We start from the raw sequence: 42,310 nt of genomic DNA, 5'->3' as shown, positions 1-42,310 counted from the left end.
CCCGCCCGGTCGTAGGCGGAACCCGGGAGCTTGTCGCCGTATTTCGCGTGTACCAGGCGCTGGTAGGCGGCCAGGGTCACACCGCCGTTCCCCACGGCGCGCCGCGCGTCGGGGTCGAGCGGCAGCACACGGCCGTCGCGCACCACATACCAGGCATCGATCTGCGGCTCCCGGAAGACGGTCCCGAGGCCGTGCGCCTGGCTGACGTAGTCGGTCTCGTCGCCGCCGGTCGCGATGTTCACGACCTTCCACCCCTTCGCCGTCCGCACGGTCCACACCGACGCGACCTGGCCGTCCGCGGAGACCGCCTTGCTCGCGACGAACTGCGGGTCGGCGACAGGGGCGCCCGGGCGTCCGGCGACGAACCCCGGGTCGAGGAAGGACACGGTTACCGACGGCCCGACCAGGTGCGGTCGGGCCGCGCTCGGCGCGATCGCGCCATCGCGGGCGAAGAAGCGCGAGAGGGTGAGGAGGGTGGCCGGAGTCGACGCCGCCTCGCGCGCCTGAGCGGTGTCAGCGGCGGTGAAGGGCGCGGGGAAGTCGCCGGCGGCCGCCGCGTGTGCGGTGGCGGGGCCGAGCGCGCCGAGGGCCGCGGTGGCGAAGAGCACCGTGACCGCCGCACCCTTGCGGACGGGCTTGCGGCCGGCGGGCGCGTGCCGGTTCGGTGTGCGGTGCTTCGGTGACGTCGGGGTTGGTGACGTGCCGCTCGATGACTTCTGGGTCGGTGTGGCCTGGGTCGGTGTGGTCTGGGTCGGTGTGGTCTGGATCGGTGACGTGCGGATCGGGGTCATGGGGTCACGCTCCGATCCTGTAGAGCGAGTGGGTCCACGTGAACGAGTTGTTGCTCACGTAGTAGTCGTAATCCCCCCAGTTGTAGCGGTAGTTGGAGGGCCACGGGTCGCCCCAGTAGACTTGGTTGGCGGAGGTGTCGTAGCCGTACAGCACATGCATGTGCCCGCCCCCGGAGCTCCACTCGATGCGCGTCTCGATGGGGCGGTCGGCGTTGATCTCGTTCTGCACGGTGCCGTAGCGCAGATAACCGCTCACGTATGTACCGGGGTTGATGCCCATCCAGTCGAAGGCGTTCTGTACGTCGTCCAACGCCGCCTGCCAGTTGCCGCAGGTGCTGCCCTGGGGCCGGTTGAAAGCGGCATCGCAGAACTGGTTCTGGGTGTAGTTGCGCCCGAACCACGACGCGATGGTGTCGCCGCTGGCCGCCCAGCACCAGTTGCTGTTCTGCTGCGCCTGCATGGTGATGTTGAGGCGCTTGACGGCGGGAGCGGCGGGGCGAGCTGTGGCCCGAGGAGCGGCGTACGGAGCGGAATGCGGGGCGGCATTCGGGGCGGGGTTCGGGGTGGCGTGAGCGGTGGCCGTCGGCACGAGGGCGGGCGTCAGGACGGCGACGGCCGCGAGGACCGCTTTCGCCAGCCGTCTACGGCCCCGGGTGGTACTGGACATGGCGTTCCTCCCAGTCAGGGTGGGGGTGGAGGAGCGCGTCCGGACGCTGCGACAGCAGCATCGATCTCTTGTCGGGTCCCGGTCAATGAAGTTATCCACAGGGCTGGCGGCGAAGTGAACTCCACCCGTACGGTTGTGAACGCCACGGCAGGTACCAGCAGTTGGCAGCGCAAGTAACGCCCCGTTCAGGAACGGGGAAGTGAACGTTCACAGATAAACAATCGGAGGGGGGTGGGGGAGGGGAGGGGGCCCAATGGCAGCGCACAGTACCGATCGCCGTGCCACCCCGCGCCCCGGCGACCCAGCCCTCGGCTCGCCCCGCCGTCCCACCCCCGAGGCCGAACTCGCCGAAGCCCTGCGCACCGGCCCGTTCTCCGCCGCGCTCCGGGCCGCGCTCGCCGCGCGCGGGCTGGCTCTGCATCGCGTGCAGCACCGGCTCGCCCAGCGCGGCATACGTGTCGGTGTGACCAGCCTCAGCTACTGGCAGCGCGGTGTACGGCGGCCCGAGCGGCCCGAGTCGCTTCGTGCCGTCACCGCGCTCGAGGAGGTCCTGGAGCTTCCCCCGCATGCCCTCACCCGCCTGATAGGTCCACGTGCCACGAGCGACCGTCCCCCGGCCCGCCCGTATCGCACCCTCCTCGAACCCGCCGCCGCGCTCGAATCGCTGCTGGCGAGTCTGGCGGCACCGGCGGACGGCGGGCTGCACACCGTGATCCACTACGAGCACGTTCACATCGGTGCCTGTCGAGAGCTCACCGCCCGCGACTCGCATCACGTCGTACGGGCCCACCGTGATGGCGTCGACCGCTATCTCGCCATCCATCACGGCGACCCCGGCTGCGACACGGAACGGGTACGGGTACGCGGTCTCGGCAACTGCAGGGTCGGGCGGATCCGGCGCCACGGCGCTTCGGGGGTGATCGTCGTCGAGCTGCTCTTCGACGGGCGGTTGAGAGCCGGGGAGACCGCGGTCCTGGGATACCGCTTCGAGGACGGAACCGGCGCGCCCAGCCACGAGTACGTTCGCGGTTTCACCTACGGCGGTGGTCAGTACGTCCTTCAGGTCGGCTTCGACCGCGCGGCTCTGCCCGTCCACTGCCGCCGCTTCGCCCGCCCCACGGCAACCGCCCCTCGCGAGGCGGTCGCCGATCTGACGCTGAACGCCCATGGCTCGGTCCACCTCGTGGAGCAGCAGATACGGCCGGGCGTCCTCGGCATCACATGGGAGTGGGACTAGAGGCGTCGTCCGGGCGATCCCGTAGTGGAGTGTCGTGGGGGGGCCGGTGTGCTGGTCAGGAGGGACGGCTGGGAGAGTGATCGCCTGTGACGCATTCTGATCTCGCTCTCCGTATCCATGCCGCTTCTCATCTGACCGGCCAGTTCACGCTTCGGTCGGGACGTACTGCCACGGAGTACTTCGACAAGTACCGGTTCGAGGCGGATCCCGTCCTGCTCGATGAGATCGCCCGGCGGATGGCCCCTCTGGTACCGTCCGGCACGCAGGTGCTGGCCGGCCTGGAGATGGGCGGTATCCCGGTAGTGACCGCGCTCGGCCGACACACGGGCCTTCCTTGCGCGTTCGTGCGCCAGCACGCCAAGCCGTATGGCACGTGCCGTCTGGCCGAGGGCGCGGAGGTTGCGGGCCGGAAGGTGCTGGTCATCGAGGACGTGGTCACCAGCGGTGGACAGATCGTGCTGTCGACCGCGGACCTGCGCAACCTGGGCGCGCAGGTGGACGAGGCGCTGTGCGTGATCGACCGGGAGCAAGGCGGCGCCGAGGCCCTCAAGGCAGAAGACATCAGCCTGTTGTCCTTGCTGACGGCCGAAGACCTGCGGGCTGCTGCCGCGTCCTGACGCCGGGCCGTGTCCCGGCCACCGACCTGGGGCGTCGTCCGGAGCGTGACGGCGCGGGGAGATGTTTCGGACCGGAGCAGGGTGCCGTGGCGGGACTTGCCGGAAGGTTCGGCCCGTGGAAGAGCGCCGCTGGATGCGCCTGCCAGAACTGACGATCCGGGGCTTCACCGGCTACGGACGTGCGTCGTGGCGAGTGCCCAGAGGACCTCGCGGCACCCTCGGAAGGAGTCGTTGCGCAGGTGGGGGCCGGCGTAGGCGAACAGAAGTCGCCGGGTGCGTCCCCGCTTGCGCCGTAGCGCGGCTGGTGTCGCCGTAGGGTGGCCTGATGGACGCGGGGGCGGAGGACGAGGTGATCGCGGTCCCGCCAGAACGGGTGACGCTGTCGGACCGGCGGACGCAGCGGCGCTGGACGGTCGAGGTCGCACCGTTCTGGATGACAGCGGTGGTCGTTCACCGGGTGCTGCTGGGAACCGTCATCATCGGACTGGTCACCGTTGGCGCCCTCGACCCGGACACGGGCGCGGGCGCGGGAGGCTGGCACGCCGACCTCCGTCCGTGTGATCCGTGTCATACGTCAACCACCCCCTGAGGAGCCCGCGTTGGAGCTCGCTGTCAATGTGCTGGATGCCCAGTCGATGATCACCGCCTTCGGGCTGGCCGGCATCCTGGCGATCGTGTTCGCCGAGACCGGACTGCTCGTGGGCTTCTTCCTGCCTGGTGACTCCCTGCTGTTCCTGGCCGGGGTCGGTGCCGCCGGAGCGGCGGACCAGGTCTTCGACCGGCCGGGCTTCCACCTGTCCCTGCCAGGACTGCTGGTCGGTGCGCCGCTGTGCGCGATCGCCGGGGCGCAGCTCGGGCATCTGCTGGGAGCGCGGCTCGGACCGAAACTGTTCGCCCGGCCGGACTCGCGGCTGTTCAAGCAGGAGTACGTCGACAAGGCGGAGGCGTACTTCACCCGGTACGGCGCGGGCAAGGCGGTGGTGCTGGCGCGGTTCGTGCCCATCGTGCGTACGTTCCTCAACCCGGTGGCCGGGGTGCTGGGCATGCGGGCCGGGGCGTTCCTGATCTGGAACGTGGTCGGTGGCACGGCGTGGACGCTCGGGGTGATCCTGCTCGGCTACCGGCTCGGCGACTCCCTCAAGGGCAGCATCGACTCGTATCTGCTGCCGGCGATCGGGCTGATCATCGCGCTGTCGCTGCTGCCCGTGCTGATCGAGGTGGTCCGCTCCCGTCGCGCGGCCAGCCGCTGACGTCAGCTCTCCCTGGAGGGGCCGGCCGGCAGCCGATGTGCCGGCGGCCCTCCGTCTTCCCGGCTGACGCCGCGCTTGGCTCCGGTCAACTCCGGTAAGAGAACGTGCCTCCTCGGGCAAGTGCATAAGGCCCGGTGAGAGGCCAGTAAGAGCAGTCGGCGACGGCCGTCATGAGCTGCCGCGGCAGCCGTCGGCTTGGCACACTGGCGGGCGCGCCGACCGCTCCGGAGAAAGCCGTACCCAATGGACCACGCGCGACAACGGCTCGCCATCCTGCACCCCCGCCGCAGCCTGGGCACCGTGTTCGCCCTCTCGTTCGCCTGCGTCACCGCCGCCACCACCCTCCTCGGAGGCTTCCTGAGCTACAACGCGGCGGCGCGGATGGTGCGGGTCGACCAGGACGGCGTCTTCCGCGGCGTCGTCAGCGACCTGCACCAGCAGGTCGCCCAGCGACATCTGTCGCCGTCGGACTACTTCAGCGCCAGCCCCGACCACGACGGCCCCCGCGACGACCTCTCGCGCCGCATCCGTACCGATGTCCAGGTCCTCGGTCCCGCGGGCCGCGTCGAGGAACACGGCTACCCCGTGCTGCCGGTCCGCGTGGCCGACCGCGCCGCGGCCTCGCACGCCACGGCCGGCCACACCATCTACTACAAGGCCGAGATCGAGGGGGACCGTTACCGAGTCGCCACCGTCGCACTCGGCGGCGGGCGGGGCGCCGTACAAGTTGCCCAGCAGTACAGCGACACCGAGGTCCTGCTCAGGGAGCTGCAGGAACGCACCGTCGAGCTGAGCGCCACCGTCATCGTCGTGGCCGGCCTGGCGGGCTGGTGGCTGGCGCGCAGGATCGCCGGGCGGCTGGTCCGGCTGACGCGGGTCGCCGAGGACGTGGCCCGCACCGGTCGGCTGGACACGGCGGTCCCGGTCGCCGGGCCGGACGAAGTCGGCCGGCTGGGGCGGGCGTTCGACGGGATGCTGGGCCGGCTCGCCGCCTCGGAGGAGGTGCAGCGGCGGCTGGTGCAGGACGCCGGGCACGAACTGCGCACCCCGCTGACCTCGTTGCAGACCAACGTGGCCCTCCTGGACCGCATCGACCGGCTGCCGCCGCAGGCCAAGGCGGACCTGATCGCGGACATGAAGAGCGAGACCCGTGAACTGGTCAACCTCGTCAACGAGCTGGTGGAACTCGCGGCCGGCGACCGGGACGCCGAACAGCCCGCGGACACCGCGCTGAGCGGCGTGGCCGAGGAGGCGGCCGCCCTGGCCCGGCGCCGTACCGGCCGGGAGATCCTCGTCGAGGCCGACAGCACCGTCGTACGGGCCCGGCCCGCCGCGATACAGCGGGCGCTGACCAACCTGCTGGAGAACGCCGCCAAGTTCGACCAGGACGGCACCGAGCCGGTAGAAGTCGCGATCAAGGGCACGCGCGTGGAGGTGCGCGACCGCGGACCGGGCATCGCCGAGGCCGACCTGCCCCGTGTCTTCGACCGCTTCTACCGCGCCGACAGCGCCCGCAGCCTGCCCGGCTCCGGGCTGGGTCTGGCGATCGTGCACGCCGTCGCCGTCACCCACGGCGGCACCGCCTTCGCCCGCAACCGGCCCGGCGGCGGCGCGGTCATCGGCTTCACCCTCGACCCCGCCTCCCGCGTCGAACGCCCTCCTACGACGCCTACGGCCGACTCCGCCGCCACGCCTCGCTGACGGTCCGCAGCCGTCGGCCCGCCCGGCTGCGGCGACCCTCAGATCGTCCCGCGACGCACCAGACTCCCAGCGTCACTGGTCCCGGCAGATGAGGGCTACAGCCGTGATGTTCGCGTTGCGGCACCAGTTGCGCCTACTGCTGCCCCCGATCAGCCCGTGCCCTTTCGCTGGCGTTGGCCTGCCACGTGCGTCCGATCGCGCGGTGCAGCGCCGGATACACCCCGAGGTATCTGAAGGGCTTGATGGCTGCCATGTAGAGGGCGCCGAACAGCCCGTTGGGCTTCACCAGGATGGCCATCTGGCCGCGGTAGCCGCCGGAGTCGTCCGGAACCCAGCCGACGTGCAGCACCGCGTGCACGGTCTGGTTCGCCATCTCGGCCGCCCACTCGTCCCGCGTCAGATAGAGGGGCGTGAACGTGCCCCCGCGGAAGGCAGGTCCCCGGGGAGCGTCGCGGAGATCTTCCGGCAAGCGGTCGTGGAGGGTGCGCACGCGCCCGCCGACGCCGGTGCCGGGCTTGTCCCAGCCGAGCAGTGCCCCGAGTTTCCAGCGGACCGCGAAGAGCAGGCGCGCCACCTGGGAGGTGCTGTTCTCCACGAAGTCGCCGCTCGTGAACTGGCGGACCAGGTACGGGAGGTCGTCGCGGCCGCCGGGTGTCGGGAGCGCCCACACGTCCTCGAGATGGAAGTCGCCGGCGATCTCGTGGATCCGCCAGGGACGGGAGGTGTGCGCGGTTGCGGGGAGTCTCAAGGCAGGCCCCTGTCCATACGATTATCTATACGGTGCCGTATAGCCGAAGGCTAGAGGGACCTATACGGCACCGTATAGTCGATGTGAGACGTGTGAGGGGAGACACATCATGGGCGTGACACGCACGCCTCGCGCCAAGTGGATCGAGGAGGGGCTGCGGGCGTTGGCCGCCGGTGGCCCGGAAGCCGTCCGGGTCGAGTCGCTGGCGCAGGCGCTCCGCGTCAGCAAGGGCGGGTTCTACGGGTACTTCGCCAACCGGGGGGCGCTCCTCGCCGACATGCTCGACACGTGGGAGCGGGAGGTCACGGAGAAGGTGATCGAGCAGGTCGAGCGGGACGGTGGAGATGCCAGGGCCAGGCTTGAGCGGCTGTTCACGGTCGTTGCCTCGGCCGGTGACGGCCCGGCGACCGGCGTCGCCGTGGAGCTCGCGATCCGCGACTGGGCCCGGCATGACGAAGCCGTCGCACAGTGGCTCCGGCAGGTGGACAACCGGCGCATGGAGTACCTGCGTTCACTGTTCGGCGCCTTCTGTCCCGACGAGGACGAGGTCGAGGTCCGCTGCCTGCTCACCTACTCGCTGCGCATCGGCAGCCACTTCATCGCCGCCGACCACAGCGGCCGCAGCCGCGAGGAGGTGATGTGGCTGGCCAGACTGCGCCTCCTGGCGTAGCCGCCTCCCACCGGGCCGTCGCGAAGCTCGCCGACGATCACGATCTCACCGCGACCGTGGGCGCAGCACCGGCGAGCCTCGGTACGACGCCTTCCTCGCCGCCGGGAACGGCACCTCGGCTCCCCCCGGCTCTCGTGTGCTCAGGGGCACTGGCCCCTCGCCCCAACAATTGACGTGTCTTTGACCGCTTCCACCAACTCCGCTCACCCGGCGCGGGGCTACGCTCACCGGGCGACTCGTGTCCACTCCTGTCCCGGTGAATGTCCCGGTGAATGTCTCGGTGACGTGTGTCGGTGACACTGGGACCGTGTCTGCGCAAGTACAGCCCAAGCCAGCCCGTTCTTCGGAGAGTTGGGGGTTCCGTCGTGCGCACACGCACAAGAGCGTCTCTCGTGGCCACCGCGGCCGCGTTTCTGCTCGTCGCCGCTGTGGGCAGTGCCACGGCCGCGGGCGAAGCACAGCCGGTCCGTCCCGTCTCGCCCGGTGACCCCTACGCCGCCTGCGACATCAGCGGCGACGGCACCGGCACCAACTACCCCTCCGCGGAGGACGAGCCGTACGTCACTGTCTCCCCGCGCGACCCGCGCGACGCGGTCGGCATCTTCCAGCAGGACCGCTGGTCCAACGGCGGCGCCCGGGGCCTGACCGCCACGTACACCCACGACGGACGGCACTTCACCGAGACCCCGCTGCCGTTCTCGCACTGCGCGCCGGGCGGGCTCGGCTACCAGCGTGCGTCGGACGGTTGGGTGAGCACCGGCCCCGACGGCACGGTCTACGCCAGCGGCCTCGTGTTCGACGCGACCGACGCGCGCAACGGTGTGGCCGCCTCGACGTCGTACGACGGTGGACGCACCTGGATGCGGACGACTCCTCTGATCGATGACACACAGGCCCAGTTCAGCAACGACAAGAACTCCGTCACCGCCGACCCCGTCCACCCGGGCGTCGCCTACCAGGTCTGGGACCGCATCGACGAGGACGACCCCGCCAAGATCTACGACGGGCCCTCCTACATCTCCGTCACCCACGACGGCGGACGGCACTGGTCCACGGCCCGCCCGTTCGTGGACACCTCGGTCGTCCCGCACTCGCAGACCATCGGCAATGTCATCGTCGTCGACCCGCGCACCGACACCCTCTACGACGTCTTCGACTGGCAGACGTACGACATCGACTACACGACCGGCACCTTCACCCCCACCGACCTGCACTTCGCCGTCGTGAAATCGACCGACCAGGGCCGTACGTGGAGCAAGCCGGTCACCCTCGCCAAGGACACGTCCGTACCCGAAGCCGATCCCAACGCCCCCACCGATGTGACCAAGTCGCTCCGGGCGGGCGGCGACCTGCCGAACGTCGCCATCGATCCGCACACCGGTGAGCTGTATGTCGCCTACGAGGGCTCGGACTTCAGCGGTGGTGCCTACAACTCCGTCGAGCTGACCCACTCCACCGACGGTGGCCGGACCTGGTCCGCCCCGCAGCGGGTCAACCAGGTTGCCTCCGCACCCGCCTTCACACCCTCCATCAGCGTCGACGCACGTGGCACGGTCGCGATCACCTACTACGACCTGCGCTACCTCACCGCCGGGAACACCACGACCCTGCCCACCGCCGCCTGGCTGCTCACCTTCCCGCGCGGCGCGGAGAACCGGGCTACCGAGCGCCGTATCTCCCGGGTGTTCGACTGGCTCCAGGCCCCTTACGCCGGGGGGCACTTCCTCGGCGACTACGAGGGCCTCGCCGCCGACGGACGCTTCGCCGTACGGCCGCTGTTCGTCGAGACCAACGCCAACGCTCCGCAGGACTCGACGGACGCCTACAGCGGGTGGTTCGCCGTCGGCGCGGACTACGGCCCCTTCGTGATGGCCACCGCCACACCGCGCACGGCGGGACCTCAGGGAGCCCGACCGCACAGGATCGTCCGGTGATGCGCAAGGTAAACAACCCGCCATTTTTCCTGTGAGCCCTTTGTGTGGCTGTTGTGGTCACGCCAAGATCCCTCCTGCACCGGGACACCCCCATATGCCCGCTGCAGGGAGGAGAGGGCATGCTGCCCACGAGGCATCAGCGGCGGTTCATCACCTGCACCGTCGTGGCGGCCGCGTTCGGACTGGTGACCACCCAGTCGTTCGCGTCGTCGAACAACACCAGACCGCGGCCCTGGCAGGCGCGCCACCAGGCCGCCATCGGCCGTGAGCACATCAAGGCGGTGCACGCGGGCCACGGCATGTCCGCCCTCGCCGCGGCAGAGGGCGGCGATGACGGCGGCGCCGACGAGGCGGAGAACTCCGCCGAGTCGACGGCACAGTTCACCGAGGCGCGCACCGCGCCCGGTGTGGTCGCGCCCGGCGCCTACGGGGCGGCCTGGCAGCAGTTGCAGTCGATGCGGCACACGAGCGGCGGCTGGGACCACGTCACGAAGAAGGCGTACAACTCCGACGATCCCCGCTACCGCGATGTGAACTCCAACTCCAGTGGCGGCGCGGGCAAGGTGACCGGCCGGATCACCGGGATCGCCGCGGACGACCAGGGCTATGTGTACGCGGGTGGCGCCAACGGTGGTGTCTTCCGCTCGACGACCGGCGGCGGGCACTGGAAGCCGATCGCCGACAAGCTGCCGTCCCTGTCGACGGGCACCCTCGCTCTCGACGGCCGGCAGCGGCTCTGGTACGCCACCGGCGAGTCCAACACCGGGGCGACGTCTTTCGTGGGTACGGGCGTCTACGTCCTGAAGGACCCGCGCCACGGGCAGTTCCAGCCCGGTGACCGCGTGGGTGGTGCCGAGCTGGAGTCCACGGTCATCCACGCGCTGCGCTTCGCGGGCACCACGGTGTGGGCGGCGACCAGCACCGGCGTGTGGTCGCACTCCACGACCACCCTGTCCGGTCCGTGGAAGCACGAGTTCGCGCCCAACCCGGATTATCTGCCGGGCGGTTCGAAGGCGGACGACCCGAGCGCGCCGTACAAGAACATCGCCAACGACATCGCTGTGGACCCCAAGGACCCGAACAAGGTTCTCCTTGCGGTGGGCTGGCGTGGCGGTGACACCTACAACGGGTTGTACGCGAAGGCTGACGACGGCAGCTGGAAGCCGGTCAGCGGGCTTGGTGACCTGCCGACCAGCAGTGCCGACGTCGGCAACGTGACGTTCGCTTCGGCGGCCGACGGCTCGCGGCTGTACGCCATCGACCAGTCCCCGGCGCAGATGGCCGCCAACCCGGACAGCGGGCTCAAGGGCGTGTATGTGTCGAAGAACGGCTCGCCGTTCGGGCCGTGGACGCTGATCGCGGACTACACCAAGCTGAAGGCGTCCGGATCGGCACTGCAGAGCGCGGGTTACATGCCCGGCATCCAGGCCTGGTACAACCAGTTCCTCCAGGTCGACCCGGCCAACCCGGATCACCTCTACCTCGGTCTGGAGGAGGTCTTCGAGACCAAGAACGGCGGGCAGAGCTGGACGACTCCGGGCCCGTACTGGAACTTCCCCTTCCCCTGCTGGAGCATCGACCCCTCGAAGCAGACGGGTGACTGCTCGCCCACGACCCACTCCGACCAGCACGCGGTCGCGATCGGCAGCTACCAGGGCAAGACCTGGGCGTACGTCGGCAACGACGGCGGCATCTACCGCCGCCCGCTCAACGGCGCGGTCGACTCCGGCGGCCACGCCAAGGACTGGCAGTCCCTGAGCGACGGCACCCTCGACACCCTCCAGTACTACTCGGTGGGCGTCGGCAAGGACCTCACCAATGGTGGCGTCTCGGTGACCGGTGGCCTGCAGGACAACGGTCAGTCGATCCTGCGCGGCCGTGACAAGGTGATGGGTTCGAACTTCGGCGGTGACGGCGGTGACACGATCGCCGACCCGGCCAACGGCTGCAACATCGCCGCCGAGTACGTCTACCTGGACGTGTGGGTCACGCAGAACTGTGGTGTGAACGACGGCTCGTGGTCGACGGACCCGTCGAAGGCCACCGAGTACGAGGTCGCCCCGCCGGACAAGGACCAGGGCGGCGCGGGCGCCCGCTTCATCGCCCCGATCGCCGCCGACGCCAAGGACACGGGCACCTGGATCGCCGGTGGCCGGCACGTGTGGGTGAACACCAAGGGCTTCGCGATCCGCTCCGGCAAGGAGTGGGCGAACGCCTACGACCTCGGTGAGGGCCATGTGGCCACGGCCGTGGCGTCTTCGGGTGGCACGGTGTACGTCGGCTGGTGCGGGCCCTGCAACAACCAGGGCTTCACCCGGGGCATCGCGGTCGGCAACGCCGACGGCACCGGCTGGCACCAGCTCAACCTCCCGGTCGACGGCACCATCCCGAACCGGTACGTCTCCGGCTTCGAGATCGACCCGGCCGACGCCCAGCACGTGTACGTGGCGATCAACGGCTTCTCCCGCAAGTGGACCGAGGGACCGGGCGCCGGCGTGGGCCACGTCTTCGAGTCCAAGGACGGCGGCGCCAGCTGGACGGACATCTCGGCCAACCTGCCCGACGTCCCCGCCGACACCGTCAAGCTCCTCCCGAACGGCGGCCTCGCCCTCGGCACCGACCTGGCCACCTTCTACCGCCCCGCCGGCGCCACGAAGTGGCTGGTCCTGGGCCACGACCTGCCCACCACGGCCGTGATGCAGCTGCGCCTCGGCCCCGACGGCACGCTGTACGCCGCCACCCACGGACGCGGCATCTGGTCCTTCGACGTACGGCGCCTCAAGGCCCGTAAGGACTGATTACCACCCGTACGCTGCGTCGTACGACGACGGCCGGTGCGGCCCCTCTTACGGGGCGCACCGGCCGTCCGACGTTCGGGCTCACTGCACCGGATACGCCGCCACACTCAGCCGAAGCGTGAAGACCGGCGTGCTGTCCGGCCCCCAGGTGATGGTCACCGACCCGGTGCGCGCGGAACGCACCGTCACGCGGGTGGCGCCCTTGCCGTCGGTGGCGGTGGACGTCACGAGCGCCAGCATCGGGTTGCTGGTGCGCGGCCGCGGCCAGGGGCCCTGGGGGCGGGGCTGAAGGATCACGGTGACCGTCGTACCGGATCGCACGCACAGGTCGTGTACGGAGGGCTCGCCGGGGCCGTGGGTGAGGGTTGCGGAGCGGGTGACGCAGCGGGGGCGCGGTGTGCCGGGACTGCTCTGCGAGGGGCCTCGGGTGACAGGATCGGCCGAAGGGGCCGGTGGTGTCGCGTCCGGGTGCGAGCCGTGGCCGCTGCCTCCGCAGGCGGTCACGAGGCAGGAGACGGTCACCAGCACGGCTCCGAGCCGAGGCCAGGACACGCGTCCGGGTCTGCTGCTGTCCCTCATCATGACCACTCCTTCGTACGGCTGGACGCCCGTGCGACGTTCTCGACCGCGGTTCGGTTCCCCTCGGGAGCAGGGGGACTCAGCGGATACGCGAGTCGAACGGGATGACGACCGTGGCGAACCGTCCGACGGTGACGGTGACGTTCGTCGGCTGGGCGATCGGCGCGACCGCGCCGGTGAGGTTGGCGGGATGGACGGTGTAGGTGCCCGGCGGCAGTGAGACACGGAAGTGGCCGTCGGCACCGCTGGTGGTCTCGGCGACCGTCCTTTCGGCACCCCGGCCGGTGATGGTCAGCCGGGCGCGCAGGGGCCGGTCGGGGCAGGGGCTGTGTACGCGGATCACCGGGCAGCCGCCGTCGACCGTGGTGCGGCCCTCGATCCCGGAGCCGGACGCGCCCGGTGTTCCGGACCCGCGGGAGTCCGCGCATCCGGCAGCCGACAGCACGGCGGCCAGGGCCGGGACGGCGAGCGTCGTGCGCAGGGGGCGCTTCATACGGGTTGGACGCCCCACCGCGCTGGTCGGTTCCGGGCGCGGGCATGGCCCGGGGGCGGCACTCCGGCTGTCACAGAGGTGCGTTCCGGCGGACACCGGAACGCACCTCGGAACGGACAAGCGGAGAGATCAGCGCCGAGTCGGCAGGGGGCCGGATCCGGCGGACTTGGAGGGGGCGGTGACGCTCGCCGCGCCGTGGGCGGTCGAGCGGGCGCTGCCGCCGGTGACGGCGAGAGGCCCTGCGGTGTAGAGGGCTTCGTCGAAGGCCTGGCCGTTGGCCGGCGTCTTGCCCACGGCGAAGGTGGAGACGGCCTTGCCGCTGATGACCGAGGTGGAGATGTAGTCGCCGACCATGCTGCCCTGCGTGGTGTCGGCGATCTGGGACAGGGACATGGGCCCTGCGACGGTGGCCGGCCTGCTCCAGGTGCTGCCGCCGTTGGCGGAGGAGATGTAGCCGACCTCCAGCTGGCAGGTGGAGGAGGTGCAATTGGCGTCCGGGTAGAAGTAGTAGTAGAGGCCGATCTTCGCCGTGCTGCCCGAGGTGGTGGGGTCGATGCCGATGCCGGGGATGAAGTGGTCGACGCTGCTGGTGGTGGCGTCGATCGGGACGCGGGTCACGGCCGACCAGCTGGTGCCGTTGGTCGAGGTGGAGTAGACGATGTCGTTGGCGGGGCAGCCGGAGCGGAAGCGGCAGTCCTGCCAGGCGACGTAGATCTTGCCGGAGCCGTCGATCTCGGCGGACGGCAGGCCCTCACCGTCGCGGAGGTTGCCGGCCACGGCGTGGCTGCTGACGTTGGCGATCAGCGTGCTGGAGCTCCAACTGGAGCCGCCATTGGTGGAGTTGAAGGCACGAATCGAGGACCCGTTGGTGGAGTAGGGGACCACGACCGTGCCGTTCGGCTGGACGAGCGGCTGGCCGCCCAGCCCGGTCGGATTGCCGGAGGGCGACACGGGGCTGGACCAGGTGGCGCCGCCGTCGGTGGACCGGCTCATGACCACACGGTTGCCGGACGAGGTGATGTCGACCTCGACATAGCAGGTGCCGTAGTACGCGCTGGAGGTGCTGTTGTCGCAGACGATCCATTCCTTGTCGTAGCCCTGGCCGTCGTTGCCGACCGCCATGACGGGGTTCTGCCAGCTGGTGCCGTTCGCGGAGCGGCTGACGGTGACGCCTGCGCCGTTGACGTTGGAGTCGATGACCAGTCCGGTGACCATCCAGGTGCCGTGCTTGGCGTCGTAGGCAACGGACGGGTCCGAGACGCGGGCCCAGGTGCCGCCCTGGTAGGTGGTGATGCCGGGGAGCATGCCGTGCTGCCAGGTTGTGCCGCCGTCGGTGGAGGTGTTCCAGCCGATGTCGGAGGAGCCGCCGTCGGTGAACCGGCCGACCTGGGAGGAGGCGACGATCGTGTTGCCGTACGCGAAGGTGTCGGGTTCCAGCTCGGTGGCGTGCTGACTGGAGGTGTTGGTGAACGGGTCCGTGCTGACCTGGGTCAGACCGGGCGGCGGGGTGGCGGTGGTGAAGGCGACGTCGTCGTAGAGCGTGTAGGTGGCGTCGCCCGCGTAGTTGTCGTCGTGGCTGACGAGTGTGAGGGTGTAGCTGTGCCCGGCGGTAACGGCCGAGGTGACCTGCTGCCAGCCCTGGCCGTTGGTGCAGGTCTTGGCCAGCACGGTCGTCGTGGTGCCGGCCGTCGTGTCGGCGAGGGTGGCCGTGGCCCAGTCGTAGGTGAGCGTGTCTGGGCAGGTGACACTGTACCAGAAGGACAGTTGGTTGGCGCTGGTCGGCGCGGTGAAGGTCTGGGCGATCGACGAGTCGCCGTTGGTGGGCGTGGTGCCGCCGACACGGGCGGCGTATGTCCCGCTGTGGGCGCCGGAGTTGACCACTGCAGTCGTACCGGCGGTCGTCCAGCCGGTCAGACTGCCCGACTCGAAGCCGCCGTTGGAGACGTCGGCGAGGGCCGGGTGCGAGGCGAGGAGCAGCCCGCCCAGGGAGAGCAGGGCGGTGACGGTGGTCGCGACGGATCTGCGGAGAGCGGTGCGCGACATGAGGAGACCCCTTGTCGTGGATGGCGGTTCGGTGGCGGGGTGGGCGACCGATGCGCGGTGGGCGGCCCACCCCGGGGGACGACGTCGGTGGATCAGTCCGGTGGATCAGGAGAGGGTCACGTCGTCGTAGCGGGTGTAGGTGGCGTCACCCGAGTAGTTGTCGTCGTGGCTGATCAGGGTGAGCGTGTAGCTGTGCCCGGCCGTGACCGAGGCGGTCTTCTGGATCCAGCCGGAGGACGACACACAGGTCTTGGCCAGCACCGTGGTGGTCGTACCGGTGGTGTTGTCCTTCAGGGTGGCCGTCGCCCAGTCGTAGGTGAGCGTGTCCGGGCAGGTCACGTTGTAGAAGAAGCCGAGCGTGCTGGTCCCGGACGGTGCGGTGAAGGTCTGGGCGATCGAGGAGTCGCCGTTGGTCGGCGAGGTGCCGCCGACGCGGGCGGCGTATGTCCCGCTGTGGGCACCGGAGTTGACCACGGACGTGGTTCCCGTCGAGGTCCAGCCGGTCAGACTGCCCGTCTCGAAGCCGCCGTTGGTGATCCCGCCACCGCCGCCGGAGGTGACCGTCAGCGTGAAGGTGGCGGTGTGGGTGGCCGAAGCGCCCGTACCCGTGACGGTGATGTTGTACGTTCCCGCCGGCGTCGACGAGGACGTGCCCACCGTCAGCGTCGACGAGCCGCCGGCGGTCACCGTCGACGGGGTGAAGGACGCGGTCGCCCCGCTGGGCAGCCCGGACGCGGACAGGCTCACCGACTGCGCCGAGCCGGAGGTGACCGCGGTGGACACGGTGGTGGTCGCCGGGGAACCTGCCGCGACGCTCGCCGAGGCCGGGCTGACGGACACCGAGAAGTCATTGCTCGCGGTGGAGCCGCAGTTGGGCAGCGTGAACGAGGCGAGCCTGGTGTGCCAGTTGAAGTTGCCGTTGGCCGGGATGTACTCGTTCGTGTACCAGAAGGTGCAGTCGTCCGTGGGGTCGACGGCCATCGAGGTGTAGTCGCCCCAGCGGCTGTAACTCGTCTGCGAGCCGCCGCCGGTGATCGCGGTGACCTCGCCCTGTGTCATCGTGCCGAGGGTGTCCCCGGCCAGGCGTCCGGTGTACCGGCTCGACGGGTGCGCCGAGGACGAGGACTGGGAGTAGCCGAGGGCGATGTTGCCCGCCTTGTCCTCGGCGATCGAGCCCATCCACCGGTAGGTGGAGTCGGGCGCGTACGTCCCCTGCTGGTACACGGTCGGATTCCCGCCGGACATCCGCAGCTCGTACCAGCGCACGCCCACCGAACTGCCTGCCGTCACCGCATGGTTGACCACCAGCGACTCATGGTCCCCGAAGTTCCGGTACGCCAGCCGGAACATCAACCGGTCGGAGAGCGAGTCCAACTGCTGACTGGTCCCGCTCTGCGGGATGCAGGTGCCCGAGCTGCCACAGGCCGTGGTGTACGACGCCACGGTCAGCGAAGTCGGCCCGCTGAAGCTGGAGTTGGCCGGAGTGGTCCAGTCGGTGTGGAACTTCCAGTACGCCAGTGTCGTACTCGTCGTCCCCAGACCCGTCATCAGCTCCGGTTCGCCGGACGGTGGCGCGGTCGAGCCGTCCAGGTCGGCGCCGAGCAGGCCGCCGTAGGAGGACGAGGTGGTGAAGCACTGCTGGCCCGCGGCCGCACCGGTCAGCATGGCTGACCTGTTCAGCGCGCACGCCTCGGCGTCGAGGAAGCTGCCGGAGGCGGTGAACATGTTGTACGTGACGTAGTACGCGTCCGGCCACACCGACAGCTTCGGGTAGTCCGGGAAGTCGGCGTACTGGAACGAGTAGCGGTAGTAGCTGCCGGTCGCGTCCGTGCCGGTGGAGACGGCCACGCACTCGTAGTACGGCCCGGAGGCCGAGGAGACGTTGGCGAACTGTGTCACCACCCAGCGGCTCGCGAGCGTGTCCCAGCGGACCACCGCGTCACCGTCGTTGGTGGTCTGGCAGGAGCCACCGAACCCGGACCAGAGCGTGCTGGTGTCGGTCGGAGCGAGGACCGTGGCGCCGGACTTGGAGTACACCGCGTAGGCGGTGTTCACGGTCTCGACGATCTGGCCGGCGCCGACGGCCGCGTTGGGGTCCGGCGGGACGCCGGTGATCGAGTAGTTGCCGGCGCCGATGCCCTCGAAATTCGTCCCTGTGGAGGGCGCGGACGGGCCACCCGGGCTGGACTGGACGACCGGGTCGGGGAGGGGAGAGGCGGGCGGGTGCGGCAGCCGCTGCTCACCGGGATCGTCGTCCTGCACCTTCTTGCCATGGTGCCCGTGGTGTGCGTGGGCGGCCATGGAACGCAGGGTGGGGGAGGTGTCGTGGCGTACGGCGGGGCCGGTGTCGGCCGAGCGGTGGGCCGCCGGAGTGTGGGGCGCGGGGTCGGCCTGGGCCGCGGGAGCGGCGAACCAGAGAGCGGGAACAGCGGTGAGGATCGCGGTGAGCGCGGCTGTCAGGCCGCGTCTGCGTGTGCGTCTGCGTCTGGACCGGGTCACGGAACATCCTTTCGGGCAGCCGGGGTTGACCCGGCGTGTCGGGGAGAGAAGGACGTTCACGCCGAGGGAGCGCGTGTTCGCAATGCGGGATGCTTGCACCGGACATGACACGTAACAAGGGAGTTGACGGCGAAATCACGCCAAGCAATCGAGAATTTACGGGGCACAGTCAACCCACCGTAAAGACACAGGGTTTCCCCTGTGCCGACGCAGGGATTGCCCTGCATCCCCGCCATCCGGGGGCGTCTTGAGGCATCGTCGTGTCGGCGTACTCTCACCGTGGCCCCGTGACGGCGCCTCCTCCGCCTATGACTGATCGACGTGGACCTGCAGCCGCCACAGCCGCGTCCGGGGCCCGAACCGGTCCCCGCGGAACGACGAGGTCGACCGCAGCCCCGCCACACCGGCAGCGGTCGCCCTGAATGTGGCATGTACGGTTCCCTCGGTGGCGTGCGCCTCGACCACCGCCAACGGCCCCTCGGTCACCTCGACCGGTGTCCAGCCGTAGGCGGGCGATCCGTGCAGGGTGACCGCGATCTCGTCGCCCACTCGCACCCGCAGCGCCTCGCTCGGTGGATCGCCGGGCCGGTGGACGATGTCCACGCGCCGTGCACCGTCGTCGTCTGTCATGACGGATGAATCTAGGCCCGTGAGGTGCGGGCACTCACGTCGGCGGACGGTTCGCGGCCCTGTGAGCGAGGCGACCGGCCCCAGCGGCAGCCCGCGCGGCAGCCGGCCCCGGGAAGTGCCGGCTGCACACCACCCGTCGGTGTGGTTGTCGGCCTTGTGCGGCTCACGACCGGCGTGGACGCCCGCGGGCTGGTCTCAGGCGCGTCCGCGGAGCATCAAGTTCCAGTAGAGGAACGGCAGTCCGTAGCGCTTGAGGTACCACATGTCCCGGCGTTCATGTGTCGTGTCGATGAGCGGGAGCGTGGGGCGGTGCCGCAGGGTGTAGTCGAACTCGGCCAGCAGCATGCTGTGCCGTGAGGTGGTGATCGGACAGGAGGAGTATCCGTCGTACGAGGCGGGCGGCGGCTCGGTGCTCGTGAGGCTCGCGGCGAGGTTCCGGGCGACGACCGGTGCCTGCTTGCGGATCGCGGCCCCGGTCTTGGAGTTGGGCGACGAGCCGGCGTCGCCGAGCGCGAAGATGTCGGGGTGGCGCACATGACGCAGGGTGTGCTTGTCGATCTCCGCATACCCCGCCGGATCCGCCGGATCGGCCAGCGGAGTCTCCTTCAGCCAGTCGGGCGCCGACTGGGGCGGCACGAGGTGCATCATGTCGAAACGGAGGGAGTCCTTGGCCCCTGATGTGTGGTCGACGATGACCGCGGCGCGGCCGTCCGGGTCCACTTCCACCAGTTCGCTGTTCTTGCGCACCTCGATGCCGTAGCGGGCCACGACCCGTTCGAGTTCCTCGGCGAACACGGGAACACCGAACATGCCGGGCGTGGGCAGCACGAGGACCACCCGTATGTCCTTCAGGACGCCCTGCTCGCGCCAGTGGTCCGCGGCGAGATAGGCGATCTTCTGGGGCGCGCCACCGCACTTGATCGGGCCTGACGGCATGGTGAACACCGCGGTGCCCGAGCGCATGGAGCGGATCAGGTCCCAGGTCTTGGGCGCCAGTTCGTAGGTGTAGTTGCTGGAGGTGTGCGGTGCCGTGACGGCCTGCGCCATGCCGGGCACCCGGTTCCAGTCGAGTTGGATGCCGGGGCAGACGACGAGCCTGTCGTAGCCGATGGTGCGTCCGTCGGCGGTGCCGACGGTCCGTCCCCCGGGATCCACGGTCTCCACGCGGCCGCGTATCCAGGAGACGCCCTTCGGCAGGACGGACCGCTGGGGACGGGCGCTCGCCGCGGCGGTGGCCCGTCCGCCGCCGACCAGTGTCCACAGCGGTTGGTAGTAGTGCGTGGCCGAGGGCTCGACGAGCCCGATGTCATGGATGCCGTGGCGCCGCAGGCGGGCCGCGACGCTGATGCCGGCCGTTCCTCCGCCCACGATGAGGACCTTGTGGTGAGCCTCGATGGTCATGTGCGGCTTCCCCTTCGCGTCCGTCCCAGTTAATGTACGTACATTAGCTTTTTAAATGTACGTACACAAGGATGGATCATGAGCGAGGAACCGACTGCCCCAGCCGGCCGGGGCGGGACTCCGCTGTGGCGTCATGTGCGGGACGACCTCAGGTCCCGGCTGGCGCGGGGCGAGTTCGGCGACTCCTTCCCCGGTGAGAACGAGCTGGCCGCGCGGTACGGGGTGAGCCGGCACACCATTCGCGAGGCGCTGCGCGAGCTGCGGGAGGAAGGCCTGGTCACCGCGGCGAAGGGCCGGCGGCCGCGGCCCGTGGGAGAGGCGGTCATAGAACAGCCCGTCGGCGCCCTCTACAGCCTGTTCGCCTCCGTCGAGGCGGCCGGTCTCGAACAGCGCAGCGTCGTCCGCACTCTCGACATCCGTGCCGACGCGCACGTGGCGGTGCGCCTCGGCATGGAGGAGTCGACGCCGCTGCTGTACCTGGAACGCATCCGCCTGGCCGACGGGGAACCCCTGGCCCACGACAAGGTGTGGCTGCTGGCGTCGGACGCCCGGGCACTGCTCGACGTCGACTTCAGCCACACGGCGCTCTACGACGAGCTGGCCGACCGCTGCGGCATCCGTCTCGTCGGGGGAGAGGAACGGATCAAGGCGGTCACCCCGACCGCCGCCGAACAGCGGCTGCTCGGCCTCCCCGAGGGGGTCGCGGCGTTCTCCATCGAGCGGCTCGGCCGTACCCACGGCCGTACGGTCGAGTGGCGCACCACCCTCATCCGCGGCGACCGGTTCAGTGTCGTCGCGCAGTTCGACGCCCGTGCCGGGTACCGCCTCGATCCCGCCGGGTCCCCTTTCACCCACTCGATACGCAGGGTACGGCGGCTCGATCCCGCGCGATGAGAAGGCCCTAAGCGAGCCGTTTGTCCACCCATTTGTCCACGAGCCGGCCGAACGCCGACACTCGCGTCCGATGCCCACGGGGCTGTAGGGCGCCGCATGGCGCTGGAGGGAATGCCTGACATGTTCTTCGTCGACACCATCGAGGTCGCGGGGCTCGGCAACCGCAGCTATCTGGCGGGCGGTGAGCGCACGGCCGTGGCCGTCGACCCGCCACGGGACGTCGACCGGGTGCTGGCAGCCGCGGCGCGCAGAGGCGTGCGGATCTCCCATGTCGTCGAGACCCACATCCACAACGACTATGTCACCGGCGGCCTGGAACTCGCCCGCCTCACCGGCGCCGCCTATCTGGTACCCGCCGGGGCCACCGTGTCGTTCGAGCGCGTACCCGTGCACGACGGAGACCGCACGGTCATCGACGCGGGTCTCACCCTGCGGGCGCTGGCGACACCCGGGCACACCCCGCACCACACCGCCTATGTCCTGGAGGAGTCCGGGTCGGTGGTCGCGGTGTTCACGGGCGGCTCGCTGCTGATCGGCACGGTCGGCCGCCCCGACCTGGTCGAGCCCCGCCTGACCGAGCGTCTTGCCCGGGCCCAGCACGCGTCCGCGCACCGGCTCGCCGCGGAACTGCCCGACACCGCCGCCGTGCTGCCCACCCACGGATTCGGCAGCTTCTGCTCCGCCGGCCGGGCAGAGGGGAGCGAGACCACCATCGGGAAGGAGAGGGCGTCGAACGAGGCCCTCACCCAGGACGTCGACGCCTTCGTCACCCGCCTGCTCGCGGGACTGGACGACATCCCCGCCTACTACACGTACATGGGTCCCGCCAACTCCGCCGGACCCGCGCCGGTCGACCTCACCGCGCCCGCGCGCGCCGACGCCGAGGAGATCGCCGCGCGACTGGCCGCCGGCGAATGGGTGGTCGATCTGCGCAACCGGATCGCCTTCGCCGAAGGGCATGTGGCCGGCACCTACAACTTCGAGGCAGACGGTCAACTCGCCACCTATCTGGCCTGGTTGATCCCCTGGGGCAAACCGGTGACCCTGCTCGCCGCGTCGGCCGAGCAACTGGCCCACGCCCAGCGCGAGTTGGTACGCGTCGGCATCGACCGCCCGGCCGCCGCCGCCACCGGGGGACCGTCCGCCTGGACGACCGAGGGCGAACCCCTGGCCACCTTCCCTCGCGCCGACTTCACGGATCTGGCCGCGCGCCACCTCGCCGAGGACGTGGTCGTGCTGGACGTCCGGCGTGCCGCCGAGCGGGCCGCCGGGTTCATCGAGGGCTCGGTCCACATCCCGCTGCACACCCTGCACCGGCGCCTCGACGAGGTGCCGCCCGGCGAGGTGTGGGTGCACTGCGCGGGCGGCATGCGCGCCGCCATCGCCGCCTCGCTGCTGGACGCGGCGGGCCGTGACGTCGTCGCCGTGGACGACTCCTTCACCGCCGCCGACACGGCCGGACTCACCCTCCGTACCGACTGAGCCCCACCGGGCCAGGATCGACCCACCCCTGCGCACAAGGCGAGGAGCGCCCATGAAGACATCCCGTTCCGGCACGAGCCGGATCACCGTAGCGGAAGCGGCCGAACGCACCGGGCACGGACGCGCGGACGAAGCCGCCGGACGGGCCGGGGCATCGGTCCTGCTGGACGTCCGGGAACCCGACGAGTGGAGCGCCGGGCACGCACCCGGAGCCGTCCACCATCCCCTCACCGAACTCATCGCGGGCGTGCCCCTGCCTCCCGAGGCCCGGGGGCGGCGGCTGGTCGTCATCTGCCGTTCGGGCAACCGGTCCCAGCGGGCCGCCGACCTGCTGGCGGCCCACGGCACCGACGCCGTGGACGTGATCGGCGGTATGCGCGACTGGGCGGAGGCCGGGCTGCCCGTGGTGGACGCGCGGGGCCTGCGCGGTACGGTCGCGTGAGTGCCCTGGTCCTCGCCCTCGCGGCCGGCGCGGTGATCGGCCTGGCCCTCGGCGCGCTCGGCGGCGGTGGCAGTGTGCTGGCCGTACCCGCCCTGATCTACCTGCTCGGCTTCACCCCCGTGGCGGCCACCACCGCCGCACTGGTGATCGTGGCCCTCACCTCGGCCACCGCGCTGACCGCGCACGCCCGTGACGGACATGTCCGCTGGGGTGCGGGACTGCTCTTCGCCGCGGCCGGCATCGGCCCGGCGATGCTGGGCTCCGCGCTCGCCGCCCACCTCCCCGCGGGCGCCCTGCAGGCGGCCTTCGCGACGGTCGCGGCCGTCGCCGCGGTACGCATGCTGCGGCCCGCAGGAGATGCCGAAGCCACCCGGAGCATCAGGCCCGGGCACGCGGCGGCCGCCGGCGCGGGACTCGGCGCGGTCACGGGTGTCCTCGGCGTCGGAGGCGGCTTCCTCGCCGTACCGGCTCTCGTGGGCGTACTCGGACTCCGTATGCGCGAGGCCGTGGGCACCAGCCTGCTGGTCATCACCGTCAACTCGCTCGCGGCGCTCGGACTGCGCGTCGGAACCGTGGACCGACTCGACTGGTCGGTCGTCGGCCCCTTCGCGGGCGCGGCGGTCCTGGGCGCGTGGGACGGCAGACGCCTGGCGTCCAAGGCGAAGGCGAAGACCCTGCAACAGGTCTTCGCCCTGGCACTGTTGGCCGTGGCCGCGTTCATGTTCATCGACGCCGTGGTCTGACCGTCTCCGATACGGCCGATTCGCCGGCGTACCCGAAAATCAGATGCCCGGGCCGGGCCCCCTCTCGTACCGTCATCCCGTACCGAGCGCCGCGACGACCGTACGGCGGCGCCTGTCGTCCGATGCAGAGGGGAGCCCGGCCGTGCGCGCACGCACCGCTGTTGTCGCTCCCCGTTCCCGGTACGAGGTGATCCTCGTGTCCCGGTGGTGCCGGTGCCCGCTGCGCGGCCGGCACCGGACGCCCGTGACGCCCTGCTGACTTCAGGACGCACGGGTAATCGCGCTGCCCTTTTCCCTGGTCGCCAGACCTGGTCCGCAGACCTTGTCCGCAGGCCTGGTCCGCAGACCTGATCCTGAGAAAGGCCCTGGGCCGTGCGCACGAACACCACAGCCATCGCCGCCGTCCGCAACCTCGGCATCCTCGCCCACGTCGACGCGGGCAAGACCACCGTCACCGAGCGGATCCTCTACGCGACAGGCACCACCCACAAGCGGGGCGAGGTGCACGACGGCACCACCGTCACCGACTTCGACCCGCAGGAACGCGACCGCGGCATCACCATCTTCGCCGCCGCCGTCAGCTGCTCCTGGGACGGCCGCCGCATCAACCTCATCGACACCCCCGGCCACATCGACTTCGCCGACGAGGTCGAGCGCTCGCTGCGCGTCCTCGACGGGGCGGTCGCCGTGTTCGACGCCGTCGCCGGGGTCGAACCGCAGAGCGAGTCGGTGTGGCGGCAGGCCGACCGGCACGGCGTACCGCGCGTCGCGTTCGTCAACAAGATGGACCGCGCGGGCGCTGACCTCGACCGGGCCGTCGAATCCATCCGGCAGCGGCTGCACCCGGCGCCGCTCGTCGTCCAGCTGCCGATCGGCGCCGAGGAGGCCTTCACCGGTGTGGTCGACCTGGTGCGGATGCGCGCGCTGGTCTGGGCCGACGGCGCCGGTACGGCCGTGGAGGGGCCGGTTCCCGAGGAGTTGAGGCAGGCAGCGGTACGGCGGCGCCGGGCGCTGGAGGAGACAGTGGCCGAGCTGCACCCGGCCGCCCTGGAGGAGTTCTGCGAGCGGGAGACGCTCGGCGCCGGCACGCTGGCGGGAGCGCTGCGCGACCTCACCCGCACCGGGGACGGCGTGGTCGTCCTGTGCGGCTCCGCCTACCGCAACCGCGGCATCGAACCGCTGCTGGACGCGGTCGTGGCCTACCTGCCCTCGCCGCTGGACGTCCCCGCCGTACGCGGCGTCCACGACGGCGCCGAGCAGGAGCGAGCCGCCGACCCCGAAACGCCGTTCGCGGGGCTGGTGTTCAAGGTGAACGCAAGCTCCACCGGGCGGCTGGCCTATGTGCGCCTCTACGCGGGCACCGTCGAGAAGGGAGACACCGTGTGGGACCCGGGCACCGGGCGCACCGAGCGGGTCGCGCGCATCCTGCGGGTCATGGCGGACCGGCACGTCCAGCTCGACCGGGCGGTCGCCGGTGACATCGTCGCGCTCGCCGGGGTGAAGTCGGCGCGAGCCGGCTCCACGCTGTGCGACCCCGGCGCCCCGCTGGTCCTGGAGCCGACGCAAGCCGCCGAGCCCGTGGTGTCCGTGGCCGTCGAGGCCCGGCGTGCCACGGACACCGGCCGGCTGGCGACGGCGCTGGCGCGGCTGTCCGAGGAGGACCCCTCGCTGGTGGTGCGCACCGATCCCGAGACCGGGCAGACCGTGCTGTCCGGGATGGGCGAACTCCATCTGGAGGTCGCGGTGGAGAAGATCCGCCGTGACGGCGGACCGGAGGTCGGTGTGGGCCGGCCGCGGGTCGCCTACCGGGAGACAGTTGTCGAGGGAGTGACCGGGTTCGTGTTCCGGCATGTCAAACAGGACGGCGGGGCGGGGCAGTTCGCCCATGTCGTGCTCGACGTGGAGCCGCTCGGCCCCGAAGCCGACGTCACCGGCTTCGAGTTCCGCTCCGCCGTGGTCGGCGGCCGGGTGCCGCAGGAGTACGTGCGCGCGGTGGAGGCCGGGTGCCGGGACGCGCTCGCCGAGGGCCCGCTGGCCGGGCATCCGGTGACCGGGCTCCGGGTCACGCTCACCGACGGCTCCACCCATGTGAAGGACTCCTCCGACACGGCCTTCCGCACCGCCGGCCGGCTCGGGCTCCGCGCGGCCCTGCGCGCCTGCGCGTCGGCTCTGCTGGAACCGGTCGCCGAGGTCACGGTCACCGTGCCGGAGGACGCCGTCGGCTCGGTCCTCGGCGATCTGGCCGCCCGGCGCGGCCGGGTCGGCGGCTCCGCGACCCGGGGCGGCGCGGCCGTACTGACGGCGACCGTGCCGCTGGCCGAACTGTTCGGCTACGCCACCCGGTTGCGCAGCCGCACCCAAGGCCGGGGCACCTTCACGACCCGGCCCGCGGGCTACGCCCCGGCGCCGCGGCCGGTGCCGGTCCGGTAACGGGGCGGCCCGCCAGCGGGGCCGGGCAGGCCCGCGCCATGCGCCGACCCGGTGCGTGGCGCGGGCCCACGCACGCTTGGCTCATGAGTGGCCGACCCGACGCCGAGCAGGTCCGAGCCGGGGAGCCCGGCCGTCCGGAGCACGTCCGCGATCCCGTCGGCGACCTGGCCGACGACGGCTGCGATGTCGTATCAGTGCGTCCCCAACAGTTGTTCGCCACAAGCGAGTTCGGCAAGTGTCAGGTCGGACAGCACCACCCGTACGCCGGTCTCGCCGACGTCCACCCCGATCAGCCGCCCGCTGTCCGGCCGCCGGGCCCAGCGCGTGCCGGCTCATCGGCCCGTCGACATACAACCGTTGCAGAACGGCGCCCCGGCTCTCCCGCCGCAGGTCACGCACCGTACGGCCGCCCGGCGCTGCCACCCGGCCCCCAGTTCTCCGCGGATTTCCGGGCTGTTCGACCGTGCACCGCTGCCGGATCTCTTGACGAGCGTTTCTCCTGAGGTTTAACTCACGTCCTAAATTAAGCCATGAGGGGCTTCGGGAGCCGAACGGGTCCGCGCAGGTCCGTGCGGGTCCGCACGGGCCGCACGGGTGTCGGCTTCCGTGAGCCGCCTCGGGTTCTCGACTCCCGGAAAGGGACACCAGGAGCCATGCGCAGCATCCGAGCCGCGGCAACAGGCGCCGTAACCCTCTCTCTCGTCCTCGCGGCCACGGCCTGCGGAGGCGGCTCGTCCAGCGGCGGAGGGTCCGACGACTCGCCGAAGACGCTGACGTACTGGGCTTCCAACCAGGGCGCCAGCGTCGCCGTCGACAAGCAGGTCCTCCAGCCCGAACTCGACAAGTTCCAGAAGCAGACCGGGATCAAGGTGAAGCTGGAGGTCGTACCCTGGTCGGATCTGCTCAACCGGATCCTCACCGCGACCACCTCGGGTCAGGGCCCGGACGTGCTGAACATCGGCAACACCTGGAGCGCCTCGCTGCAGGCGACCGGCGCCCTGCTGCCGTGGGACGCGAAGAACTTCGCCGAGATCGGCGGCAAGGACCGGTTCGCCGACACCGCGCTCGGCTCGACCGGCGCGGCGGGCAAGGACCCGGCGGCGGTCCCGCTGTACTCGTTTGCGTACGCCCTCTACTACAACAAGAAGATCTTCGCCGACGCCGGTATCGCCAAGCCCCCGGCCACCTGGGGCGAGCTGGTCGCCGACGGCAAGAAGATCCAGGCCGAGGGCAAGTCCGCGCTCGGCGCCGAGGGCTCGAACCCGTCGGAGAACATCCACCACGTCTTCGTCTTCGCCAAGCAGCACGGCGCCGATTTCTTCACCGCCGGCGGCAAGCCCGACTTCACCGGTCCCAAGGTGGTCGAGGCGGTCAAGAGTTACGTCGACCTGATGGCCAAGGACAAGGTCATCCCGACCGGCGACGCCGAGTACGCGCAGAACCAGTCCGTCAGTGACTTCGCCAAGGGCAGGCAGGCGATGCTGTTGTGGCAGTCGGCCGCCGCCAACCTCAAGTCCCAGGGCATGAGCGAGGACGCCTACGGCATCGCGCCGGTCCCGGTGATCTCCGGGACGCCCGGCTCCGGCACCCAGGTCGACTCGGCGGTCATGGGCATCAACCTGGCCGTCTTCAAGAACACCCACAACCTCGACGGCGCCACCCGGTTCGTGAGGTTCATGACCTCCGACGCGGAGCAGAAGATCCTCAACACGGCCTACAGCTCCATCCCGCCGGTCAAGTCCGCCCAGGAAGACGCGGCGTTCGCCACCCCCGCCACCGCGGTGCTGAAGAACACCCTCGCCACCAGCGCGGCCGCCCTGCCGCAGGTCGCGTCCGAGTCGCAGTTCGAGACGGCCGTCGGTACGGCCGTCAAAGACCTGTTCGCCGACGCGGCCGCCGGGCGCACGGTGACCACCGACTCGGTCAAGGCCGCGCTGCAGAAGGCCCAGCAGCAGATGCCGGCGGCGTGAGAGCGAAGATGACGACCACCGCCTTCAAGGAGCCGGTGCGACAGGAGACCCCCGGAGCGGCGGCGCGCGAGCCCCACCGCCGCACCGGGCGGCTGCGCCGCGTCTCCCTGCCGTATCTGCTGCTCCTGCCCGCCCTGCTGCTGGAACTCCTCGTCCACCTGGTGCCGATGGCCATCGGCATCGTGATGAGCTTCAAGGAACTCACCCAGTTCTACATCCGCGACTGGAGCACCGCCCCCTGGTCCGGCCTCGGCAACTACAAGGTGTCGGTGGACTTCGACGCGCCCGTCGGGAACGCGCTGCTGCACTCGTTCTTCGTCACCGTCGCCTTCACTCTGCTGTCGGTCGGCCTGTGCTGGCTGATCGGCACCGCCGCCGCGATCTTCATGCAGGACACCTTCCGCGGCCGCGGCCTGCTCAGAGCCCTGTTCCTGGTGCCGTACGCGCTGCCCGTCTACGCGGCCGTCGTCACCTGGGTGTTCATGTTCCAGCACGACAACGGCCTGGTGAACCACGTCCTGCACGACCAGCTCCACCTCACCGGCAAGCCCTCCTTCTGGCTCATCGGCGACAACAGCTTCTACGCCCTGCTGACCGTGTCCGTGTGGAAGGGCTGGCCGTTCGCCTTTCTCATCGTGATGGCCGGACTGCAGAACATCCCCAAGGAGCTGTACGAGGCGGCCGCGCTGGACGGCGCCGGGATGTGGCAGCAGATCCGCCGCATCACCCTGCCGTCCCTGCGCCCGGTCAACCAGGTGCTGATCCTGGTCCTCTTCCTGTGGACGTTCAACGACTTCAACACGCCGTACGTGCTGTTCGGCAAATCCGCCCCCGAGGCCGCCGATCTCATCTCGGTCCACATCTACCAGGCTTCCTTCGTCACCTGGAACTTCGGCACCGGCTCCGCCATGTCCGTCCTGCTGCTGCTCTTCCTGCTCGTCGTCACGGGCCTGTATCTGCTGTTCACCTCACGCGGACGGAGGGCTTCCGCCGATGTCTAGCCCACCCCTCGCCCTCGCGGCCAGCAACTCGCCCATGGCGCCGCCGCGTTCGTTCCTGTGGTCCCGGCGGATCTTCCTCACCCTGCTCACCGGGTTCGTGCTGATCCCGGTGTACGTGATGGTCTCCAGCTCGCTGAAACCGCTCGCGGACGTCACCGGCAAGTTCCGCTGGCTGCCGAGCGGTCTGACCATCCGGCCGTACATCGACATCTGGTCGACGGTCCCGCTCGCGACGTACTTCATGAACTCGCTGATCGTGGCGGGCGCGGCGACGATCTCCTCGGTGGTGATCGCGGTGTTCGCCGCGTACGCCGTCAGCCGCTACGACTTCCGCGGCAAGCGAGTCTTCACGGTGACGGTCCTGTCGACGCAGATGTTCCCCGGCATCCTCTTCCTCCTCCCGCTGTTCCTGATCTACGTCAACCTCGGCAACGCCACCGGCATCGCCCTGTTCGGCTCCCGCGGCGGGCTGATCCTGACGTATCTGACTTTCTCGCTCCCCTTCTCCATCTGGATGCTGATCGGGTACTTCGACTCGGTGCCGCGCGACCTGGACGAGGCGGCGCTGGTGGACGGCTGCGGCCCGCTGGGCGCGCTGCTCCGGATCGTCGTACCGGCCGCGATCCCCGGCATCGTCGCGGTCGCCGTCTACGCCTTCATGACCGCGTGGGGCGAGGTGCTGTTCGCGTCCGTCATGACCAACGACACCACCCGCACCCTCGCCGTCGGCCTCCAGGGCTACTCCACCCTCAACGACGTCTACTGGAACCAGATCATGGCCGCCTCGCTGGTCGTCAGCGTGCCCGTGGTCGCCGGATTCCTCCTCCTGCAGCGCTATCTCGTCGCCGGTCTGACGGCGGGCGCCGTCAAGTGACCCGAGCGACCAACACCCCGTATCCCGAAGGGACTTCCGTGTCCGAACGCATCGACCTCGCCGCACTCCCGCACGACTTCCTGTGGGGCACGGCCACCGCGGCGTACCAGATCGAGGGGGCCGTCGCCGAGGACGGCCGTACGCCCTCGATCTGGGACACCTTCTCGCACACCCCGGGGAAGATCGCGAACGGCGACACCGGCGACGTCGCCTGCGACCACTACCACCGCTGGCGCGAGGACATCGGCCTGATGCGGCAGCTCGGTGTCAACGCCTACCGGCTGTCCGTGGCCTGGCCCCGCGTGGTCCCCGGCGGCACGGGTCCGGTGAACCCCAAGGGCCTCGCCTTCTACGACGAGTTGGTGGACGACCTGCTGGAGGCGGGCATCACCCCTTCCGTCACCCTCTACCACTGGGACCTGCCGCAGATGCTCCAGGACCGCGGCGGCTGGCCCGAGCGGGACACCGCCTTCGCGCTCGCCGAGTACGCCTCGGCGGCCGCCGCCCGCCTCGGCGACCGCGTGAAGCTCTGGGCGACCCTCAACGAGCCGAGCTGCTCGGCCTGGATCGGCCACTTGGAGGGCAAGATGGCCCCGGGCTGGACGGATCTCACCGCCGCCGTTCGCGCATCCGTCCATCTGCTGCTGGGCCACGGCCTCGCCACCCAGGCGATCCGCGCCGCGGCGCCCGGTGCCCAGGCCGGCATCGTGAACAACCTCTCCACCGTGGACGCGGCCACCGGCCGCCCCGAGGACATAGCGGCCGCCCGACGCCACGACGGCCATGTCAACCGCTGGTGGCTCGACCCGGTCCACGGCCGCGGCTTCCCGGCCGACATGATCGACACCTACGGCATCGAACTGCCTTTGAAGGCGGGCGACCTGGAGACGATCGCAACGCCACTGGACTGGCTCGGCCTGAACTACTACTTCCCGGCCCATGTCGCCGACGCCCCCGACGGCCCGGCGCCGTATGTCCGCGCGGTGCGCCGTGACGGCGTACCGCGCACCGGCATGGACTGGGAGATCGACGCGAGCGGCATCGAGACCCTGCTGCTGCGGCTCACCGAGGAGTACGGCGCCCGGAAGATCTACGTCACCGAGAACGGCTCCGCCTTCCCCGACGTGGTCCGCCCCGACGGCAGCATCGACGACCCCGAGCGCCAGGACTACCTGGAGACCCATCTCGCCGCCTGCGCCTCGGCCGCCCGCAGGGGAGCCCCGCTGGCCGGCTACTTCGCCTGGTCCCTGCTGGACAACTTCGAGTGGGCGTACGGCTACGACAAGCGCTTCGGCCTGGTCCACGTCGACTACCGCACCCAGGTGCGCACGATCAAGGGCAGCGGAAACCGGTACGCGGACCTCGTCCGCGGCCACCGCGGCCAGACGCGCCGGGCCGCCTGAGCCGGGCCCGGACAACTGGTGGGCACGGGAAGGGAGCCCGCGTCACCTTCTTCGGCCAGGAGCGTCGCCTGTCACCGCAGTTGGCTGAACGCCTGATCGGCGTCGGCTACGGCCTCGGGGTGGACGTCGTGGGCGGTTCGACCGTCGGCGATCTTCTGCCAGTTGGTCCGGGCGAGCACCCGTTGGACCGCGAGTACTTGTGCGGCTCGCAGGCGTGCCTGGATGCCTTCGCCGAGGGCGTCCGCCAATGCCTCCTCGTCCTCAAGCTGGTACTGCGTGAGCCGTGCCGCCAGGCTCGGTGTGCTGAACACCAGCCGATGGAACGCCATCACCTCGGGATGATCATTGAGGCCGGTGACGGGGTCGTACCGATCGAGGCCGGCCCGGAAGTGCCGGTGCAGCGCCGTCACCGGCTTGGTGCCGGAACTGCGGTCACGTACGACGCGTGCCGCTTCGCCCTGGTGGTCCGCAAATCGGTGCAGCACCAGGTCTTCCTTGGTGGGGAAGTACCGGAAGAGGGTCGGCTTTGAGATCTCGGCTGCCGCAGCGATGTCGTTGACCGAGACGCGGTCGAAGCCGCGCTCCAGGAACAGCGAGATGGCTGCGCCGGCGATGGCGTCGCGCGTCCGCGCCTTCTTGCGGGCCCGCAGTCCCGTCGGCTCGTTCATCTGACCACGGTAACATTCATGACCAGGTTGCTTTTTTAACCTAGTAACGTTTTCATGGGCGGCATGAACCGGACAGACATTCCTCCCGTGCTCGTAACCGGGGCGACGGGCCGGGTCGGCCGCGTCGTCATCGACCAACTCCTCGACGCGGGCGTGCCGGTCCGCGCCCTCACTCATCGCTCCGAGGCAGCGGCGACGCTGCCGGCGAAGGTCGAGGTCTTCACCGGCGACCTCACCATGCCCGAGTCGCTCGACCCGGCATTGATTGGCGCCGGTGCGGTCTTCCTCGTCTGGACCGCACCGCCTCAGACCGCCGCGGCAGTCGTCGAGCGGCTTGCAGCCCACGTGCGGCGGGTCGTCTTCCTCTCCTCCCCGCACCAGACGCCGCACCCCTTCTTCCAGCAGCCCAATCCCATGGCGGTGCTGCACGCCGACATCGAGCGGCTCATCGCGGCCGCCGGACTCGAGTCGACGATCATCCGGCCGGGGATGCTCGCGTCGAACTCGCTGGCCTGGTGGGCGCCCGCGATCAGGGCCGGCGAGGTCGTCCGGTGGCCTTACGGCGCCGCCGAGACGGCACCGGTCGACGACCGCGACGTCGCAGCCGTCGCGGCGCGGACGCTCTATCAGGACGGATACGCCGGAGGCGACTACGTCCTTACGGGCCCCGAGTCGCTGACCCAGGCCGCACAGGTGGGCCTCATCGGTCATGCCTTGGGGCGCCGGATCGCATTCGAGGAGATGACGCCGGAGGAGTTCCGGAGCCTGTCGGAGGGCACGGTGCCCAGTTCGGTCGTCGACATGCTGCTCGCTGCGTGGAGCGCCGCGGTCGGACAGCCCGCGTACGTCACCACTGCGGTGGCCGATATCCTCGGGACGGCACCGCGAACGTTTCGCCAGTGGGCCGCCGACCACGCCGCCACGTTCACGGAGGGTTCGTAACCTCGTCGACCGCGACCTGCGCCCCGGGCCGCAGCCCTCAGTCCGCCGTCGCCCCGGCCCCCGCCTCCGGGATATGCCCAGCGCGTGGGCGCGGGAGGCTCAGGCGGCCTGGGGCCCGGATCCACAGCCTCGAACTGCGTATCCCAACTCGCCCCCAGCGATCGGCGTACGAGCGTGCCGTTCACGGAAAAGGCCAGGTCAAAGGCTGTCAGGGCAGCCTGTTCAAACGCACCGACCAGTGCCCCCACCGCGTCCGCTGCCTACCTGTACGCCGAATGATCAATCTTCGGTGGCACAAACTGACGTTGATCATCGGGTGGCGAGCAGGGTGCGGGGATACGGCCGCCGTCCCCTGGGACACCGACCGCGCGGACGCCGCCTGCGCGGTGAACCCGGCCGGCGTCACCGCCTCCGGCAGCGAGAACGCCGGCGCCACGCCCGGCCCCGCCTTCGACGGCGACGGCTCCTCTCCTTCGCCGGCATGGCGGCCTCGATCATCGGCGTGATCGTGATCACCTGGTGGCTCTACGCACGGAAGGGGACCGAGGCACCGAGTCGAGTGCGCCTCCTGACTTAATGCATATGATGCGCAAGTGCACTACATAAGCATCAGGCCAGCAACCCCCACCGACCTGGACGGCGCCCGGTCCGTCATGCTCGATACCGTTTACCGGGATTTCCGCACCGGATATGTGCCCCGGTGGCACGCGGACATCGTGGATCCCGGCGGGGCCTATCTCGTGCCCGAGCGGCACACGCTGCTCGTCGCTGTGGACGGGGGTGGAGAGGTCGTCGGGACCGGGGCGCTCGATGCGCGGGGGCCTGGGTGTCCGCCCCATCCGCGGTGGCTGGCCGAGCGGTATCCGTCGGGGGAGACCGCGCAGTTGCGCCGGGTGTATGTGCGGCCCGGGCACCGGCGGCGGGGGATCGGGCGGGAACTGGTCGAGCGGCTCGTGGAGTTCGCCGTGGCCGACGGCGGGTACCGGGCCGTCTATCTGCACACCGATCCGGCCGTGCCCGGCGCCGAGGAGTTCTGGCGGTCGCTCGGGACAGTCGTGCAGGACGAGCGTACGGACGCCGAACGGCCGCAGAGTCTCGTGCACTTCGAGCTTCCGGTGGGGCGATAAGGGTGCGTGCCTTCGCTGTTTCGCGTGTTCTTCGTCGTTCCCGTGTGCTCGCCGCGCTCGCGGTCGCGCCGTTGCTGGCCGGCTGTTTCAGCTCCGGTGGTGACGCGCGGGGCGGTGGCGGGTCCCGGTTGCGGGTCGCGCTCGCCTTTCCGCCCGCCGAGCGGCTCTCCCCGTACGGCGCCGACGGCACCATCCTCAGCCGGCTCGGCATCACCGAGTCGCTGACCGCTCTCGACGGCAACGGCGCCGCCGCGCCCGCCCTCGCCTCCTCGTGGCGGCAGGAAGGCGCCCGCAGCTGGCTGTTCACGCTGCGCGAGGCCACCTTCCACGACGGGACCGACGTCACCGCGCAGGCCGTCGCGTACTCGCTCGCGCAGGCCGCCCGGGCCAAGCCCGCCCCGGCCGCCGTGTCCGGCAGCACGCTCACCGCCCGGGCCGTCGACCGGCACCGGGTGCGCATCACGACCCGGCGGTCCGACCCCATCCTGCCGCTGAGGCTGTCCAGCCCCGGCCTCGCCGTGCTGTCGGCCCAGGCGTACGCCCACCGGGGCGCCGTCGACCCCGCCGGCAGCGGCACCGGACCCTTCGTACTGAAGAAGGTGAACGGCGCCTCGTCCGCGACCCTCGAACGGTACGACGGCTACTGGGGCGGCCGCGCCCGGGCCGCCGGTATCGACGTCCGCTTCGTCGCCGACGGCACCGCCCGCACCAACGCCCTGCGCAGCGGCGACGTCGACATCGCCGAGGCCGTGCCCGTCGCCCAGGCCGCCACGCTCGACGCGGACACGCGCCGCGAGACCGCCACCGCGCGGACGACCAGTCTGCTGCTCAACTCCCGCTCCGGGCCGTTCCGGGACGCCGGACTGCGAGCCGCCGCCCGTGCCGCCGTCGACACCTCCGGCCTCGCCCGGGGCGTGTACGAGGGGCACGCGGATCGCGGAGCCGGGATCTACGGGCCCGCCGTCACCTGGGCCGAGGGCAGGCACCGCCGGCCCGAGGGCAGAGCGTCCGCCAAGCCGGCCGGCGGGACCGCCGTCACCCTGGCCACCTACGACAACCGGCCCGAACTCCCCGAAGTCGCCCAGGTGCTGAAGCAGCAGCTGGAGAAAGCCGGCTTTCGTGTGAAGCTCGTCGTACGCGAGTACTCCCGGCTGGAGGGCGACGCGCTCGCCGGGAAGTTCGACGCCTTCGTGCTCGCCCGCAACAGCCTGGTCGACACCGGCGACCCGGTCGCCGTCCTCGCCAGCGACTACACCTGCGACGGCGGCTACAACCTGGCCCTGCTGTGCGACCGCGCCGTCGACCGGGCCGTGGCCGCCGCCGAGCGCACCGCCGACCCCGCCGAACGGCGGACCGCGGCGCTGCGTGCCGAGGCGGCGATCCTCGGCACCGACACCGTCGTACCGCTGGTCCACCAGCGCGTCATCACCGGTGTCGGCAGCGCGGTCAAGGGGGTGCTCCTAGACCCGTACGAGCGCGCCCTCGTCGGCACCGGCACCCGGCGCTGAGCGATGCGCACCCTGCTGTGGCGAGGCTCCCTCGCCGGTGCCCTGGTGTGTGGGATCGGGCTGCTGCCCTGGCTCGCGCACACCGATCCCGCGCTCACCGTCCTCAAGGCCCGCGCCCAGGACCGGGACCCCGACCCCGAGGTCCTCGCCGCCGTCCGCAGCCAACTCCGGCTCGATGACGGGCCATTGGCTCTGCTCGGCCGCTGGCTCGGCGGACTGCCGCGCGGTGACGCTGGGCGGTCCTGGATCTCCGGCGCCGAGGCCGGGCCGACGGTGCTCCAGGCGCTCGGTGCCTCCCTGCTGCTCATGGCGGTGGCGTTTCTCGTCGCCGGCTGCACCGCCGCCGTGGTGTGCGCGCCGACCCTGTACCGGGGCGGGCGCACCCGGCCCGGCGGTACCGGCTCCGCCGTGCTCGCCGCACTGCCGGAGTTCCTCACCGCGTCCGTGCTGGCCACCGTCGTCGGCGTACAGCTCGGCTGGCTGCCCGCCCTCGGATGGTACGGGCCGCAGTACACCCTGCTGCCCGCCCTCGCCCTCGGCCTGCCCGCCGGCGCCGTCCTCGGCCGGCTCCTCGACGACCAGCTGCCCGGCGCCTTCGCCGAACCCTGGGTGCGGGCGGCCGCGGCGCGCGGGCTGCGCGCGCGGGCCATCGCCCGGCAGGCGGTACGGCGCTGTCTGCCCGGACTGCTGCCCAGCACCGCGCTGTTCGTCGTCGGCATGACCGGTGGCGCCGTCGCCGTCGAGCAGATCTTCGACATCCCCGGCCTCGGCAGTACCACCCTGCAGGCCGCCCTCGCCCAGGACCTGCCCGTGCTCCAGGCCGGCACCCTCGCCCTGGTGCTCCTCGCGGCCCTCGCCGCGGGCGCCGCCCGGCTCGGTGTACACCTGCTCATCGGCCCCGCGCTGAGGGACGGCGCCGTCCCCGCCCTGCCCAGGCCCGCCGTGCCCGTCAGGCGTACGACGCCGCTCGCGCTCGCCGCAGCCCTGCTGGCCGTCCTCGCCGCCGGGCTGCCCCGCGACCCGCTCGCCGTGGACACCCGGGCGCGCCTCCAACCCCCGTCCTGGGAGCGCCCGTTGGGCACCGACGCGCTCGGCCGCGACCTGCTCGCGCGTATCGCCCACGGCGCCCTCGACACGCTGCTGCTCGCCCTCGCCATCAGCGCGGGCACGCTGCTGGCCGGGCTGCTGCTCGGGCTGCTGCCCCGGCTGTCCGGGCCGCTCGTCGACACCGTGAACGCCGTGCCGCCGGTGCTCGCCGCGCTCCTCGTGACCGCCGTCGCGGGCGGCGGCCCGGCCACACCCGCGCTCGCCGTCGCCGCTGTGGCCTGGGCCCCGCTGGCCGCCCACACGTCCGCCCTGCTACGGCAGGAGCGCGCCGCCCTCCACCTCACCGCCACGCGTGCGCTGGGGGCGGGGCGCTGGTATCTCCTGCGCCACGAACTCCTGCCCGCCGTCGTGCCGCCCGTCACCCGGCACGCGCTGCTCCGGCTCCCCGGCACCGCGCTCGCCCTCGCCTCCCTCGGCTTCCTCGGGCTCGGCGCCCAGCCACCGTCACCCGAATGGGGCCACCTCCTGGCCGAGAACCAGCCGTACGCCGAGCGGGCGCCGTGGACGGTCCTCGCACCGGCCGCGGTACTCGCCGTTCTGGGCGCGCTCGCGGTGACGGTGGCGGGCGGGGTACGGCGCTCACGGCCCGGCACCGGTACCGGCTGAGGCGCGGTGGGCGGGGCGGCACTGTGCGGTCAGCGGCGCCGCAGATCCCCAGGGGCGCGGGGAACTGCGCGACCGGCCACGACGGACCGGCACCCGGCAACGGAAGTGGCCCCACCCGCCGCCCCGGCGGCTGAACACGGCATCCCCGTCCCACGTATCAAACGGACGTGGCAGGATCCCTCACCATGAGTGCGTGCCCGGCGGTGAGAGGTGTGCGAGCCATGGTGTTCGCCGCGGTGTGCGTGCTGCTCGCCGCCGCCGGTCACGGGCTTGCCATGGGTGACATGCCGCCGTTGCGGGCCGACGCGGCCGGGTTCCTGGGCGTCTTCGCGCTCGGCTGGAGCCTCGGCAAGCGAGAGCGGTCGCTCGCCGGGATCGGCGCGGCCATGCTGCTCACCCAGGCCGCGCTGCACGTCGGCTTCGACGCCGCCCACCGCGCCACGCCCACGGCGGCCATGCCGGGCCACTCCATGGCCCACTCCATGGCTCACTCCATGGCCGCGGTGCACGCCCACGCCACGGCCCACCCGCACAGCACGGCCCACGCCACCGCCGCCCACCTCCTCGCCGCACTGGTCGCCTCCTGGTGGCTGCGGCGGGGCGAGGCCGCGCTGTGGTCGCTGCTGCGCCGTACCGTCACGCTCGTTCCCGGCCTTGCCGCCTGGTGGCGGAACGCCCCGCTGCCCGCCCCCGCCCCGCACGCCCCGCGCGTCCCGGCCGAGCCCGAACCGCCCCGCCGGACCCCGCTGCGGCACGCGGTCAGCCGGCGCGGACCCCCGGTCCCGGTCCCGTACTCGCTCTGACCCTTTTCCTCACACGTCACTCGTACGGAGACCGACTCACCCATGTCCGCACCACGCACGACCCTGCGCCGCGCCGCGACCGTCACCCTCACCGCCGGCGCCGCCGTCCTTCTCGCCGCCGGCGCCGCCTGCGCGCATGTCACCGTCCACCCCGACAGCTACGCCAAGGGAGCCACCGACGGCGTGCTGACCTTCCGGGTCCCCAACGAGGAGGACAGCGCCTCCACCACCAAGGTGCAGGTCTTCCTGCCCACCGACCACCCCGTCCTCGGCGTGCTCGTCCACCCGCAGGACGGCTGGACCGCCAAGGTCACCACCACCAAGCTCAAGACACCGGTCAAGACCGACGACGGCACCATCACCGAGGCGGCCTCCGAGATCACCTTCAGCGGAGGCAGGATCGGCGCCGGACAGTACGAGGACTTCGACGTCGCCTTCGGTCAACTTCCGGGAGACACCGGCCAGTTGGTCTTCAAGACGCTGCAGACCTACTCCGACGGCAAGGTCGCACGCTGGATCGAGGAGCCGACCGGCGGCGACGAGCCGGAGAACCCGGCACCGGTGCTGAAACTGACGGCCGGTGCGGCCGGTGACGCCGGCGCCGCGCCCGTCAAGACCGCCTCCGCCACCGCCAAGACCGCCGGCGACTCCACCGCCCGTGGGCTCGGCATCGCCGGCCTGGTCGTCGGCGTCCTCGGCCTCGCGGCGGCCGCGTTCGCGATCGTACGGAGCCGGGCCGAACGGTCGTAACCGCCGAAGCGACGGGCCCGGACCGGCAACCCGGTCCGGGCCCGTCGCCCTGCTCCCGCATGGCCTCGGCTCAGCGCGCCGCCAGCTCCAGTATTTGAGGCTCGGCCGGCACCCCGACCGCCACCCGGGACATACGCCACAGCCACAGCACATCCCGGCCGAAGGACCACAGCAGCGAACCCAGAGCCACCAGCACGATCGCCAGACTGGCCAGATGGGGGAGCAGCTCGGCGCCCGCCAGGAGCAGGGCGATGCCCTGGACCGCCGCTACGGTCTTACGGGCGAAGGACGGCGGCAGCGGGGCGTTCAGCCAGGGGGCCAGGCGGGCCGCGGCGACGAAGGCGTACCGCATCCCGCCGATCAGCAGCACCCACGGGCCGAGCTGCGTGGCCACGTACACGCTCAGCACCAGGATCAGAAACGCGTCGACCTCCATGTCGAAGCGGGCGCCGAGCGCGGTCGACGTACCGGTGCGGCGGGCCACCTTGCCGTCGACGCCGTCCAGGAGCAGGGCTGTCGCGGTCAGGCCGACCAGCACGGTCACCGGCGGCGCGCTCTCGAAGGAGTCCGCGACCAGCGCGGTCACCCCGCCCACCAGGGCCGCCCGGCCGAGCGTGACCCGGTTCGCGGGGCCGAAGGAGCGCAGGCAGGAGCGGTGCAGGGCGCGGGCCAGCACCGCCCAGGTGGCGAGCGCGAACGCGAGCCCCGTCAGCCAGCCGGCCGGCCCCATGCCTATCGCCGTGCCGAGCAACGCGAGCAGCAGGACCTGTAGGCCCGCTCCCACAGCGGTCTCCTGCTGGGGCCTCGCGTCATATGTGTTGTTCAGGGCCACCGCACACCCTCCGGCCGAGTGACAGAGTCGATCATGCCGCGTACTGTGCGCGGCCTGTGCACTTCTCGGTACGTGAACAACTCGCCTACTGTTCAGGAGGATGCCGATGAACCGCTCGGCCCGCGCGTTCTGGCTGCGCTCACCCGGCCGCGGCGAGCTGCGCGACATCACCCTCACGGAGCCCGCCGAGGGCGAGGTCCTGGTGCGCGCCCTGTACTCCGGGGTGAGCCGCGGCACGGAGACGCTCGTCTTCCGCGGCGGGGTCCCGGAGAGCCAACACGCCGTGATGCGGGCGCCGTTCCAGGAGGGCGACTTCCCGGGCCCGGTGAAGTACGGCTACCTCAGCGTCGGCACGGTGGAGGAGGGCCCGGCTGAGCTGGTCGGGCGTACCGTCTTCTGCCTGTATCCGCATCAGAGCCGTTACGTCGTTCCGGTGACCGCCGTGACCGTCGTGCCCGACCGGGTGCCCGCCGCGCGGGCCGTGCTCGCCGGCACCGTGGAGACCGCCGTGAACGCCCTGTGGGACGCGGCGCCGCTGATCGGCGACCGGATCGCGGTCGTCGGCGGCGGCATGGTCGGCTGCTCCGTGGCCGCGCTGCTCGCCCGCTTCCCCGGCGTACGACTCCAGCTCGTCGACGCCGACCCGGCCCGCGCCAAGACCGCCGAGGCGCTCGGCGTGGACTTCGCGACGCCCGACGGCGCCCTCGGCGACTGCGACCTGGTCGTCCACGCCAGCGCCACCGAAGCCGGCCTCACCGGTGCCCTGCGGCTCCTCGCGCCCGAGGGCACCGTCGTGGAACTGAGCTGGTACGGCGACCGGCGTGTCGCCCTGCCGCTCGGCGAGGCCTTCCACTCCCGTCGGCTCACCCTGCGCAGCAGCCAGGTCGGCACCGTCTCCCCGGCCGCCCGCGCCGGCCGCGACTACGCCGACCGGATGGCGCTCGCCCTCGACCTGCTCGCCGCCCCGGCCCTGGACGCTCTCATCACCGGCGAGAGCGCTTTCGAGCAACTCCCGGACATCATGCCGAAGCTCGCCTCCGGAGAGATTCCCGCCCTGTGCCACCGGATCCGGTACGCCGAGACGGGCCTGACCTGAGAAAAGAGTGAGAGAGGACTGAACGCGGGAAAGCGAAGAGCCGTACTACACGGCATCCCCCGCCGGGTAAGGAACACGGGTAAGGAACAGGGGGACCAGACGCGTCGTACCTGGAGGGTCGTCCGTTGTTCAGCATCACCGTCCGCGATCACATCATGATCGCCCACAGCTTCCGCGGCGAGGTGTTCGGGCCCGCGCAGCGACTGCACGGCGCCACGTTCCTGGTGGACGCCACCTTCCGCCGCGAGCAGCTGGACGAGGACAACATCGTGGTCGACATCGGCCTGGCCACGCAGGAACTGCGCCTCATCACTGCCGAGCTGAACTACCGCAACCTCGATGACGAACCCGAGTTCGCCGGCGTCAACACCTCCACCGAATTCCTCGCCAAGGTCATCGCCGACCGGCTCGCCGAACGCATCCACAAGGGCGCCCTCGGCGAGGGCGCGAAGGGCCTCGCGGGCCTCACGGTCACCCTGCACGAGTCCCACATCGCCTGGGCGAGTTACGAGCGTGGCCTGTGACCGGGGCGACCAGGGAGCGGGCACGGCTGTCCTACGTCCCGGCGCAGCCCGTCGCCGTCGAGAAGGCCGGAATCATCCCCATGTCCCTGCGCACCGTGCACTTCGTCCTGCCGGGCGGTGTCGACGACCCGGCCGCGCCCAGCGGCGGCAACGCCTATGACCGCCGGGTCTGCCTGGACCTGCCCGGCTTCGGCTGGCAGGTCACCCGGCACACCGTGCCCGGCAGTTGGCCGCGCCCCGACCGGGCCGCCCGCGCCCAGCTGGCCCGCACCCTGAGGGACCTGCCGGACGACGCGGTCGTCCTGCTGGACGGGATCGTGGCCTGCGGGATCCCGGAGATCATCGCCTCGGAGGCCGACCGGCTGCGCCTCGCGGTACTGGTCCATCTGCCGCTCGGCGACGAGACCGGCCTCGCCCCGGCCGTCGCCGCCGACCTCGACGCCCGCGAACGGGCCGTACTGCGCGCCGTGCCCGCCGTCGTCGCGACCAGCGACTGGGCGGTGCGCCGGCTCGTCTCTCACCACGGACTGGCCCCCGAACGGGTGCATGTCGCCGCGCCCGGTGCCGACATCGCGCCGCTCGCGCCCGGCACCGACGGTGTCTCCCGGCTGGTGTGCGTGGCCGCCGTCACCCCGCGCAAGGGCCAGCACCGGCTCGTGGAGGCGCTCGCGGCGGTCCGGGAGCTGCCGTGGACCTGCGAGCTGGTCGGCGGACTCGGCCACGACCCCGGCTACGTCCGCCGGCTGCGCACCCTCATCGGCCGGCACGGCCTCGCCGACCGGCTGCACCTGACCGGCCCGCGCTCCGGGGCGGAACTCGATGCCACGTATGCCGCCGCCGACCTGATGGTCCTCACCTCCTACGCCGAGACCTACGGCATGGCGGTCACCGAGGCCCTGGCCCGCGGCATCCCGGTCCTCGCCACCGACGTGGGCGGAGTGCCGGAGGCGGTGGGGCGCGCCCCCGACGGCGGGGTGCCCGGCATCCTCGTCCCGCCGGAGGACCCCGCCGCGTTCGCCGCCGAACTGCGCGGCTGGTTCGGCGAACCCG

Annotated in this window: 38 protein-coding genes and 1 pseudogene; 27 read left to right on the top strand and 12 right to left on the bottom strand. The window is 71.3% G+C overall.

What is annotated here, in order from left to right; translation table 11 throughout:
- Positions 1 to 791 (bottom strand): hypothetical protein (locus M878_RS47215; RefSeq protein ID WP_023545453.1); only part of this gene is annotated, 791 nt, incomplete at its 3' end.
- Between the two features lie 4 nt (positions 792 to 795).
- On the bottom strand, positions 796 to 1,458 hold the full coding sequence (locus tag M878_RS56935) for a papain-like cysteine protease family protein (protein WP_023545452.1): 663 nt from the start codon (positions 1,456 to 1,458) through the stop codon (positions 796 to 798).
- 253 nt (positions 1,459 to 1,711) lie between these two features.
- On the opposite strand from M878_RS56935, the gene M878_RS56930 reads away from it, so the two are divergent.
- From M878_RS56930 to M878_RS56910, 5 genes are all read left to right on the top strand, one after another.
- Positions 1,712 to 2,695: a hypothetical protein gene (locus M878_RS56930; protein ID WP_023545451.1), complete on the top strand. Its 984-nt coding sequence runs from the start codon at positions 1,712 to 1,714 to the stop codon at positions 2,693 to 2,695.
- 86 nt (positions 2,696 to 2,781) lie between these two features.
- Complete coding sequence (pyrE, locus tag M878_RS56925) at positions 2,782 to 3,312, top strand: orotate phosphoribosyltransferase (protein ID WP_023545450.1); 531 nt, start codon at positions 2,782 to 2,784, stop codon at positions 3,310 to 3,312.
- Positions 3,313 to 3,637: 325 nt separating this feature from the next.
- Complete coding sequence (locus tag M878_RS98830) at positions 3,638 to 3,901, top strand: hypothetical protein (protein ID WP_023545449.1); 264 nt, start codon at positions 3,638 to 3,640, stop codon at positions 3,899 to 3,901.
- Between the two features lie 10 nt (positions 3,902 to 3,911).
- A complete protein-coding gene (locus M878_RS56915; RefSeq protein ID WP_023545448.1) occupies positions 3,912 to 4,562 on the top strand; it encodes a DedA family protein in 651 nt (216 codons plus the stop codon).
- A 243-nt stretch (positions 4,563 to 4,805) separates the two neighbouring features.
- A complete protein-coding gene (locus M878_RS56910) occupies positions 4,806 to 6,263 on the top strand; it encodes a sensor histidine kinase (RefSeq protein WP_023545447.1) in 1,458 nt (485 codons plus the stop codon).
- A gap of 133 nt (positions 6,264 to 6,396) precedes the next feature.
- On the opposite strand, the gene M878_RS56905 is transcribed toward M878_RS56910, so the two are convergent.
- Entirely contained in the window at positions 6,397 to 7,011 is a 615-nt protein-coding gene (locus tag M878_RS56905; RefSeq protein ID WP_023545446.1) for a DUF2867 domain-containing protein, read from the bottom strand.
- 109 nt (positions 7,012 to 7,120) lie between these two features.
- Here M878_RS56905 and M878_RS56900 point away from each other — a divergent pair, with 109 nt between their 5' ends.
- The 3 genes from M878_RS56900 to M878_RS56890 all read left to right on the top strand — a co-directional run bounded on the left by M878_RS56900 (position 7,121) and on the right by M878_RS56890 (position 12,413).
- A complete protein-coding gene (locus M878_RS56900) occupies positions 7,121 to 7,681 on the top strand; it encodes a TetR/AcrR family transcriptional regulator (RefSeq protein ID WP_023545445.1) in 561 nt (186 codons plus the stop codon).
- A gap of 392 nt (positions 7,682 to 8,073) precedes the next feature.
- The gene (locus tag M878_RS56895) at positions 8,074 to 9,615 is read left to right on the top strand and encodes a sialidase family protein (RefSeq protein ID WP_023545444.1); all 1,542 of its coding nucleotides are present in this window, start codon (positions 8,074 to 8,076) and stop codon (positions 9,613 to 9,615) included.
- A 119-nt stretch (positions 9,616 to 9,734) separates the two neighbouring features.
- Positions 9,735 to 12,413 carry a WD40/YVTN/BNR-like repeat-containing protein gene (locus M878_RS56890; protein ID WP_023545443.1) on the top strand — a complete coding sequence of 893 codons (2,679 nt, stop codon included), beginning with the start codon at positions 9,735 to 9,737 and terminating at the stop codon, positions 12,411 to 12,413.
- Between the two features lie 81 nt (positions 12,414 to 12,494).
- Here the strand turns inward: M878_RS56890 and M878_RS92135 are convergent, their stop codons facing one another.
- The 6 genes from M878_RS92135 to M878_RS56865 form a co-directional block, all read right to left on the bottom strand.
- The gene (locus tag M878_RS92135) at positions 12,495 to 12,995 is read right to left on the bottom strand and encodes a hypothetical protein (RefSeq protein ID WP_023545442.1); all 501 of its coding nucleotides are present in this window, start codon (positions 12,993 to 12,995) and stop codon (positions 12,495 to 12,497) included.
- Positions 12,996 to 13,071: 76 nt separating this feature from the next.
- On the bottom strand, positions 13,072 to 13,485 hold the full coding sequence (locus tag M878_RS56875; RefSeq protein ID WP_023545441.1) for a carboxypeptidase-like regulatory domain-containing protein: 414 nt from the start codon (positions 13,483 to 13,485) through the stop codon (positions 13,072 to 13,074).
- Positions 13,486 to 13,614: 129 nt separating this feature from the next.
- Positions 13,615 to 15,528: an exo-alpha-sialidase gene (locus M878_RS47210; protein WP_023545440.1), complete on the bottom strand. Its 1,914-nt coding sequence runs from the start codon at positions 15,526 to 15,528 to the stop codon at positions 13,615 to 13,617.
- 105 nt (positions 15,529 to 15,633) lie between these two features.
- A complete protein-coding gene (locus tag M878_RS47205) occupies positions 15,634 to 18,027 on the bottom strand; it encodes a hypothetical protein (RefSeq protein ID WP_023545439.1) in 2,394 nt (797 codons plus the stop codon).
- A 306-nt stretch (positions 18,028 to 18,333) separates the two neighbouring features.
- Positions 18,334 to 18,657, bottom strand: coding sequence for a hypothetical protein (locus M878_RS56870; RefSeq protein WP_023545438.1), 324 nt, complete (start codon positions 18,655 to 18,657; stop codon positions 18,334 to 18,336).
- Between the two features lie 195 nt (positions 18,658 to 18,852).
- On the bottom strand, positions 18,853 to 20,058 hold the full coding sequence (locus tag M878_RS56865) for an NAD(P)/FAD-dependent oxidoreductase (RefSeq protein WP_023545437.1): 1,206 nt from the start codon (positions 20,056 to 20,058) through the stop codon (positions 18,853 to 18,855).
- 78 nt (positions 20,059 to 20,136) lie between these two features.
- On the opposite strand from M878_RS56865, the gene M878_RS56860 reads away from it, so the two are divergent.
- From M878_RS56860 to fusA, 5 genes are all read left to right on the top strand, one after another.
- Positions 20,137 to 20,952, top strand: coding sequence for a GntR family transcriptional regulator (locus M878_RS56860; protein ID WP_051430067.1), 816 nt, complete (start codon positions 20,137 to 20,139; stop codon positions 20,950 to 20,952).
- A 120-nt stretch (positions 20,953 to 21,072) separates the two neighbouring features.
- Positions 21,073 to 22,434 (top strand): MBL fold metallo-hydrolase, encoded by a 1,362-nt coding sequence (locus M878_RS56855; RefSeq protein ID WP_023545435.1) that lies wholly within the window; start codon positions 21,073 to 21,075, stop codon positions 22,432 to 22,434.
- Between the two features lie 52 nt (positions 22,435 to 22,486).
- Complete coding sequence (locus tag M878_RS56850) at positions 22,487 to 22,876, top strand: rhodanese-like domain-containing protein (protein WP_023545434.1); 390 nt, start codon at positions 22,487 to 22,489, stop codon at positions 22,874 to 22,876.
- On the top strand, positions 22,873 to 23,619 hold the full coding sequence (locus tag M878_RS56845; protein ID WP_023545433.1) for a sulfite exporter TauE/SafE family protein: 747 nt from the start codon (positions 22,873 to 22,875) through the stop codon (positions 23,617 to 23,619). The genes M878_RS56850 and M878_RS56845 overlap by 4 nt, the downstream gene beginning before the upstream one ends.
- 372 nt (positions 23,620 to 23,991) lie before the next feature.
- Complete coding sequence (fusA, locus tag M878_RS56840; RefSeq protein ID WP_023545432.1) at positions 23,992 to 26,049, top strand: elongation factor G; 2,058 nt, start codon at positions 23,992 to 23,994, stop codon at positions 26,047 to 26,049.
- A 95-nt stretch (positions 26,050 to 26,144) separates the two neighbouring features.
- On the opposite strand, the pseudogene M878_RS99560 reads toward fusA, so the two are convergent.
- Positions 26,145 to 26,472, bottom strand: a pseudogene (locus M878_RS99560) (sugar kinase); the annotation flags it as partial.
- 230 nt (positions 26,473 to 26,702) lie between these two features.
- Here M878_RS99560 and M878_RS56835 point away from each other — a divergent pair.
- From M878_RS56835 to M878_RS56820, 4 genes are read left to right on the top strand one after another with little or no spacing between them, the layout of a single operon-like run.
- Entirely contained in the window at positions 26,703 to 28,019 is a 1,317-nt protein-coding gene (locus M878_RS56835; protein ID WP_023545431.1) for an ABC transporter substrate-binding protein, read from the top strand.
- Positions 28,020 to 28,027: 8 nt separating this feature from the next.
- Positions 28,028 to 29,020: a carbohydrate ABC transporter permease gene (locus M878_RS56830; RefSeq protein WP_023545430.1), complete on the top strand. Its 993-nt coding sequence runs from the start codon at positions 28,028 to 28,030 to the stop codon at positions 29,018 to 29,020.
- Positions 29,021 to 29,054: 34 nt separating this feature from the next.
- Positions 29,055 to 29,894 carry a carbohydrate ABC transporter permease gene (locus M878_RS56825; protein ID WP_023545429.1) on the top strand — a complete coding sequence of 280 codons (840 nt, stop codon included), beginning with the start codon at positions 29,055 to 29,057 and terminating at the stop codon, positions 29,892 to 29,894.
- A gap of 38 nt (positions 29,895 to 29,932) precedes the next feature.
- Positions 29,933 to 31,297, top strand: a complete 1,365-nt coding sequence (locus M878_RS56820; protein WP_023545428.1) for a GH1 family beta-glucosidase — start codon at positions 29,933 to 29,935, stop codon at positions 31,295 to 31,297.
- Positions 31,298 to 31,368: 71 nt separating this feature from the next.
- Here M878_RS56820 and M878_RS56815 read toward each other — a convergent pair whose 3' ends face one another.
- A complete protein-coding gene (locus M878_RS56815; RefSeq protein WP_023545427.1) occupies positions 31,369 to 31,965 on the bottom strand; it encodes a TetR/AcrR family transcriptional regulator in 597 nt (198 codons plus the stop codon).
- A 63-nt stretch (positions 31,966 to 32,028) separates the two neighbouring features.
- On the opposite strand from M878_RS56815, the gene M878_RS56810 reads away from it, so the two are divergent.
- The 7 genes from M878_RS56810 to M878_RS56785 all read left to right on the top strand — a co-directional run bounded on the left by M878_RS56810 (position 32,029) and on the right by M878_RS56785 (position 38,808).
- Entirely contained in the window at positions 32,029 to 32,907 is an 879-nt protein-coding gene (locus M878_RS56810; RefSeq protein WP_245238056.1) for an NAD(P)H-binding protein, read from the top strand.
- A 275-nt stretch (positions 32,908 to 33,182) separates the two neighbouring features.
- Complete coding sequence (locus M878_RS93790; RefSeq protein ID WP_078630209.1) at positions 33,183 to 33,413, top strand: hypothetical protein; 231 nt, start codon at positions 33,183 to 33,185, stop codon at positions 33,411 to 33,413.
- 147 nt (positions 33,414 to 33,560) lie between these two features.
- Entirely contained in the window at positions 33,561 to 34,034 is a 474-nt protein-coding gene (locus M878_RS56805; RefSeq protein ID WP_078630583.1) for a GNAT family N-acetyltransferase, read from the top strand.
- 44 nt (positions 34,035 to 34,078) lie between these two features.
- Positions 34,079 to 35,542, top strand: a complete 1,464-nt coding sequence (locus tag M878_RS56800; RefSeq protein ID WP_023545424.1) for an ABC transporter substrate-binding protein — start codon at positions 34,079 to 34,081, stop codon at positions 35,540 to 35,542.
- 3 nt (positions 35,543 to 35,545) lie between these two features.
- On the top strand, positions 35,546 to 37,255 hold the full coding sequence (locus tag M878_RS56795; protein WP_023545423.1) for an ABC transporter permease subunit: 1,710 nt from the start codon (positions 35,546 to 35,548) through the stop codon (positions 37,253 to 37,255).
- A 221-nt stretch (positions 37,256 to 37,476) separates the two neighbouring features.
- Positions 37,477 to 38,058 carry a hypothetical protein gene (locus M878_RS56790; protein ID WP_023545422.1) on the top strand — a complete coding sequence of 194 codons (582 nt, stop codon included), beginning with the start codon at positions 37,477 to 37,479 and terminating at the stop codon, positions 38,056 to 38,058.
- A gap of 42 nt (positions 38,059 to 38,100) precedes the next feature.
- The gene (locus M878_RS56785; protein ID WP_023545421.1) at positions 38,101 to 38,808 is read left to right on the top strand and encodes a YcnI family protein; all 708 of its coding nucleotides are present in this window, start codon (positions 38,101 to 38,103) and stop codon (positions 38,806 to 38,808) included.
- A 70-nt stretch (positions 38,809 to 38,878) separates the two neighbouring features.
- Here the strand turns inward: M878_RS56785 and M878_RS56780 are convergent, their stop codons facing one another.
- The gene (locus tag M878_RS56780; RefSeq protein ID WP_031224341.1) at positions 38,879 to 39,640 is read right to left on the bottom strand and encodes a CDP-alcohol phosphatidyltransferase family protein; all 762 of its coding nucleotides are present in this window, start codon (positions 39,638 to 39,640) and stop codon (positions 38,879 to 38,881) included.
- 106 nt (positions 39,641 to 39,746) lie between these two features.
- Between M878_RS56780 and M878_RS56775 the strand changes: the two genes are divergently transcribed.
- From M878_RS56775 to M878_RS56765, 3 genes are all read left to right on the top strand, one after another.
- On the top strand, positions 39,747 to 40,736 hold the full coding sequence (locus M878_RS56775; RefSeq protein ID WP_023545419.1) for a zinc-dependent alcohol dehydrogenase: 990 nt from the start codon (positions 39,747 to 39,749) through the stop codon (positions 40,734 to 40,736).
- 125 nt (positions 40,737 to 40,861) lie between these two features.
- Complete coding sequence (locus M878_RS56770; protein ID WP_023545418.1) at positions 40,862 to 41,260, top strand: 6-pyruvoyl trahydropterin synthase family protein; 399 nt, start codon at positions 40,862 to 40,864, stop codon at positions 41,258 to 41,260.
- Positions 41,257 to 42,310 (top strand): glycosyltransferase family 4 protein (locus M878_RS56765; RefSeq protein WP_023545417.1); only part of this gene is annotated, 1,054 nt, incomplete at its 3' end. The genes M878_RS56770 and M878_RS56765, both read left to right, overlap by 4 nt.

The sequence above is a fragment of the Streptomyces roseochromogenus subsp. oscitans DS 12.976 genome (genome assembly GCF_000497445.1).
Taxonomy (GTDB): domain Bacteria; phylum Actinomycetota; class Actinomycetes; order Streptomycetales; family Streptomycetaceae; genus Streptomyces; species Streptomyces oscitans.
Note: the sequence above shows the minus strand (reverse complement) of the source record. Positions and strands in the feature narration are given on the sequence as shown.

Excerpts from the sequence above, each read along its gene's own strand:
- M878_RS56910 (WP_023545447.1), top strand. The coding sequence starts at position 4,806 with ATGGACCACGCGCGACAACGGCTCGCCATCCTGCACCCCCGCCGCAGC.
- M878_RS56890 (WP_023545443.1), top strand. The coding sequence starts at position 9,735 with ATGCTGCCCACGAGGCATCAGCGGCGGTTCATCACCTGCACCGTCGTG.
- M878_RS56775 (WP_023545419.1), top strand. The coding sequence starts at position 39,747 with ATGAACCGCTCGGCCCGCGCGTTCTGGCTGCGCTCACCCGGCCGCGGC.
- M878_RS56815 (WP_023545427.1), bottom strand. The coding sequence starts at position 31,965 with ATGAACGAGCCGACGGGACTGCGGGCCCGCAAGAAGGCGCGGACGCGC.
- M878_RS56810 (WP_245238056.1), top strand. The coding sequence starts at position 32,029 with ATGAACCGGACAGACATTCCTCCCGTGCTCGTAACCGGGGCGACGGGC.
- M878_RS56830 (WP_023545430.1), top strand. The coding sequence starts at position 28,028 with ATGACGACCACCGCCTTCAAGGAGCCGGTGCGACAGGAGACCCCCGGA.
- M878_RS56930 (WP_023545451.1), top strand. The coding sequence starts at position 1,712 with ATGGCAGCGCACAGTACCGATCGCCGTGCCACCCCGCGCCCCGGCGAC.
- M878_RS56870 (WP_023545438.1), bottom strand. The coding sequence starts at position 18,657 with ATGACAGACGACGACGGTGCACGGCGCGTGGACATCGTCCACCGGCCC.
- M878_RS56860 (WP_051430067.1), top strand. The coding sequence starts at position 20,137 with ATGAGCGAGGAACCGACTGCCCCAGCCGGCCGGGGCGGGACTCCGCTG.
- M878_RS56875 (WP_023545441.1), bottom strand. The coding sequence starts at position 13,485 with ATGAAGCGCCCCCTGCGCACGACGCTCGCCGTCCCGGCCCTGGCCGCC.
- M878_RS56825 (WP_023545429.1), top strand. The coding sequence starts at position 29,055 with ATGGCGCCGCCGCGTTCGTTCCTGTGGTCCCGGCGGATCTTCCTCACC.
- M878_RS92135 (WP_023545442.1), bottom strand. The coding sequence starts at position 12,995 with ATGATGAGGGACAGCAGCAGACCCGGACGCGTGTCCTGGCCTCGGCTC.
- M878_RS56790 (WP_023545422.1), top strand. The coding sequence starts at position 37,477 with ATGGTGTTCGCCGCGGTGTGCGTGCTGCTCGCCGCCGCCGGTCACGGG.
- M878_RS56805 (WP_078630583.1), top strand. The coding sequence starts at position 33,561 with ATGCTCGATACCGTTTACCGGGATTTCCGCACCGGATATGTGCCCCGG.
- M878_RS56865 (WP_023545437.1), bottom strand. The coding sequence starts at position 20,058 with ATGACCATCGAGGCTCACCACAAGGTCCTCATCGTGGGCGGAGGAACG.
- M878_RS56835 (WP_023545431.1), top strand. The coding sequence starts at position 26,703 with ATGCGCAGCATCCGAGCCGCGGCAACAGGCGCCGTAACCCTCTCTCTC.
- M878_RS98830 (WP_023545449.1), top strand. The coding sequence starts at position 3,638 with ATGGACGCGGGGGCGGAGGACGAGGTGATCGCGGTCCCGCCAGAACGG.
- M878_RS56855 (WP_023545435.1), top strand. The coding sequence starts at position 21,073 with ATGTTCTTCGTCGACACCATCGAGGTCGCGGGGCTCGGCAACCGCAGC.
- M878_RS47210 (WP_023545440.1), bottom strand. The coding sequence starts at position 15,528 with ATGTCGCGCACCGCTCTCCGCAGATCCGTCGCGACCACCGTCACCGCC.
- M878_RS56795 (WP_023545423.1), top strand. The coding sequence starts at position 35,546 with ATGCGCACCCTGCTGTGGCGAGGCTCCCTCGCCGGTGCCCTGGTGTGT.
- M878_RS56900 (WP_023545445.1), top strand. The coding sequence starts at position 7,121 with ATGGGCGTGACACGCACGCCTCGCGCCAAGTGGATCGAGGAGGGGCTG.
- M878_RS56850 (WP_023545434.1), top strand. The coding sequence starts at position 22,487 with ATGAAGACATCCCGTTCCGGCACGAGCCGGATCACCGTAGCGGAAGCG.
- M878_RS93790 (WP_078630209.1), top strand. The coding sequence starts at position 33,183 with ATGATCAATCTTCGGTGGCACAAACTGACGTTGATCATCGGGTGGCGA.
- M878_RS56785 (WP_023545421.1), top strand. The coding sequence starts at position 38,101 with ATGTCCGCACCACGCACGACCCTGCGCCGCGCCGCGACCGTCACCCTC.
- M878_RS56935 (WP_023545452.1), bottom strand. The coding sequence starts at position 1,458 with ATGTCCAGTACCACCCGGGGCCGTAGACGGCTGGCGAAAGCGGTCCTC.